Source organism: Klebsiella sp. CN_Kp100 (genome assembly GCF_040065315.1).
Taxonomy (GTDB): Bacteria; Pseudomonadota; Gammaproteobacteria; order Enterobacterales; family Enterobacteriaceae; genus Klebsiella; species Klebsiella oxytoca.
Genome location: NZ_JBEAIJ010000045.1, coordinates 1 through 57,323, shown reverse-complemented (window position 1 = coordinate 57,323; position 57,323 = coordinate 1). Strand labels below are relative to the sequence as shown.

At 56.1% G+C, this 57,323-nt stretch carries 55 protein-coding genes (1 of these 55 running past the window's edge); 31 read left to right on the top strand and 24 right to left on the bottom strand.

Annotated features, from left to right (window positions below; translation table 11 throughout):
• The 4 genes in view from kdpC to kdpF are tightly spaced (at most 21 nt apart) and all read right to left on the bottom strand, a layout consistent with a single transcriptional unit that may run on beyond the window.
• Nucleotides 1-216, bottom strand: the beginning of a protein-coding gene (gene kdpC, locus ABLV12_RS20760; RefSeq protein WP_016807942.1) for a potassium-transporting ATPase subunit KdpC. Its footprint begins 360 nt before the window's first position; only the first 216 of its 576 coding nucleotides appear in the window; its start codon is at nt 214-216; its stop codon lies beyond the left edge, outside the window.
• Nucleotides 217-226: 10 nt separating this feature from the next.
• Nucleotides 227-2,275 carry a potassium-transporting ATPase subunit KdpB gene (kdpB, locus tag ABLV12_RS20755; protein ID WP_004111433.1) on the bottom strand — a complete coding sequence of 683 codons (2,049 nt, stop codon included), beginning with the start codon at nt 2,273-2,275 and terminating at the stop codon, nt 227-229.
• 21 nt (nt 2,276-2,296) lie between these two features.
• Entirely contained in the window at nt 2,297-3,976 is a 1,680-nt protein-coding gene (gene kdpA, locus ABLV12_RS20750) for a potassium-transporting ATPase subunit KdpA (protein ID WP_348867303.1), read from the bottom strand.
• Entirely contained in the window at nt 3,976-4,065 is a 90-nt protein-coding gene (kdpF, locus tag ABLV12_RS20745; protein ID WP_016807944.1) for a K(+)-transporting ATPase subunit F, read from the bottom strand. Before kdpF ends, kdpA begins: the two co-directional genes overlap by 1 nt.
• 310 nt (nt 4,066-4,375) lie before the next feature.
• Here kdpF and ABLV12_RS20740 point away from each other — a divergent pair, with 310 nt between their 5' ends.
• Nucleotides 4,376-4,582 carry a DUF2517 family protein gene (locus ABLV12_RS20740; RefSeq protein WP_004100261.1) on the top strand — a complete coding sequence of 69 codons (207 nt, stop codon included), beginning with the start codon at nt 4,376-4,378 and terminating at the stop codon, nt 4,580-4,582.
• Nucleotides 4,583-4,836: 254 nt separating this feature from the next.
• A complete protein-coding gene (gene phrB / locus ABLV12_RS20735; protein ID WP_142447640.1) occupies nt 4,837-6,279 on the top strand; it encodes a deoxyribodipyrimidine photo-lyase in 1,443 nt (480 codons plus the stop codon).
• On the opposite strand, the gene dtpD is transcribed toward phrB, so the two are convergent.
• Entirely contained in the window at nt 6,248-7,729 is a 1,482-nt protein-coding gene (gene dtpD / locus ABLV12_RS20730) for a dipeptide permease DtpD (RefSeq protein ID WP_064355368.1), read from the bottom strand. The two genes, phrB and dtpD, sit on opposite strands and share 32 nt — an antisense overlap.
• Before the next feature lie 270 nt (nt 7,730-7,999).
• Here dtpD and ABLV12_RS20725 point away from each other — a divergent pair, with 270 nt between their 5' ends.
• The 8 genes from ABLV12_RS20725 (at nt 8,000) to nei (ending at nt 14,322) form a co-directional block, all read left to right on the top strand.
• A complete protein-coding gene (locus tag ABLV12_RS20725; RefSeq protein ID WP_004100265.1) occupies nt 8,000-8,743 on the top strand; it encodes a type 2 GTP cyclohydrolase I in 744 nt (247 codons plus the stop codon).
• A 15-nt stretch (nt 8,744-8,758) separates the two neighbouring features.
• Entirely contained in the window at nt 8,759-9,415 is a 657-nt protein-coding gene (pxpB, locus tag ABLV12_RS20720) for a 5-oxoprolinase subunit PxpB (protein WP_004100266.1), read from the top strand.
• Complete coding sequence (gene pxpC / locus ABLV12_RS20715; RefSeq protein WP_004100268.1) at nt 9,409-10,341, top strand: 5-oxoprolinase subunit PxpC; 933 nt, start codon at nt 9,409-9,411, stop codon at nt 10,339-10,341. Before pxpB ends, pxpC begins: the two co-directional genes overlap by 7 nt.
• Nucleotides 10,331-11,077: a 5-oxoprolinase subunit PxpA gene (gene pxpA, locus ABLV12_RS20710; protein WP_004100269.1), complete on the top strand. Its 747-nt coding sequence runs from the start codon at nt 10,331-10,333 to the stop codon at nt 11,075-11,077. Before pxpC ends, pxpA begins: the two co-directional genes overlap by 11 nt.
• 66 nt (nt 11,078-11,143) lie before the next feature.
• Nucleotides 11,144-11,869 carry a DUF969 domain-containing protein gene (locus ABLV12_RS20705; RefSeq protein WP_023320579.1) on the top strand — a complete coding sequence of 242 codons (726 nt, stop codon included), beginning with the start codon at nt 11,144-11,146 and terminating at the stop codon, nt 11,867-11,869.
• Nucleotides 11,866-12,861: a DUF979 domain-containing protein gene (locus tag ABLV12_RS20700; RefSeq protein ID WP_004100273.1), complete on the top strand. Its 996-nt coding sequence runs from the start codon at nt 11,866-11,868 to the stop codon at nt 12,859-12,861. Before ABLV12_RS20705 ends, ABLV12_RS20700 begins: the two co-directional genes overlap by 4 nt.
• A gap of 9 nt (nt 12,862-12,870) precedes the next feature.
• Complete coding sequence (pcp, locus tag ABLV12_RS20695; RefSeq protein ID WP_016807947.1) at nt 12,871-13,515, top strand: pyroglutamyl-peptidase I; 645 nt, start codon at nt 12,871-12,873, stop codon at nt 13,513-13,515.
• Between the two features lie 15 nt (nt 13,516-13,530).
• Nucleotides 13,531-14,322: an endonuclease VIII gene (gene nei / locus ABLV12_RS20690; protein ID WP_016807948.1), complete on the top strand. Its 792-nt coding sequence runs from the start codon at nt 13,531-13,533 to the stop codon at nt 14,320-14,322.
• 45 nt (nt 14,323-14,367) lie between these two features.
• Here the strand turns inward: nei and gltA are convergent, their stop codons facing one another.
• Nucleotides 14,368-15,651, bottom strand: a complete 1,284-nt coding sequence (gltA, locus tag ABLV12_RS20685) for a citrate synthase (protein WP_004100276.1) — start codon at nt 15,649-15,651, stop codon at nt 14,368-14,370.
• 640 nt (nt 15,652-16,291) lie between these two features.
• On the opposite strand from gltA, the gene sdhC reads away from it, so the two are divergent.
• The 8 genes from sdhC to sucD all read left to right on the top strand — a co-directional run bounded on the left by sdhC (nt 16,292) and on the right by sucD (nt 26,097).
• A complete protein-coding gene (gene sdhC, locus ABLV12_RS20680; protein WP_004100277.1) occupies nt 16,292-16,696 on the top strand; it encodes a succinate dehydrogenase cytochrome b556 subunit in 405 nt (134 codons plus the stop codon).
• Nucleotides 16,690-17,037 carry a succinate dehydrogenase membrane anchor subunit gene (gene sdhD / locus ABLV12_RS20675; RefSeq protein ID WP_004100278.1) on the top strand — a complete coding sequence of 116 codons (348 nt, stop codon included), beginning with the start codon at nt 16,690-16,692 and terminating at the stop codon, nt 17,035-17,037. The genes sdhC and sdhD overlap by 7 nt, the downstream gene beginning before the upstream one ends.
• On the top strand, nt 17,037-18,803 hold the full coding sequence (gene sdhA, locus ABLV12_RS20670; RefSeq protein ID WP_004100279.1) for a succinate dehydrogenase flavoprotein subunit: 1,767 nt from the start codon (nt 17,037-17,039) through the stop codon (nt 18,801-18,803). The genes sdhD and sdhA overlap by 1 nt, the downstream gene beginning before the upstream one ends.
• A 15-nt stretch (nt 18,804-18,818) precedes the next feature.
• On the top strand, nt 18,819-19,535 hold the full coding sequence (gene sdhB / locus ABLV12_RS20665; protein WP_004100281.1) for a succinate dehydrogenase iron-sulfur subunit SdhB: 717 nt from the start codon (nt 18,819-18,821) through the stop codon (nt 19,533-19,535).
• 380 nt (nt 19,536-19,915) lie between these two features.
• Complete coding sequence (sucA, locus tag ABLV12_RS20660) at nt 19,916-22,723, top strand: 2-oxoglutarate dehydrogenase E1 component (protein ID WP_004100282.1); 2,808 nt, start codon at nt 19,916-19,918, stop codon at nt 22,721-22,723.
• A gap of 14 nt (nt 22,724-22,737) precedes the next feature.
• Complete coding sequence (odhB, locus tag ABLV12_RS20655; RefSeq protein ID WP_004100284.1) at nt 22,738-23,958, top strand: 2-oxoglutarate dehydrogenase complex dihydrolipoyllysine-residue succinyltransferase; 1,221 nt, start codon at nt 22,738-22,740, stop codon at nt 23,956-23,958.
• Between the two features lie 103 nt (nt 23,959-24,061).
• Complete coding sequence (gene sucC, locus ABLV12_RS20650) at nt 24,062-25,228, top strand: ADP-forming succinate--CoA ligase subunit beta (RefSeq protein WP_004100286.1); 1,167 nt, start codon at nt 24,062-24,064, stop codon at nt 25,226-25,228.
• The gene (sucD, locus tag ABLV12_RS20645; protein WP_004100288.1) at nt 25,228-26,097 is read left to right on the top strand and encodes a succinate--CoA ligase subunit alpha; all 870 of its coding nucleotides are present in this window, start codon (nt 25,228-25,230) and stop codon (nt 26,095-26,097) included. The genes sucC and sucD overlap by 1 nt, the downstream gene beginning before the upstream one ends.
• A 97-nt stretch (nt 26,098-26,194) precedes the next feature.
• Here sucD and ABLV12_RS20640 read toward each other — a convergent pair whose 3' ends face one another.
• The 8 genes from ABLV12_RS20640 to otnK are packed head-to-tail and all read right to left on the bottom strand — an operon-like array spanning nt 26,195 to nt 32,946.
• On the bottom strand, nt 26,195-26,848 hold the full coding sequence (locus ABLV12_RS20640) for an aspartate/glutamate racemase family protein (RefSeq protein WP_023329450.1): 654 nt from the start codon (nt 26,846-26,848) through the stop codon (nt 26,195-26,197).
• Nucleotides 26,845-27,264, bottom strand: coding sequence for a heme-binding protein (locus ABLV12_RS20635; RefSeq protein WP_064351948.1), 420 nt, complete (start codon nt 27,262-27,264; stop codon nt 26,845-26,847). The genes ABLV12_RS20640 and ABLV12_RS20635 overlap by 4 nt, the downstream gene beginning before the upstream one ends.
• Before the next feature lie 5 nt (nt 27,265-27,269).
• Nucleotides 27,270-28,613: a bile acid:sodium symporter family protein gene (locus ABLV12_RS20630; RefSeq protein WP_016807950.1), complete on the bottom strand. Its 1,344-nt coding sequence runs from the start codon at nt 28,611-28,613 to the stop codon at nt 27,270-27,272.
• Between the two features lie 21 nt (nt 28,614-28,634).
• On the bottom strand, nt 28,635-29,447 hold the full coding sequence (locus ABLV12_RS20625) for a 3-keto-5-aminohexanoate cleavage protein (protein ID WP_064397484.1): 813 nt from the start codon (nt 29,445-29,447) through the stop codon (nt 28,635-28,637).
• 28 nt (nt 29,448-29,475) lie between these two features.
• Complete coding sequence (locus tag ABLV12_RS20620) at nt 29,476-30,252, bottom strand: TIM barrel protein (protein WP_064397486.1); 777 nt, start codon at nt 30,250-30,252, stop codon at nt 29,476-29,478.
• Nucleotides 30,233-31,042, bottom strand: coding sequence for a DeoR/GlpR family DNA-binding transcription regulator (locus ABLV12_RS20615; protein ID WP_172598502.1), 810 nt, complete (start codon nt 31,040-31,042; stop codon nt 30,233-30,235). The genes ABLV12_RS20620 and ABLV12_RS20615 overlap by 20 nt, the downstream gene beginning before the upstream one ends.
• A 6-nt stretch (nt 31,043-31,048) precedes the next feature.
• On the bottom strand, nt 31,049-31,693 hold the full coding sequence (locus tag ABLV12_RS20610; RefSeq protein ID WP_004111456.1) for an aldolase: 645 nt from the start codon (nt 31,691-31,693) through the stop codon (nt 31,049-31,051).
• Nucleotides 31,690-32,946, bottom strand: a complete 1,257-nt coding sequence (gene otnK / locus ABLV12_RS20605; RefSeq protein ID WP_348867302.1) for a 3-oxo-tetronate kinase — start codon at nt 32,944-32,946, stop codon at nt 31,690-31,692. Before otnK ends, ABLV12_RS20610 begins: the two co-directional genes overlap by 4 nt.
• Nucleotides 32,947-33,324: 378 nt before the next feature.
• Between otnK and ABLV12_RS20600 the strand changes: the two genes are divergently transcribed.
• Nucleotides 33,325-34,017: an AraC family transcriptional regulator gene (locus tag ABLV12_RS20600; RefSeq protein WP_348867301.1), complete on the top strand. Its 693-nt coding sequence runs from the start codon at nt 33,325-33,327 to the stop codon at nt 34,015-34,017.
• A gap of 382 nt (nt 34,018-34,399) precedes the next feature.
• On the top strand, nt 34,400-35,302 hold the full coding sequence (locus ABLV12_RS20595; protein ID WP_004100304.1) for a LysR substrate-binding domain-containing protein: 903 nt from the start codon (nt 34,400-34,402) through the stop codon (nt 35,300-35,302).
• Between the two features lie 322 nt (nt 35,303-35,624).
• On the opposite strand, the gene cobO is transcribed toward ABLV12_RS20595, so the two are convergent.
• The 10 genes from cobO to glmS all read right to left on the bottom strand — a co-directional run bounded on the left by cobO (nt 35,625) and on the right by glmS (nt 46,877).
• The gene (cobO, locus tag ABLV12_RS20590) at nt 35,625-36,227 is read right to left on the bottom strand and encodes a cob(I)yrinic acid a,c-diamide adenosyltransferase (RefSeq protein ID WP_064397492.1); all 603 of its coding nucleotides are present in this window, start codon (nt 36,225-36,227) and stop codon (nt 35,625-35,627) included.
• 9 nt (nt 36,228-36,236) lie between these two features.
• Nucleotides 36,237-37,889 (bottom strand): class I fumarate hydratase, encoded by a 1,653-nt coding sequence (locus tag ABLV12_RS20585; RefSeq protein ID WP_004100308.1) that lies wholly within the window; start codon nt 37,887-37,889, stop codon nt 36,237-36,239.
• Nucleotides 37,890-37,900: 11 nt separating this feature from the next.
• Nucleotides 37,901-38,902, bottom strand: a complete 1,002-nt coding sequence (gene glsA, locus ABLV12_RS20580) for a glutaminase A (RefSeq protein WP_016807957.1) — start codon at nt 38,900-38,902, stop codon at nt 37,901-37,903.
• A gap of 74 nt (nt 38,903-38,976) precedes the next feature.
• Nucleotides 38,977-40,284, bottom strand: coding sequence for a dicarboxylate/amino acid:cation symporter (locus tag ABLV12_RS20575; protein ID WP_004100312.1), 1,308 nt, complete (start codon nt 40,282-40,284; stop codon nt 38,977-38,979).
• 364 nt (nt 40,285-40,648) lie between these two features.
• The gene (locus ABLV12_RS20570; RefSeq protein WP_004100314.1) at nt 40,649-40,966 is read right to left on the bottom strand and encodes a DUF4387 domain-containing protein; all 318 of its coding nucleotides are present in this window, start codon (nt 40,964-40,966) and stop codon (nt 40,649-40,651) included.
• The gene (locus ABLV12_RS20565; protein WP_017146324.1) at nt 40,963-42,333 is read right to left on the bottom strand and encodes an acyclic terpene utilization AtuA family protein; all 1,371 of its coding nucleotides are present in this window, start codon (nt 42,331-42,333) and stop codon (nt 40,963-40,965) included. The genes ABLV12_RS20570 and ABLV12_RS20565 overlap by 4 nt, the downstream gene beginning before the upstream one ends.
• Nucleotides 42,334-42,336: 3 nt before the next feature.
• A complete protein-coding gene (locus tag ABLV12_RS20560) occupies nt 42,337-43,578 on the bottom strand; it encodes a methylaspartate ammonia-lyase (RefSeq protein WP_004111471.1) in 1,242 nt (413 codons plus the stop codon).
• The gene (locus tag ABLV12_RS20555) at nt 43,578-45,023 is read right to left on the bottom strand and encodes a methylaspartate mutase subunit E (protein WP_004100317.1); all 1,446 of its coding nucleotides are present in this window, start codon (nt 45,021-45,023) and stop codon (nt 43,578-43,580) included. The genes ABLV12_RS20560 and ABLV12_RS20555 overlap by 1 nt, the downstream gene beginning before the upstream one ends.
• Nucleotides 45,024-45,039: 16 nt before the next feature.
• Nucleotides 45,040-46,428 carry a methylaspartate mutase accessory protein GlmL gene (gene glmL, locus ABLV12_RS20550; RefSeq protein WP_348867300.1) on the bottom strand — a complete coding sequence of 463 codons (1,389 nt, stop codon included), beginning with the start codon at nt 46,426-46,428 and terminating at the stop codon, nt 45,040-45,042.
• Nucleotides 46,428-46,877: a methylaspartate mutase subunit S gene (glmS, locus tag ABLV12_RS20545; protein ID WP_004100319.1), complete on the bottom strand. Its 450-nt coding sequence runs from the start codon at nt 46,875-46,877 to the stop codon at nt 46,428-46,430. The genes glmL and glmS overlap by 1 nt, the downstream gene beginning before the upstream one ends.
• A 1,207-nt stretch (nt 46,878-48,084) precedes the next feature.
• Between glmS and cydA the strand changes: the two genes are divergently transcribed.
• From cydA to cpoB, 11 genes are all read left to right on the top strand, one after another.
• Nucleotides 48,085-49,653: a cytochrome ubiquinol oxidase subunit I gene (gene cydA, locus ABLV12_RS20540; RefSeq protein WP_004100321.1), complete on the top strand. Its 1,569-nt coding sequence runs from the start codon at nt 48,085-48,087 to the stop codon at nt 49,651-49,653.
• A 15-nt stretch (nt 49,654-49,668) separates the two neighbouring features.
• Nucleotides 49,669-50,808, top strand: coding sequence for a cytochrome d ubiquinol oxidase subunit II (gene cydB / locus ABLV12_RS20535; protein WP_004100323.1), 1,140 nt, complete (start codon nt 49,669-49,671; stop codon nt 50,806-50,808).
• Nucleotides 50,809-50,823: 15 nt separating this feature from the next.
• A complete protein-coding gene (gene cydX / locus ABLV12_RS20530) occupies nt 50,824-50,937 on the top strand; it encodes a cytochrome bd-I oxidase subunit CydX (protein ID WP_004100325.1) in 114 nt (37 codons plus the stop codon).
• A complete protein-coding gene (ybgE, locus tag ABLV12_RS20525) occupies nt 50,937-51,227 on the top strand; it encodes a cyd operon protein YbgE (protein ID WP_004100327.1) in 291 nt (96 codons plus the stop codon). The genes cydX and ybgE overlap by 1 nt, the downstream gene beginning before the upstream one ends.
• 149 nt (nt 51,228-51,376) lie before the next feature.
• Nucleotides 51,377-51,781: a tol-pal system-associated acyl-CoA thioesterase gene (ybgC, locus tag ABLV12_RS20520; protein ID WP_004100330.1), complete on the top strand. Its 405-nt coding sequence runs from the start codon at nt 51,377-51,379 to the stop codon at nt 51,779-51,781.
• Nucleotides 51,778-52,470, top strand: coding sequence for a Tol-Pal system protein TolQ (tolQ, locus tag ABLV12_RS20515; protein ID WP_004100332.1), 693 nt, complete (start codon nt 51,778-51,780; stop codon nt 52,468-52,470). Before ybgC ends, tolQ begins: the two co-directional genes overlap by 4 nt.
• A gap of 3 nt (nt 52,471-52,473) precedes the next feature.
• Nucleotides 52,474-52,902 carry a colicin uptake protein TolR gene (gene tolR, locus ABLV12_RS20510; RefSeq protein WP_004100333.1) on the top strand — a complete coding sequence of 143 codons (429 nt, stop codon included), beginning with the start codon at nt 52,474-52,476 and terminating at the stop codon, nt 52,900-52,902.
• 105 nt (nt 52,903-53,007) lie between these two features.
• Nucleotides 53,008-54,330, top strand: a complete 1,323-nt coding sequence (tolA, locus tag ABLV12_RS20505) for a cell envelope integrity protein TolA (RefSeq protein ID WP_064397599.1) — start codon at nt 53,008-53,010, stop codon at nt 54,328-54,330.
• A gap of 129 nt (nt 54,331-54,459) precedes the next feature.
• Nucleotides 54,460-55,752, top strand: a complete 1,293-nt coding sequence (gene tolB, locus ABLV12_RS20500; protein WP_004100336.1) for a Tol-Pal system beta propeller repeat protein TolB — start codon at nt 54,460-54,462, stop codon at nt 55,750-55,752.
• A gap of 34 nt (nt 55,753-55,786) precedes the next feature.
• Complete coding sequence (gene pal / locus ABLV12_RS20495; protein WP_004100337.1) at nt 55,787-56,311, top strand: peptidoglycan-associated lipoprotein Pal; 525 nt, start codon at nt 55,787-55,789, stop codon at nt 56,309-56,311.
• 9 nt (nt 56,312-56,320) lie between these two features.
• Nucleotides 56,321-57,106, top strand: a complete 786-nt coding sequence (gene cpoB / locus ABLV12_RS20490; protein WP_064397495.1) for a cell division protein CpoB — start codon at nt 56,321-56,323, stop codon at nt 57,104-57,106.
• Nucleotides 57,107-57,323: the final 217 nt, after the last annotated feature.

Sequence of the window (57,323 nt, the reverse complement as noted above, 5' to 3'; positions counted from 1 at the left end):
CGTGGCGGAAGGGCGGCCCTGGAAATAGCCCGGCGCGGTAAAGTTCTGCCCGATGAGACGGGAACCGCGCACTTCGCCGTCAATCCGCACCAGCGAGCCGTTGGCCTGCTGTGGGAACCACCACTGTCCCAGCGCGGTGGTCAACAGCGGGTAGACGCCGCCGGTGAGCAGCGTTAACAGAATAAACAGTACAAGAGCAGGACGAATGAATGACATGGTTTTTTCCTCACAGCAGCCCGGTCAGGGTCAATAACAGGTCGATAGCTTTGATACCGATAAAGGGCACCAGCAATCCGCCCAGGCCGTAGACCCACAGGTTGCGGCGCAGCATCGCCGAGGCCGTCAGCGGCTTATAGCTCACGCCCTTCAGCGCCAGCGGGATCAGGAAGATGATAATCAGCGCGTTAAAAATCACCGCGCTCAGGATCGCCGAAGAGGGCGAGTGCAGATGCATCACGTTGAGCATCGCCAGCGGCGGATAGACGGCGGCAAAGGCGGCCGGAATGATGGCAAAGTACTTCGCCACGTCGTTGGCGATACTGAAGGTGGTCAGGGATCCGCGGGTCATCAGCATCTGTTTACCGATATGTACGACCTCGATCAGTTTGGTGGGGTTAGAGTCGAGATCCACCATATTGCCCGCCTCTTTCGCCGCCTGGGTACCGGAGTTCATCGCGACCGCCACGTCGGCCTGCGCCAGCGCCGGGGCGTCGTTGGTACCGTCGCCAGTCATCGCCACCAGCCGACCTTCCGCTTGATACTGGCGGATCAACGCCAGCTTGGCCTCCGGCGTCGCTTCGGCGAGAAAGTCGTCCACTCCGGCTTCCGCGGCGATAGCGGCGGCGGTCAGTCGGTTATCGCCGGTGATCATCACCGTTTTAATCCCCATTTTACGCAGTTGGGCAAAACGCTCTTTGATGCCGCCTTTCACGATATCTTTCAGCGAGATAATCCCCAGCACCCGCTCGCCTTCGGCGACCACCAGCGGCGTCGCGCCAAGACGTGCCACTTCTTCAACCTGCTTATCGACATCGGCCGGAAAGTGGCCGCCGTTGGCCTCAACGTGGCGGCGGATGGCATCTACGGAACCTTTGCGGATCATCCGCTGGTCGATGTTGATGCCGCTCATCCGGGTCTGGGCGGTAAACGGCACAAAGGTGGCATGCAGCGACTGGAGATCGCGCTCGCGCAGGTTAAAGCGCTGTTTGGCCAGGACGACGATGCTGCGGCCTTCCGGCGTTTCATCGGCCAGCGACGACAACTGGGCGGCATCGGCAAGGGTTTTCTCTTCCACGCCCTGCGCAGGCAGGAATGCCGAAGCCTGGCGGTTGCCGAGGGTAATGGTGCCGGTTTTGTCCAGCAGCAGGACGTCGACGTCGCCCGCCGCCTCAACCGCGCGGCCGCTGGTGGCGATGACGTTCGCGCCGAGCATGCGGCTCATCCCGGCAACGCCGATGGCCGACAGCAGGCCCCCAATAGTGGTGGGGATCAGGCATACCAGCAGCGCCACCAGTACCGTTACGCTGACAGCATTACCGCTCCAGGCGGAGAAGGGCCAGATAGTGGCGGTGGCCAGCAGGAATACCAGCGTCAGGGCAATAAGCAGGATGGTTAGCGCAATTTCGTTCGGCGTCTTGCGGCGCTGAGCGCCTTCAACCATGGCGATCATCCGGTCAAGGAAGGTTTCGCCCGGGTTGACGCTACAGCGGATCACCAGCCAGTCGGAGAGAATACGCGTCCCGCCGGTCACCGAGGCGAAGTCGCCGCCGGATTCGCGGATAACCGGCGCGGACTCACCGGTAATGGCGCTCTCATCTACCGATGCGCCGCCTTCGATAACTTCGCCATCGCAGGGGATAATATCTCCCGCTTCCACCAGCACCACGTCACCTTTACGCAGCTCTTCGGCGGGGACGTGGTCAATTTGCGCATCGTGCTGCGGCGCGCGCAGCTTACGGGCAAAGGCGGTCTTTTTGACACCTTTGAGGCTGTTGGCCTGCGCTTTACTGCGGCCTTCCGCCATCGCTTCGGCGAAGTTGGCGAACAGGACGGTGAACCACAGCCAGAGACTAATAGCGGCGGTAAATCCGGCGCTGCCGACGATTTGCCCGCTCGCCATGGCAATGGCCAGCAGGGTGGTGAGCAGGCTGCCGATCCAGACGATAAACATCACCGGGTTACGCCACTGTACGGCAGGGCTCAGTTTTTTCACGGCGTCCAGCAGGGCCTGACGCACCAGCGTCGGCTCCAGCAGGGCTAATGATTTGCGACTCATAACAGGTTGCTCCGCAATCGCTTAAAGTAAGGAAAAGTGTTCTGCCAGCGGGCCGAGCGCCAGCGCGGGAATAAAGGTCAGGGCGCCGACCAACAGCACGGTGCCGATCAGCAGGCCGATAAACAGCGCGTCATGGGTGGCGAGCGTGCCGCTGCCGGCGGGTTGAATCTTCTTCGTCACCAGCGAACCGGCAATCGCCATCACCGGGATAATCACCGCGAAGCGGCCGACCAGCATGCAGAATGCCAGCAGCAGGTTCCAGAATGGCGTTGCCGCGCTGAGGCCGCCAAAGGCGCTGCCGTTGTTGTTCGCCGCTGAGGTGACGGCATACAGTACTTCGCTGAAGCCGTGCGGCCCGGGGTTAAACATGCCTGCGCGACCGGCCTCGGTCAGCATCGCCAGCGCCGTGCCGAGGAGCACCAGCGTCGGGGTAACGAGGATCGCCAGCGCGATCATTTTCATTTCGCGGACGTCGATTTTTTTCCCGAGGTATTCCGGGGTGCGGCCAATCATCAGCCCGGCGATAAACACGGCCAGCATCACGAACAGCAGCATGCCGTACAGACCCGAGCCGACGCCGCCGAAGACCACTTCGCCTATCTGCATCAGCCACATAGGGACCATCCCGCCCAGCGCGGTAAAGGAGTCGTGCATGGCGTTGACTGCCCCGCAGGACGCGGCGGTGGTGACCACGGCAAACAGGCTGCTGGCGAGAATACCGAACCGGCTCTCTTTGCCTTCCATGTTGCTACTGCTGTCGGCGCCAAGGCTCAGCAAGTGAAGGTTGCCGCGGGTTTCTGCCCACATCACTACCGCCACGCAGACGATGAAGATGAGCGTCATCGCCCACAGAATCGCCCGACCCTGACGGCGATCGCCCACCGCCTCACCGAAAGCGAAGCACAGCGCCGCCGGAATGAGAAAGATCGCCAGCATCTGCACCAGGTTGGTCAGCGCGGTGGGGTTTTCAAAGGGATGCGCCGAGTTGGCGTTAAAGAAGCCGCCGCCGTTGGTACCCAGCATTTTTATCGCTTCCTGCGAAGCCACCGGCCCCAACGGCAGCATCTGGCGTACCCCTTCAAGCGAGGTAAATTCCTGATTCGGCGATAAACTTTGCGGCACGCCCTGCTGGATAAAGAACAGCGCAATCAGCAGCGAAATCGGCAGCAGCACCCAGAGAGTAATGCGGGTCAGATCGACCCAGGCGTTGCCCAGAGCGGTGACTTTCTGCCGGGCGTATGCGCGGGTGAGGGCAAAGATCACCGCGATGCCGGTAGCGGCGGAGAGGAAGTTTTGCACCGCCAGCCCGGCCATCTGGCTAAGGCTACTCATGGTGGCTTCACCGGCATAGGCCTGCCAGTTGGTGTTACTGACAAAGCTCACCGCCGTATTCAGCGCCAGATCCCATGACAGACCGGGCAGATGCTGCGGGTTGAGCGGCAGAGAGCCCTGAAACATCAGCAGAGCGAACAGCGCCGCCAGACCCAGCGCGTTAAACAGCAGAATCGCCACTAAATACTGGAGCCAGTTCATCTCCTGCGAACGAATCCCCGCTGCCTGCCATAAACCGCGTTCAATCCGGGCCAGACCCGGTAGCGGCATATCGTTGATCATCGTCGCCAGCGCCGTAACCAGCGGACGAGCGAGGATCATTAGCAGCAGAATAAAAGTCGCGATGAGTAAAAAACCTTGAGCGGCCATCAGAATGCCTCCGCATGTATCAGGGCATAAACCAGATAAACCAGCAACAGGAACACCAGCGCTACGCCAGCGATTACGCCTGTAGTCACAATCCACCTCCGGATGTCTTTTTTGATTTACGAGGAGAATAGGAAGTCGGGCGCAAAGATTTCGCAAAAATCAGCCACGGGGGTGTAAAAAAAATATAAAAATGGCCAAAACCACAATTTAACTAATGATTAGTATTAATTTAACCTTTATGTAACTTAATTACCGGAAGAATGTAAATAAATCCTGAATAGGCGTTTTTTAGTGGTCGGATGAGTAGTAAAATTACAGCCAAAGCGGTACTATTTTAAGCAGAGAAACAGATTAACTTTACCGGCTTTACTTGCCGGCCTGACAAAGGGGAGAGAAATTATGGCGTTGTACAAAACTTATCCTGCTCATATCATCTTTGCGCGTCGCGCTTTCGCCGTGGCGGCTGGCGTACTGGCGCTGCCGGTGATGCTGTTCTGGAAAGATCGCGCCCGTTTTTACAGCTGGCTGCACCGCGTGTGGGCAAAGACCAGCGAACAGCCGGTATGGATGGCGCAGGCCGAAAAAGCCTCCGCAGATTTTTATTAATAACGGCTTATGGCTCAGCGCGTGCGCGCCGTGGAAACAGGCTAATGTATTGAGATTGCGGTTTATTTACCCTGTCTCCTCCGCCAGACTCGCGACACAGCGTGCCAACAGATTGCTTTATCATCATGCCGCCGGTTTATCCGGCGGTTTTTTTTTGCCATGAGTGGCTTACACTTATTCACTCCCCGAAGGTTAACCTGCGGGAGGATTAAATATACGTCGAACTTATCAATTTTCATGATGAAAGGAATGTTATGGCCACCCATCTGGTCTGGTTTCGCGCGGATTTGCGCATCCACGATAACCTGGCGCTCGCCGCCGCCTGCCGCGATCCGCATGCCAGGGTGCTGGGATTATTCATCGCCACGCCAGGGCAATGGCGTCAGCACGGTATGGCGCCGCGCCAGGCGGCGTTTATGGTCAGCCATCTGCACAGCCTGCAAGCGGCGCTGGCCGAAAAGGGGATCCCGCTGCAGATTGAACATGCTGAAGATTTCACCGCCAGCGTAGAGCTACTCGTCAGCATTTGCCGGCAGCAGCAGGTGACGCATCTGTTTTACAACTACCAGTATGAAATCAATGAGCGCCAGCGCGATGCGGCGGTGGAGAGAACCTTAGCAGAGGTGACCTGTCAGGGGTTTGATGACAGCGTGCTGCTGCCGCCCGGCAGCGTGCTGACCGGCAGCCGCGAAATGTATAAGGTATTTACGCCGTTTAAAAATGCTTTTATTCGGCGTTTACAGGAGGCGCTGCCGGAGTGCGTCGCCGCGCCGAAAGTCCGTGCGGGTGGGCCCATCACAGCCTCGTCTGCAGTAAAAATAGATTTTCCACAGACGTCATTTGATAGCGAACTGTTCGCCGCGGATGAAAAAAGCGCTATCGCCCGGCTTCGCGGCTTCTGCCAGCAAAAGGCCGCCGAATATGAACAGCAGCGCGATTTTCCGGCCATCGAAGGGACCAGCCGGCTGTCGCCGTGCCTGGCGGTGGGCGCGCTCTCGCCGCGCCAGTGTCTGCACCGCTTACTGGTGGAGCTGCCGCGGGCGCTGGATGGCGAAGCCGGAGCGGTATGGCTCAACGAGCTTATCTGGCGCGAGTTTTATCGCCACCTGATGGTTTACTACCCGGACTTGTGTAAAGGTCGGCCTTTTATTGGCTGGACCGATAAGGTTGCCTGGCTGGACGATAAAACCGCGCTTCAGGCCTGGCAGCGTGGGCAAACCGGCTTCCCGATTGTCGACGCCGCGATGCGTCAGCTTAATGCGACCGGCTGGATGCATAACCGCCTGCGGATGATTGTCGCCAGTTTTCTGGCGAAAGATCTGCGCATCGACTGGCGGCTGGGGGAGCGCTATTTTATCGAACAGCTTATAGATGGCGATTTGGCGGCGAATAACGGCGGCTGGCAGTGGGCGGCTTCGACCGGCACCGATGCCGCGCCCTATTTTCGTATTTTTAACCCTACGACCCAGGGAGAGCGCTTCGACAAAGCGGGGCAGTTTATTCGTCAATGGCTACCGGAGCTGGTCGGGGTGCCTGAGAAAGCGCTGCATCAACCGTGGCTGTGGGCGGAGAAACAGGGCGTAACGCTGGATTATCCGCGCCCGATTGTCGATCACAAACAGGCGCGGCTGGAGACGCTGGCGGCCTGGGAAGCCGCCAGAGAAGTTAAGACTCCATCGCCAGGCGGCGAGCCCTGATCTTAACGGAGTGATACAGCCAGATAGCCAGCACCAGGCCGACGCAGGCCAGCGAGCCCCAGGTTATCTGGCTGAACACCTCAATGTAGGCATTAATTGAATAGTTGATGGCTCCAGCGGCGTCGAACGATCCCTGCGAGGTTTGATCGGCAATAACCCCAGCCAGATAGTTGGCGATAGCGCCGGAGAGCAGCATATATATGCCGGTCAGCACGCCGGTCACGCCGGGGATCTCGATACGGGTAATCTGCGACATCGCCACCGGGTCGATAAACAGTTCGGCAAACCCCATCACCGCCAGACCCAGCACCATCAGCGGCATTGAGGAGTGCCCATAGGCGGCTGACCAACGTGCGCTAAGGGTCAGGATGCAGAACCCGGCGCTCATCAGGCCAAGGCCCAGCGCGAACTTACCCCAGATGCGCACGGTACGGTTGCCGTTGATGTTTTCTTTCACCAGCCACGCCAGAACCACCCCGCAGAGCATCACCGCAAAGGCATTGACCGACTGGAACATCGCGGTCGGAATCTCATAGCCCATAAAATGACGGTTAACAAAACGGTCGATGTACAGGCTGATAGAGCTGCCGCCCTGCTGCGCAAAGGCCCAGAACAGCAGGCTGAAGCAGGTGAGCACCATAATCAGGCGCAGCTCTTTACGCTGCCTGGCGGACTCTGCCCGCAGGTAGATCCGCGCCAGTACCGCCAGACCAATCACCGTCGCGACAATCAGCGCGTACACCGACCACTCCTGCCAGAACAGCACGGTGATCAGCAGCGGCGCGGCGATCAGCAGAACCAGCAGCCAGCCCCAGTTCGGTAAGACAAAACTCCGCGCCCGCAGCGCTTCGCGATTCACGCCCCGGGTGTGGCGGAAATGGTGATTACCGCTGAGGAAAATCACCAGCCCGGCAATCATGCCAACGGCCGCCAGCGCGAAGCCCATCGCCCAGCTGTACTCTTGCTGTACGTAGCCGCAGGCGATTGGCGCGACGATAGACCCGACGTTGCCCGCCGCGTACATCAGCGAAAAACCGCCATCGCGACGCGGGTCTGTGGGTTCATACAGTTCACCGAGCAGACAGCTGACGTTGGATTTAAACAGCCCGTAGCCGCAGACAATAATCGCCAGCGACAGATAGAGAAAGGTGGGGGCGATTTCGCTGGCGCCGAGCACCAGATGGCCGATGGCCATCAGCAGCGCGCCGAGCATCACCGCCATACGGTTGCCCAGCAGCTTATCGGCCAGGAAGCCGCCGAGAATCGGCGTGACGTAGACTAAAGAACAGTAGGCGCTGAACAGCGCATAGGCATGATTATCGTCATACTTGAGCTGATTGGTGAGATAAAGAATGAGCAGCGCGCGCATGCCGTAAAAACTGAAGTATTCCCAGATTTGCAGCGCGACGACGTAATAAATCGCCCGCGGCTGTGAAGATTGTGTGTTCATGAAACGCTTTGTCCTGCCATAAAAATGAAAGTCGATCTTTTTGCATGAATAGCCACTCGCTAGTGATATTCATGGCCTTATAGGCTTTCTGGTTATTTAATATGCTGTAATAGTGCATAAATATACACGAATGCGCGAGGGAGTGAGTAGACAAATTGCGGGATTTTGTGAATGGGCAAAATTGACGGCGACGCGGCAGGACTATCGACGGATTGGGCGGATACCGTTATGTTATTCCTCTGCATAAAACGATGACCTGGTGGAACGGCAATGAAAAATAGTGAACTGGAACAACTGATTAATGAAAAACTCAATAGCGCGGCCATCAGTGATTACGCACCCAATGGGCTCCAGGTGGAAGGTCGCGAGACGGTTCGGAAAATCGTCACCGGCGTAACCGCCAGCCAGGCGCTGCTTGATGAGGCCGTCCGTCTTGAGGCGGATGCGGTCATCGTCCACCACGGCTACTTCTGGAAAGGCGAGTCGCCGATTATTCGCGGCATGAAGCGTAATCGCCTCAAAACGCTGCTGGCTAATGACATCAACCTTTACGGCTGGCATCTGCCGCTTGATGCCCATCCGGAGCTGGGCAATAACGCCCAGCTGGCGTCGCTGCTCGGCATTAACGTGATGGGCGAAATTGAACCGCTGGTGCCGTGGGGCGAACTGTCGATGGCGGTCTCGGGCCTGGAGCTGGCGTCGTGGATTGAAGCGCGGCTGGGGCGCAAACCGCTGTGGTGCGGCGACACCGGGCCGGACAAAGTGGCCCGCGTGGCTTGGTGTACCGGCGGCGGCCAGAGCTTTATCGACAGCGCAGCCCGCTTTGGCGTTGATGCATTTATTACCGGCGAAGTTTCAGAGCAAACCATCCATTCGGCGCGCGAGCAGGGGCTGCATTTTTACGCCGCCGGACATCATGCCACCGAGCGTGGCGGAATTCGCGCGCTAAGCGAATGGCTGACGGAAAATACCGAGCTGGATGTCACCTTTATTGATATCCCGAACCCGGCCTGATGAACGGAGGTAAAAGTGCAGCGAGCGCGTTGTTATTTATTAGGTGAAACGGCAGTCGTACTGGAGCTTGAACCTCCGGTGACGCTGGAGAGTCAGAAGCGGATCTGGCGATTAGCCCAACGGCTGGTTGGTCATACCGAGGTGGTGGAAGCCGTTCCGGGTATGAACAACATTACCGTGATACTGCGAAATCCCCAGCAGACGGCGTGGGACGCGATCGAGCGCCTGCAAATCTGGTGGGAGGAGTGCGATACGCTCGAACCGGAATCGCGGGAGATTCTGGTGCCGGTCGTTTACGGCGGCGAAGGCGGTCCGGATTTGGGGGAAGTGGCTCGTCACAGCGGACTGAGCGAAAAGCAGGTGGTGGAGCTGCATTCATCGGTGGAGTACGTGGTGTGGTTCCTCGGCTTCCAGCCGGGGTTCCCGTACTTCGGCGGCCTGCCGGAGCGCCTGGCGATGCCGCGGCGGGCGGAACCGCGTCTGCTGGTGCCGGCGGGTTCGGTGGGGATCGGCGGAGCGCAGACCGGGATTTATCCGCTGGCGACGCCGGGAGGTTGGCAGCTGCTGGGCCGAACGCCGCTGGCGCTATTTGATCCGAAGCGCAAGGAGCCGGTGCTGCTGCGCTCCGGCGACAGAGTGCGTTTCGTCCCGCAAAAGGAGGGCGTATGTTAAAAATCATCCGTGCCGGGATGTATACCTCGGTGCAGGACGGCGGGCGTGAAGGTCTGCGTCAACTGGGCATCAGCCGCTGCGGTGCGATGGATAAACCGGCGCTGGTTACCGCGAATCTGCTGGTGGGCAACGGGGCCAATGCCGCGGCGCTGGAGATCACGCTGGGCCAGGTGGATATTCAATTTGAACGCAGCGGCTGGTTCGCGCTCACCGGCGCCGCCTGCGAGGCGAAGCTTGACGGCGAGCCGGTGTGGGTGGGCTGGCGGACGGCGGTCAAGGCCGGGCAGCGTCTGGTGCTCAAGAATCCACAGCACGGCGTGCGCAGCTATCTGGCAGTGGCGGGCGGCATCGCGGTGCCGAAGGTGCTGGGCTCGCGCAGTACCGATCTGAAAGTGGGTATTGGCGGTCTGGAAGGTCGACGTTTGCAGGATGGAGACCGACTGAAGCTGGGGAAATCGGATAAGCAGTTCCGCGGGCCGCGCGGGGTGAAGCAACTGCCCATCGGCAACCGCATCCGCGCGCTGCCCGGCCCCGAGTATCAGGAGTTTGACAGCGTGTCGCAGGACACTTTCTGGCGTTCGCCGTGGCAGCTTAGCCCGCAGAGCAACCGCATGGGCTATCGTCTGCAGGGGCAACCGCTGAAGCGGACGACCGATCGCGAGATGCTTTCGCACGGTCTGCTGCCTGGCGTGGTGCAGGTTCCGCATAACGGTCAACCTATCGTACTGATGAACGATGCCCAGACCACCGGCGGTTACCCGCGCATCGCGACGATTATCGAGGCCGATATGTATCAGCTGGCGCAAATCCCGCTGGGGCAGCCGATCCACTTTGTTCCCTGCTCTCTGGAGGAGGCGCTGAAGGCGCGCGCCGACCGGCAACGTTATTTTGAACAACTGGCATGGAGACTGAACGATGAAGATTGATTTAAACGCCGACCTTGGCGAAGGCTGCGCCAACGATAGCGCGCTACTGCAGCTGGTCTCTTCCGCCAATATCGCCTGCGGTTTCCATGCGGGCGATGCGGTGATGATGCTGCAGTGCGTGCGCGAAGCGCTGAAATATGGCGTCGCGGTGGGCGCGCACCCCAGCTTCCCCGACCGGGAAAATTTTGGCCGCACGGCGATGCAGCTGCCGCCGGAGACGGTTTATGCGCAAACGCTGTATCAGGTGGGCGCACTGGCGGCGCTGGTGCGCGCGCAGGGCGGCGAACTACAGCACGTCAAACCGCACGGCATGCTCTATAACCAGGCGGCAAAAGATCCGCAGCTTGCTGACGCTATCGCCAAAGCGGTATATGACGTTGACGCCGGTCTGGTGCTGGTGGGCCTGGCGGGCAGCGAGCTGATTCGCGCCGGGCAGCGTTATCAACTGACCACCCGCCAGGAGGTCTTCGCCGACCGCGGCTATCTGGCGGACGGTAGCCTGGTGCCGCGCACCCAGCCTGGGGCATTGATCGAGAGTGAAGAGCAGTCGCTGGCGCAAACTCTGGAAATGGTGCAGCACAGCCGGGTACGCAGCATCACCGGCGAATGGGCGCACGTGGTGGCGGAAACCGTTTGTCTGCACGGCGACGGCGAGCATGCGCTGGATTTTGCGCGTCGCCTGCGCGCGGCGTTCGCCGGACGTAACATTCAGGTGAGCGCGGAAGCAGAAGAATAAAAATAATATTATTAATCAATAAATTAACAACAAACAACACTTCACAACAACATACAGGATGTAATTATGGGAGAGTCATTATCTCTCTGGCCGCTGATCGGCATTGCCGCGATCGTGGTCGGATTTGTTCTGCGTTTTAACCCGGTGCTGGTGGTTATTGTTTCCGGGATCATCACGGGTCTGACGGCGCATATGCCGATCGCGACCATTCTGGAGAAGCTGGGTGAAGGATTTCTCAATACCCGCAATCTGCCGTTTATTCTTCTGTTGCCGCTGGCGGTGATTGGCCTGCTGGAGCGGCACGGTCTGAAAGAGCGCGCGCAGACGTGGATCGCGAAAATCCGCAGCGCCACCGCTGGTCGTCTGCTAATCGTCTATCTTTTCGTGCGTGAAGTGACCGCGGCGATGGGCCTTACCAGCCTGGGCGGTCATCCGCAGATGGTGCGCCCGCTTCTGGCGCCGATGGCGGAAGGGGCGGCGGAAAAAAACTTTGGCGCCTTGCCGGGAAATGTCCGCTATCGCCTGCGCGCGATGTCGGCGGCCACCGACAACGTGGGCCTGTTCTTCGGCGAAGATATTTTCGTTGCCTTCGGGGCGATTATCTTTATGCATAACTTTATGCTGGAGTCGGGGGGCATTCAGACTGAGCCGCTGCATATTGCCTTGTGGGGGATCCCAACGGCGGTATGCGCCTTCCTGATCCACTCTGCCCGCCTGTGGCGCCTCGACCGTCATCTCCAGCGCGAGCTGGACAAGGTTAACGCCGGACAGGCGAAAGGCGGTGCCGCATGAATTTTCAGCAAACCTGGCTGTACTGGCTGGCGGGCGTCGTTCTGCTGGTGGTGGCGGTGATGTCATGGCGCGATAAGGCTAATCCGCGCAGGCTGACAACCGGTCTGTTCTGGGGTCTGTACGGCGTGGTCTTTCTGTTCGGCGACTGGACCTATGCGCTGGTCGGCGACAAGCGCCTCGTCAATATCGGCGTTGGCGTGGTGGTCGTGGTGCTGGCGCTGATCGCCGGATTTGGCGGCGTGCGTCTCGGTCGTTATCACCAGCGCTCGCAGGAAGAACGCAGCGCCAGCGCCGCGCGCCTCGGCAATCGGCTGTTTTTCCCGGCGCTGGCGATCCCGGTAGTGACGGTGATCGGCGTCCTGCTGTTTAATAATTTGCCCTCGCTGCAGGTCGCCATCTTTGGCCCGGGCAATCACGCCACGCTGATTACGCTGTTTTCAATGACCGCGGGCACGTTGATTGGTCTGGTGATGGCTATCCGCATGACCCATGAAACGGCGGTTCAGCCGTTACAGGAAGCTCGCCGTCTGCTGGATTCTGTGGGCTGGGCGTTTATTTTGCCGCAAATTCTGGCGGTTCTTGGGCTGCTGTTTACCGCCGCGGGCGTCGGCAACAGCATCTCCTGGCTGACGCAGCACTATCTGGCGGTGGACAGCCGGTTTATCGCCGTCGCCGTCTATACCCTTGGGATGGCGCTGCTGACGATGGTGATGGGCAACGCGTTTGCCGCTTTCCCCATCGTGACGGCAGGGGTCGGGATCCCGATTCTGGTGCTGCAGCACGGCGGTAACCCGGCGGTGATGGCGGCAATTGGCATGTTCTCCGGCTACTGTGGAACGCTGATGACGCCTATGGCGGCGAACTTCAATATCGTCCCGGCCGCGCTGCTGGAGCTGCCGGACAAAAACGCGGTGATCAAAGCTCAGGTGCCGACCGGCATTATGTTGCTTATCGTGAACGTATTTTTGCTCTATTTCCTGATGTTCCTGTAAGGAGGGATGATGGCTGGCGTATTGATTACCGGTTTTGAACCGTTCGGCGGCGAAGCGGTTAACCCTTCGTGGGAAGTGGTAAAGCAGCTGGATGGCGCTATCATTGCCGGGCAACCGGCGGTGGCGCGGCAGCTGCCCTGCGTCTTCGGCGATGCCCTGACGGCGCTGAACGCCGCGCTGGATGAGCTGCAGCCGCGCCTGATCCTGGCGATTGGTCAGGCAGGCGGTCGCGTCGACATCACCGTTGAAAGAGTAGCGATCAACGTCGATGATGCGCGGATCCCGGACAATAAAGGTCTGCAGCCCATTGACGTACCGATCGTGGCTGACGGTCCGGCGGCGTACTTTAGCACGCTGCCGATCAAAGCGATCGTTGCCGCGCTGCGCAGCAAGGGGATCCCGGCGTCGGTATCGCAGACGGCCGGGACGTTTGTCTGTAATCACGTGATGTACGGTCTGCTGCATAGCCTGCGTAACAGCAGCGGCGTGAAGGGCGGGTTTATCCATATTCCGTATTTGCCTGAGCAGGCTGCGGCTCACCCCGGTGCCGCCAGTATGGCGGTAGAGACGGTGCGTGCGGCGCTGGAAACGGCTATCGCCGTTGCCCTGCAGCAGGATGGCGACGTGAAAATCGGCGGCGGCGCAACGCATTAACACAAGGATATTATTATGCCGGAAGGTCCGGAAATTCGCCGTGCGGCGGATAGCCTGGAAGCGGCGATTAAAGGCGAACCCCTGACTGAGGCGTGGTTCGCCTTCCCGCAGTTACAACATTATCAATCCCAGCTTGTCGGCCAGCGAGTAACACGCATTGAAACACGCGGTAAGGCGCTGTTGACCCATTTCTCCGGCGGATTAACGCTGTATAGCCACAATCAGCTGTATGGCGTCTGGCGAGTGGTGGACGCGGGGGCGCAGCCAGAAACCACGCGCGTGTTGCGCGTTCGGCTGCAGACGGCGCGTAGAGCGATTTTGCTCTACAGCGCCTCCGATATTGAAATGCTGACGCCCGAGCAGCTCGCCCGACATCCATTTTTGCTGCGGGTCGGACCGGATGTGCTCGATATGAGCCTTAGCGTTGAACAGGTTAAAGAGCGGCTGCTGTCGGCGAAATTCCGCAACCGCCAGTTCTCCGGACTGCTGCTGGATCAGGCGTTTCTTGCCGGATTGGGCAACTATCTGCGCGTGGAGATCCTCTGGCAGGTTGGGCTAACCGGTCGTCACAAAGCCTCTGAACTGGATGAAAAGCAGCTCGATGCGCTGGCCCATGCGCTGCTGGAGATCCCGCGTTTGTCCTATAACACGCGCGGTCTGGTGGACGACAATAAGCACCACGGCGCGCTGTTTCGCTTTAAGGTTTTTCATCGCCAGGGTGAGGTCTGCGAGCGCTGCGGCGGGATTATCGAGAGGACCATGCTATCGTCGCGGCCGTTTTACTGGTGCCCCGGATGCCAGCAATAAAAAAACGCGCCTTCAGGCGCGTTTTTTGTCGCTGCGAAAGCTGACTTAGCGAGCGATATCGTTCTTGAAGTCGCGTTTTTCGTAGCCGGTATAGAGCTGACGCGGACGGGCGATTTTCATGCCATCGCTGTGCATTTCGTTCCAGTGCGCAATCCAGCCCACGGTACGCGCCATCGCGAAGATAACGGTAAACATCGAAGACGGAATGCCCATCGCTTTGAGGATGATACCGGAATAGAAATCGACGTTCGGGTAGAGTTTCTTCTCGATGAAGTACGGATCGTTGAGCGCAATGTGCTCAAGCTCCATGGCTACTTCCAGCAGATCGTCCTTCGTTCCCAGTTCTTTCAGCACTTCATGACAGGTTTCACGCATCACGGTGGCGCGCGGGTCGTAGTTTTTGTACACGCGGTGGCCAAAGCCCATCAGGCGGAAAGAGTCGTTTTTGTCTTTCGCGCGACGGACGAATTCCGGAATGTGTTCAACGGAGCTGATCTCTTCGAGCATCTTCAGCGCCGCTTCGTTGGCGCCGCCGTGTGCCGGCCCCCACAGGGAAGCAATGCCCGCAGCGATGCAGGCGAACGGGTTGGCGCCGGAAGAGCCGGCAGTCCGCACGGTGGAGGTAGAAGCGTTCTGTTCGTGGTCGGCGTGCAGGATCAGAATACGGTCCATGGCGCGTTCCAGAATCGGGTTCACTTCATATTTTTCACACGGCGTGGAGAACATCATATTCAGGAAGTTACCCGCGTAGGAGAGGTCGTTGCGCGGATAAACGAAAGGCTGGCCGATGGAATATTTGTAACACATTGCCGCCATCGTCGGCATCTTGGAGAGCAGACGGAATGCGGCGATATCGCGGTGGCGTGGGTTATTTACATCCAGCGAATCGTGATAGAACGCAGCCAGCGCGCCGGTAATACCGCACATGACGGCCATCGGATGAGAATCGCGGCGGAACGCGTGGAACAGACGAGTGATCTGCTCGTGAATCATGGTGTGGCGCGTCACGATGGTTTTAAATTCGTCGTACTGTGCCTGGGTCGGTTTCTCACCGTTTAACAGGATGTAGCATACTTCCAGATAGTTAGAGTCGGTTGCTAACTGATCGATCGGGAAACCGCGGTGCAGCAGGATACCTTCATCACCGTCGATAAAGGTGATTTTAGATTCGCAGGATGCGGTTGAGGTGAAACCAGGGTCAAAAGTAAATACGCCTTTTGAACCAAGACTACGAATATCAATAACATCCTGACCGAGAGTGCCCTTTAGCACATCCAGTTCAATAGCAGTATCACCACCCAGGGTGATTTTTGCTTTAGCATCAGACATTTATGGTCTCCTTAGCGCCTTTATTGCTTAAGACTGCCGGGGTGGTGGATTTGCATTCGGCCCGTAGCAGATGACGTTACCAGTTTGTTATGTTGCACATCGCTCTGCGTCGCGAAAGGGGCAGGGTACAGAGCAAGGGCGCTTGATGGTACGTCTTCAGCCTACGATGAAACAGCAGCAAATCAGCGTTTTAGCAGCCCGAATATTATAAAACTATATACCACTAATAACTGTCCTGATTACATCGGTCAATACTCTCTCACTGTTGCATAACTTATTCTCAGGTAAAAGAGTGACCCCATAACTTTTGCGTATTATTGCATTTATCTGGTAATGGTTGTAACAATAATGTTTAATATTTGTCAAATCAGATGATTAAAAATTAAAAATATGTTGTTATCGTGACATAGATCACTGTTCGGGAGAAAACCCGACAAACTATATGTAGGTTAATTGTAATGATTTTGTGAACGGCCTATACTGCCGCCAGGTCTCCGGAACACCCTGCAATCCCGAGCCACCCAGCGTTATTTTGTCACGCTTTAACTCCTGGAAAGGCGTTTTAACATGACTTTTAGTTATAGATAAGGACGCTGTCTGACCCGCAAGCAGACCGGAGGAAGGAAACAATAAGAACAGCATGTGGGCGTTATTCATGGTAAGAAATGTGAAAAAACAAAGACCTGTCAATCTGGATCTGCAAACGATCCGGTTCCCAATCACGGCGATAGCGTCCATTCTCCATCGCGTATCCGGAGTGATCACCTTCGTGGCGATCGGGATTCTGCTTTGGCTGCTGGGCACCAGCCTTTCCTCTCCCGAAGGTTTCCTCACAGCGGCATCCATTATGGATAGCTTCTTTGTGAAATTCATCATGTGGGGCATCCTGACCGCGCTGGCGTATCACGCGGTGGTCGGTATCCGCCATCTGCTGATGGATTTTGGCTATCTTGCAGAAACTCTCGAATCAGGGACACGCTCCGCCAAAATTTCTTTTGTTATTACTGTCGTGCTTTCACTTCTCGCAGGAGTCCTCGTATGGTAAGCAACGCCTCAGCACTAGGACGCAACGGCGTACATGACTTTATTCTGGTCCGTGCTACCGCTATCGTTCTGACCCTCTACATCATCTATATGGTTGGCTTCTTTGCCACCACTGGTGAAATTTCATGGGAAGTCTGGACGGGCTTTTTCTCCTCCGCGTTCACTAAAGTCTTCACCCTGCTGGCTCTCGTTTCCATTCTGATCCACGCCTGGATCGGCATGTGGCAGGTGTTAACGGACTACGTTAAACCACTGGCCGTGCGCTTAATTCTGCAACTGCTGATCGTTGTTGCGCTGGTGGCTTACGTTCTTTATGGATTTGTTGTGGTGTGGGGTGTGTAATGAAATTGCCTGTCAGAGAATTTGATGCAGTTGTGATTGGTGCCGGTGGCGCAGGTATGCGCGCGGCGCTGCAGATTTCCCAGAGCGGCCAAAGCTGTGCGCTGCTCTCCAAAGTTTTCCCGACCCGTTCCCATACCGTTTCCGCACAGGGCGGTATCACCGTCGCGCTCGGTAATACCCATGAAGATAACTGGGAATGGCACATGTACGACACCGTTAAGGGGTCGGACTACATTGGCGATCAGGATGCCATCGAATATATGTGTAAAACCGGCCCGGAAGCGATTCTGGAGCTGGACCATATGGGTCTGCCGTTCTCGCGTCTCGATAACGGCACGATTTATCAGCGCCCGTTCGGCGGCCAGTCGAAAAACTTCGGCGGCGAGCAGGCGGCACGTACCGCTGCGGCGGCTGACCGTACCGGTCACGCCCTGCTACATACTCTCTATCAGCAGAACCTGAAAAATCACACCACGATTTTCTCCGAGTGGTACGCGCTGGATCTGGTGAAAAACGCCGATGGCGCGGTGGTCGGCTGTACCGCCCTGTGCATCGAGACCGGTGAAGTGGTTTACTTCAAAGCCCGCGCTACCGTGCTGGCGACCGGCGGCGCCGGCCGTATTTATCAGTCCACCACCAATGCGCATATCAATACCGGCGACGGCGTTGGCATGGCGATCCGCGCCGGCGTTCCGGTACAGGATATGGAGATGTGGCAGTTCCACCCGACCGGTATTGCCGGGGCGGGGGTTCTGGTGACCGAAGGCTGCCGCGGCGAAGGCGGCTATCTGCTGAATAAACACGGCGAGCGCTTTATGGAGCGTTATGCGCCGAACGCGAAAGACCTGGCGGGTCGCGACGTAGTGGCGCGTTCCATCATGATCGAAATCCGTGAAGGTCGCGGCTGCGACGGTCCGTGGGGCCCGCACGCCAAGCTGAAACTCGATCACCTCGGTAAAGAAGTGCTTGAGTCCCGCCTGCCGGGTATCCTGGAACTCTCCCGTACCTTTGCCCACGTCGACCCGGTGAAAGAGCCGATTCCGGTCATTCCAACCTGCCACTATATGATGGGCGGTATTCCGACCAAAGTGAGCGGCCAGGCGCTGACCGTCAACGAGCAGGGCGAAGACGTGGTGATTCCGGGGCTGTTTGCGGTAGGCGAAATCGCCTGCGTATCGGTACACGGCGCAAACCGTCTGGGCGGCAACTCGCTGCTTGACCTGGTGGTCTTTGGCCGCGCGGTAGGTCTGCATCTGCAAGAGTCTATCGCCGAGCAGGGCGTACTGCGCGATGCGACGGATGACGAGATCGACGCTTCTCTGGAACGTCTGAACCGCTGGAACGGCAACCGGAATGGCGAAGATCCGGTCGAAATCCGCAAAGCGCTGCAAGAGTGTATGCAGCATAACTTCTCGGTATTCCGCGAAGGGGATGCGATGGCGAAGGGCCTTGAGCAGCTGAAAGCCATCCGCGAGCGCCTGAAAAACGCCCGTCTGGATGATACTTCCAGCGAGTTCAACACCCAGCGCGTTGAGTGCCTGGAGCTGGATAACCTGATGGAAACCGCTTACGCCACCGCAATGTCTGCAAATTATCGTACCGAAAGCCGCGGCGCGCATAGCCGCTTCGACTTCCCGGATCGTGATGATGAAAACTGGCTGTGCCATTCCCTGTATCTGCCAGAGTCGGAATCCATGACGCGTCGTAGCGTCAATATGGAACCGAAACTGCGTCCGGCATTCCCGCCGAAGATTCGTACTTATTAATGCGGAGACAGGAATATGAAACTCGAGTTTTCAGTTTATCGTTATAACCCGGACGTAGACGATGCTCCGCGTATGCAGGATTACACCCTGGAAGCGGAAGAGGGTCGTGACATGATGCTGCTGGATGCGTTAATCCAGCTGAAAGAGAAAGATCCGTCGCTGTCGTTCCGTCGCTCCTGTCGTGAAGGGGTATGCGGTTCCGACGGTCTGAACATGAATGGTAAAAATGGTCTGGCGTGTATCACGCCGATCTCCGCGCTGAATCAGCCGGGTAAGAAAATTGTTATCCGTCCGCTGCCAGGATTACCGGTTATCCGTGATTTGGTGGTAGACATGGGGCAATTCTATGCACAATATGAGAAGATTAAGCCTTACTTATTGAATAATGGGCAAAATCCTCCGGCTCGTGAGCATCTGCAGACGCCAGAGCAGCGTGAGAAACTCGATGGTTTGTACGAGTGTATTCTCTGCGCATGTTGTTCGACTTCTTGTCCGTCGTTCTGGTGGAACCCGGACAAGTTTATCGGCCCGGCTGGCCTGCTGGCCGCGTATCGCTTCCTGATCGACAGCCGCGATACCGAAACCAGCGATCGCCTCGAAGGGCTGAGCGATGCTTTCAGCGTATTCCGCTGTCACAGCATTATGAACTGCGTCAGTGTGTGTCCTAAGGGGCTGAACCCGACGCGCGCCATCGGCCATATTAAGTCGATGCTGCTGCAGCGCAGTGCGTGAGTAACCCGGTCTGTCCCGGATGGCGCTACCGCGTATCCGGGCAATCCGAAGCAGTAGCCCCGGCAAGCGTTCGCGCCGCCGGGGGATATAGCAGGAAATCTTTAAAAACCGCCAAATATGTACCAGTAATCAAGGCGTTCAGAGCGAGGTAAGGCGGCAACTGAACGCATCCCCGGGAGCATAGTGAACTATGTGACCGGGGTAAGTGAAGGCAGCTAACGCAACCGCAGCCTGAACGCCGAAGATTAATGGCAGTTTTTAAAGGTTCCTTAGCGGACGAAACCACAACTCCTCCGCAACAAGTGAACCCCGGCACGTACAACTTCTGTGCGTGGTAGTTTCTACGGCGAAATAAGCATATAAATGCTTAAGGGATCACGATGCAGAACGGCGCAATGAAAGCCTGGCTGGACTCTTCTTACCTCTCTGGTTCGAACCAGAGCTGGATAGAACAGCTCTATGAAGACTTCTTAACCGATCCTGACTCTGTTGACGCCAACTGGCGTTCTATGTTCCAGCAGTTACCTGGCACCGGAGTCAAACCGGATCAATTTCATTCCAAAACGCGTGATTATTTCCGCCGCCTGGCGAAGGATGCCTCGCGTTACACTTCTTCGATTTCCGACCCTGACACCAATGTGAAGCAGGTTAAAGTCCTGCAGCTCATCAACGCATACCGCTTCCGTGGTCACCAGCATGCGAATCTCGATCCGCTGGGACTGTGGCAGCAAGAGAGAGTGGCGGATCTCGATCCGGCTTACCACGATCTGACCGAGGCCGATTTCCAGGAGATCTATAACGTAGGTTCTTTCGCCATCGGCAAAGATACGATGAAGCTAGGCGATCTGATCTCCGCCCTTAAGCAGACCTACTGCGGCTCCATCGGCGCGGAATATATGCATATTACCTCCACCGAAGAAAAACGCTGGATCCAGCAGCGCATTGAGTCGGTAGCAGGCAAAGCGAACTTTAGCGCCGAAGAGAAAAAACGCTTCCTCAGCGAATTGACCGCGGCGGAAGGCCTGGAGCGCTACCTCGGCGCGAAATTCCCGGGCGCTAAACGCTTCTCGCTGGAAGGCGGCGACGCGCTGATCCCGATGCTGAAAGAGATTATCCGCCACGCGGGTAAGAGCGGCACCCGCGAAGTGGTGCTGGGTATGGCGCACCGCGGACGTTTGAACGTGCTGGTCAACGTGCTGGGTAAAAAACCGCAGGACCTGTTCGACGAGTTCGCCGGTAAACATAAAGAACACCTCGGCACCGGTGACGTGAAGTACCACATGGGCTTCTCTTCCGATATGGAAACCGAAGGCGGCCTGGTGCACCTGGCGCTGGCGTTTAACCCGTCGCATCTGGAAATCGTCAGCCCGGTGGTTATCGGCTCCGTCCGCGCTCGTCTCGATCGTCTCGACGAACCGAGCAGCAACAAAGTTCTGCCGATCACCATTCACGGCGACGCCGCGGTAACCGGCCAGGGCGTGGTTCAGGAAACCCTGAACATGTCCAAAGCGCGCGGTTACGAAGTCGGCGGTACCGTACGCATCGTTATCAACAACCAGGTGGGTTTCACCACTTCCAACCCGCTGGATGCGCGTTCTACCCCGTACTGTACCGATATTGGTAAAATGGTCCAGGCGCCTATTTTCCATGTGAATGCCGACGATCCGGAAGCGGTCGCTTTCGTGACTCGCCTGGCGCTGGACTTCCGTAACACCTTTAAACGCGATGTCTTCATCGACCTGGTGTGCTACCGCCGTCACGGCCACAACGAAGCCGACGAGCCGAGCGCAACCCAGCCGCTGATGTATCAGAAAATCAAAAAGCATCCGACCCCGCGCAAAATCTACGCTGACAAGCTGGAAGCGGATAACGTCGCGACGCTGGAAGACGCCACTGAGCAGGTTAACCTCTACCGTGACGCGCTGGATGCCGGCGAATGCGTGGTGAAGGAGTGGCGTCCGATGAATATGCACTCCTTTACCTGGTCTCCGTACCTCAACCACGAGTGGGATGAGAGCTATCCGGACAAAGTTGAACCTAAGCGTCTGCAGGAGCTGGCAAAACGCATCAGTACGGTGCCGGAAGCCGTTGAAATGCAGTCGCGCGTGGCGAAAATCTACGGCGATCGTCAGCTTATGGCCGCCGGCGAGAAGATGTTTGACTGGGGCGGCGCGGAAAACCTCGCCTACGCCACGCTGGTCGATGAAGGTATTTCGGTGCGTCTGTCCGGCGAAGACTCCGGGCGCGGAACCTTCTTCCACCGCCATGCGGTGATTCACAACCAGAAAAATGGCTCAACCTATACGCCGCTGCAGCACGTGCACAACGGCCAGGGCCATTTTAAAGTCTGGGACTCCGTGCTGTCGGAAGAAGCGGTGCTGGCGTTTGAATACGGCTACGCCACCGCTGAGCCGCGCACCCTGACCATCTGGGAAGCGCAGTTCGGCGACTTCGCCAACGGCGCGCAGGTGGTCATCGACCAGTTCATCAGCTCCGGCGAGCAGAAATGGGGCCGTATGTGCGGCCTGGTGATGCTGCTGCCGCACGGCTACGAAGGCCAGGGCCCGGAGCACTCCTCCGCGCGTCTGGAGCGCTATCTGCAACTCTGCGCTGAGCAGAATATGCAGGTTTGCGTACCGTCCACCCCGGCGCAGGTTTACCATATGCTTCGTCGCCAGGCGCTGCGCGGCATGCGTCGTCCGCTGATCGTGATGTCGCCGAAATCGCTGCTGCGTCACCCGCTGGCGGTATCAAGCATGGACGAACTGGCTAACGGCACTTTCCAGCCAGCGATCGGTGAAATCGACCAGCTCGATCCGAAAGCAGTGAAGCGGGTTGTGCTGTGCTCTGGTAAGGTTTACTACGACCTGCTGGAACAGCGTCGTAAAAACGAGCAAAAAGATGTCGCTATCGTTCGCATAGAGCAGCTCTATCCGTTCCCGCATCAGGCGGTACAGGAAGCGCTGAAGCCTTATGCGCACGTGCATGATTTTGTCTGGTGCCAGGAAGAACCGCTCAACCAGGGCGCGTGGTACTGCAGCCAGCATCACTTCCGTGAAGTGATTCCGTTTGGGGCCTCTCTGCGTTATGCAGGCCGCCCGGCCTCCGCCTCTCCGGCGGTAGGATACCTGTCCGTTCACCAGAAACAGCAACAAGATCTGGTCAATGACGCGCTGAACGTCGATTAATTAAAGGATACATAATGAGTAGCGTAGATATTCTGGTTCCCGACCTGCCTGAGTCCGTAGCTGACGCAACGGTTGCCACCTGGCATAAAAAACCGGGCGATGCGGTTGTTCGTGACGAAGTGCTGGTAGAAATCGAAACTGACAAAGTGGTACTGGAAGTACCGGCTTCAGCGGATGGCATTCTGGACGCGGTGATTGAAGACGAAGGCGCCACCGTGCTTTCCCGTCAGATCCTCGGCCGCCTGCGCGAAGGTAACAGCGCGGGCAAAGAGTCCGGTGCGAAAGCTGATGCTAAAGAGTCGACTCCGGCCCAGCGTCAGCAGGCTTCTCTGGAAGAGCAAAATAACGATGCGCTGAGCCCGGCAATCCGCCGTCTGCTGGCGGAACACAGTCTCGACGCGGCAGCCATTAAAGGCACCGGCGTTGGCGGCCGTCTGACCCGCGAAGACGTTGAGAAACACCTGGCGAAAGCGCCGGCGAAGGCGGAGGCCCCGGCCGCAGCGCCAGCCGCTGCTCCGGCTCCACAGCTGGGCAATCGCTCTGAAAAACGCGTGCCGATGACCCGTCTGCGCAAGCGCGTTGCCGAGCGTCTGCTGGAAGCGAAAAATTCTACCGCCATGCTGACGACCTTCAACGAAGTCAACATGAAGCCGATTATGGATCTGCGTAAGCAGTACGGCGAAGCGTTTGAAAAACGTCACGGTATCCGTCTGGGCTTTATGTCCTTCTACGTGAAGGCTGTAGTGGAAGCGCTGAAGCGCTACCCGGAAGTGAACGCCTCTATCGATGGCGATGACGTGGTGTACCACAACTACTTCGACGTCAGCATGGCGGTCTCTACGCCGCGCGGCCTGGTAACGCCGGTTCTGCGCGATGTCGACCTGCTGGGCATGGCGGATATCGAGAAGAAAATTAAAGAGCTGGCAGTAAAAGGCCGCGACGGCAAGCTGACCGTAGACGATCTGACCGGCGGTAACTTCACCATTACCAACGGCGGCGTATTCGGTTCACTGATGTCCACGCCGATCATCAACCCGCCGCAGAGCGCGATTCTGGGTATGCATGCCATTAAAGATCGCCCGATGGCGGTGAATGGTAAGGTAGAAATTCTGCCGATGATGTACCTGGCGCTCTCCTACGACCACCGTCTGATCGACGGACGTGAATCGGTAGGCTACCTGGTAGCGATTAAAGAGCTGCTGGAAGACCCGACTCGTCTGCTGCTGGACGTGTAGTCAGCAAGAGTATTACCTACCGTAGGCCGGATAACGCGCCCTGGCGCCGTTATCAGGCCTACAGGTTTAAAGATAATTATTCCCTGAAGGATGGACTGAACACATGAACTTACATGAATATCAGGCAAAACAACTTTTTGCCCGCTATGGCTTACCGGCGCCGGTGGGTTATGCCTGTACTACTCCGCGTGAAGCAGAAGAAGCCGCTTCTAAAATCGGCGCGGGTCCGTGGGTAGTGAAATGTCAGGTTCACGCTGGTGGCCGCGGTAAAGCGGGCGGTGTGAAGGTAGTAAAAAGCAAAGAAGACATTCGCGCATTTGCTGAGCACTGGCTGGGCAAACGCCTCGTCACCTATCAAACAGATGCGAACGGCCAGCCGGTTAACCAGATTCTGGTTGAAGCCGCGACCGATATCGATAAAGAGCTGTACCTGGGCGCGGTAGTTGACCGCAGCTCCCGTCGCGTGGTCTTCATGGCCTCCACCGAAGGCGGCGTGGAAATCGAAAAAGTGGCGGAAGAGACTCCGCATCTGATCCATAAGATCGCCCTCGATCCGCTGGCGGGCCCGATGCCTTACCAGGGTCGTGAACTGGCGTTTAAACTGGGTCTGGAAGGTAAACAGGTTCAGCAGTTCACTAAAATTTTCATGGGCCTGGCGACCATTTTCCTTGAGCGCGACCTGGCGCTGATCGAGATCAACCCGCTGGTTATCACCAAACAGGGCGATCTGATCTGCCTCGACGGCAAGCTGGGCGCTGACGGCAACGCGCTGTTCCGCCAGCCGGATCTGCGCGAAATGCGCGACCAGTCGCAGGAAGATCCGCGCGAAGCGCAGGCTGCGCAGTGGGAGCTGAACTACGTCGCGCTGGACGGCAACATTGGTTGCATGGTTAACGGCGCGGGCCTGGCGATGGGTACCATGGACATCGTTAAGCTGCACGGCGGCGAACCGGCTAACTTCCTTGACGTTGGCGGCGGCGCAACCAAAGAGCGCGTCACTGAAGCGTTCAAAATCATCCTCTCTGATGACAACGTAAAAGCGGTTCTGGTTAACATCTTCGGCGGTATTGTACGCTGCGACCTGATTGCCGACGGCATCATCGGCGCGGTTGCCGAAGTGGGCGTTAACGTACCGGTAGTCGTACGTCTGGAAGGTAACAACGCCGAACTGGGCGCGAAGAAACTGGCTGACAGCGGCCTGAATATTATTGCAGCGAAAAGTCTGACGGATGCAGCTCAGCAGGTTGTTGCCGCAGTGGAGGGGAAATAATGTCCGTTTTAATTAATAAAGACACCAAGGTTATCTGCCAGGGTTTCACCGGTAGCCAGGGCACATTCCACTCTGAACAAGCCATCGCTTACGGTACGCAAATGGTCGGCGGCGTCACCCCGGGCAAAGGCGGCACCACGCATCTGGGCCTGCCGGTATTCAATACCGTTCGCGAAGCGGTCGAAGCCACCGGCGCAACCGCATCCGTCATCTACGTTCCGGCGCCGTTCTGCAAAGATTCTATTCTGGAAGCTATCGATGCTGGCATTAAGCTGATTATCACCATCACCGAAGGTATCCCGACGCTGGATATGCTGACCGTGAAAGTGAAGCTCGACGAAGCGGGCGTGCGCATGATCGGGCCGAACTGCCCGGGCGTGATCACTCCGGGCGAATGCAAAATCGGCATCATGCCGGGCCACATTCACCAGCCGGGTAAAGTGGGCATCGTTTCCCGTTCCGGTACCCTGACCTATGAAGCGGTTAAGCAGACCACCGACTACGGCTTTGGTCAGTCCACCTGCGTGGGCATCGGCGGCGACCCGATTCCGGGATCCAACTTCATCGATATCCTGAAACTGTTCCAGGAAGATCCGCAGACCGAAGCGATTGTGATGATCGGTGAGATCGGCGGTAGCGCGGAAGAAGAAGCGGCCGCTTACATCAAAGATCACGTGACCAAACCGGTTGTCGGCTACATCGCCGGCGTGACCGCGCCGAAAGGCAAACGTATGGGGCACGCGGGTGCCATCATTGCGGGTGGTAAAGGGACGGCGGATGAAAAATTCGCCGCTCTGGAAGCCGCTGGCGTGAAAACCGTTCGCAGCCTGGCCGATATCGGCGAAGCGCTGAAAACCGTCATTAAGTAATAAGTAAAAAAACAGCCCTGACTTTCTGCATGGTCAAGGGCTGGTCCAGTTTCGACATGGTTGGCCATCTGATGATGGCCTTTTTTTTGCCCGTAACTCAGCTCTCCGCCAGCGCTTTCAGCCAGCGAATCCCGCTTTCTGGTGAGGTCATGACCGGTACCGGCGGGGCAGGGAGCTGCTGCAATACCCGGGCCATTGAGGCTTGCGCCAGCATCACTACATCCGCCTGGCTAAACGCGCTTTGTAGCCCTTCACTGACGATTCGGTCATGGGTATCCATATCGCCTGCCAGCAGTGCGTGAAAAGCCTCTTCCATTAATATGGGGGTAATGGCGCGCGGCTTACCGCTCTCCTGTACTTTGCGCTGGACGTAATCCAGCGTCGGCTTTAGCGTGGTCGCTACGGTTGCCAGCACGGCGATACGCTCGCCTTTTTCAATCGCTTCTTCGACCATCGCGCTGTCAATACGGGCGAGCTGAAGCGGCGTCAGAAACTGGCACTGTTCCACCGCCGTGCCAATAGAAGAGCAGGCGGTAATGAAAATATCGCAGTCCGCTTTTTCGGCAATATGCACGTAGTCGGCGATGCGGGCGGCAATATTCGGCGTTACCCCTCCGGCCTTCATTACCTGCTTGATCATGGATTCTTCCACCAGATGCATGACTTCCACTTCCGGCATGATATCGGCAATCAGCTGCTGCATCATCGCGAGCGTCGCTGAACTGGTGTGCAGCATAGCGATCTTTTTCATTGGGCTATCTCCTTAAGCAAATTTTCTGCGACGGCCTGCGCCGCGTCGTGATCTTCCTGTGCCGATAGCCCGCCTACCGCGACGGCGCCGAGACATTTACCGTCGTACAGAAGCGGAACCCCGCCGGGCAGGGCGGTAAAATGCGGATCGGCAAAGTAACTGATGTCCAGCTGCTCTTTTTGCAGGCGCTGTAAAAATGCCTGCGTGGTACAGCCGAGGCGACTGCTGGTATGCGCCTTGCGCTGGGTAAGTTCAATGGTTAACAATTTGGCATTGTCCATCCGCGCGAAGCTGAGCAGCTCCCCGCTGGCGTCGCACACCGCTACGCTTAGCGGGCGCTTTGCATAGCAGGAGTCAGCGAGGTCAAGCGCGAACGCTACGGCGCGTAAAGCCTGTTCCAGAGTGAGAGTCGTCATGGTGATTATCCTTTTGAAAGATGTTCAGAAACGGTTTGAGCGGGGTTGTTCGCGGCGGCCTGCGCCTGTCGGGCGTCCTTTTTGCGCCAGTAGTTCGCCAGCAGCGAGCCGCTGACGTTGCCAAGCGGAGTCATCACCGCGGAAGCAAGGCCCACTGTTGCCAGCTTGCCCATCGCGGCGGCAAGCCCCGACGCCATTCCGCCGTTTTGCAGTCCGACTTCAAAGGCCACGGTACGGGCGGACTGTACGTCCATGCGAAAGATCCAGCGACTCATCAGATAACCAATCAGGAAACCGCCGAGGTTATGCATCAGCATGGCGAAACAGAGCAGGAAGCCGACCTGCACCAGGTTGTCGCGTCCCGCAGCGGCGGCGGTGGTCGTGAAGAAAATAATCCCTATCATCGAGATAGTCGGCATGATTTTCTTAATACCTTCAACGCGACCATACAGCCAGTTGTAAAACAGCGCCCAGACGAGACCGCCAGCCACGAAGTTGACAACCACGGCGTACATTTGCGCTTCGGCGCCGGCGCTGGCGAACAGCGTGTTCCAGCCTCCGGCGCTCATATACAGCAGCCACAGAGCGCCGAGCCCGGCCAGTCCCTGCACAATACGGCGGCCGCGTATACTGGCGTAGGTTTTCAGGTAGTCGTGTAAGATCGCCGCGCCGATCGGGATGAGCACGATTTTCACCACGTCCATCACCATTGCGGTCAGCTGAATATCGATCATCGAGCCCGCCAGCAGGTTAACCCACAGCGGCGTCATCACCGTGGCCGCCAGGGTTGATACTGCCGCTATCGATACCGCCAGCGCCAGGTTAGCGTTGGCGATGTAAACCATCACCGTCGAAGAGAGGCCGCTGGGACACGCGCCAATCAGCAGGATGCCCACCGCGACTTCCGGCGGAAAGTTGAAGACCAGGGTAATGGTCAGGCCGAGCAGGGGCATAATGACAAAATGGCAGAAGGTACCGATAAACACCGCCCACGGCATTTTGGCGACATCGATAAAATCCTGGATCGTCAGCTTGGTGCCCATGCTGAACATAGTGGCCTGGATGACCAGGAAAACGATCCATTTATGGGTGATGTTAAAGCCGCCCCAGACGATCAGATCCGTAGACCAGGTCATCGCGGCAACGAAACCGGCGATGATCCACAAGGTAAACTGATAGCTGCGTAACCCCGGCCAGTATCCTGCTCCCGCCGCAAAACCGGCGGTGAACATCACCAGCCCAGGCTGCCAGAGCGCGGGTGAATGCATCAGCGCGCCAACCGCCGCCAGGGCGGCGCCGGCGATGCTGACGCCGAGACCGGTTTTGTGAATAACAGTGGTCATAGTCATAGCGAAATGTCCTTTCTGTTGTTATTGCTGCCGGGGGGGAATAGATAACATTTGCCGCGCAATGTCGGGCGTGGCGACTTTCTTATCCATGCTGCGAATCAGGGTGGCGAGTTTGGCGACCTGCTGATAGTTATTCTGGGCTTTTTCTTCCGCGCTTAAATAATAGCTATCCTCGAAGCCAATTCGAACCTCGCTGGCGCCCATGGCGACTGCGGCAGCGATAATGTCGAAATTCTTTCTGCCAAAATGCGTTATTCCCCATAAGGCCTCGCGGGGGAGCATGCTGCGCATGGCAATTAATGTATCAATCGTGGCGGGAGTAGTGCCGCGATGCCCCAGTACAATATTAAACAGCATCGGGGTTTTGAATTTGATATTTTCCTGCAGAGCCAGGATGTTATTAATCATGCCAATTTCGAAAACTTCAAATTCGGGAATTATGTTATGCGCGATGATTTGTCTTGCACAATATTCGACGTCCGGGCCGGGATTAAAGTAAACGGCATCGCCAAGGTTAACGGAGCCGACGTTAAGCGACGCCATCTCCACTCCTGAGCAGGCCAGGGGCGCGCAGCGTTCGGTGATGGACAGCGAAGAGACGCCGCCGGTAGAGGCCTGAATTATCAGGTTTGAATGGCGCATCACAGGGTCGATTGTGGCCTGAAAATCGACGGTGTCCGGCGTCAGACGCCCCTGCTTATCACGGACGTGCAGATGAACAATCGCCGCGCCATATTCTACGCTGGCGAGTATTTCCTGCGCCAGTTCTTCGGGTATAACTCGAGGGCAATCCGCGGCAACGGGTGCCAGCGAGATAATAACGGTATCCGACATATTTTCCTCCGGTACAGAGAGATTAAAATTACAGGTAAGGCGTTATCCAGCGTAATGATTCAGGGCCTGATGTTGAGGGTTGATATTCACAACCAATCCAGCCCTTGTAGTTCATTTTTTTAATAAAATCGAATAACCATGCTTCATTTAATTCGCCGGTCCCAGGTTCATGGCGATAAGGAACGGAAGCAATTTGAATATGTTTGATAAGCGTAAAGTAGCGTTCAATATTTTTGGCGACGTTGCCGTGAATTTTCTGGCAGTGATAAATATCAAACTGTAAACCGATATTGTTCCTGGCGACCTGGTCAATGATTGCTGCGGCCAGCGGAAAGCTATCAATAAAATAGCCGGGCATATCCTGCGAGTTTAATGGTTCAATCAGCACGTCTATTTCCGCAACAGCCAGCACATCGCAGGCGATACGCAGCCTGTTGCGCAAGAGCTCAAGCTGGGCCTGATGCGTCAGAGCATCGCAGCGCAAGCCCGCCATAACGTGAACCCGGCGGCAGCCCAGCGCCGTGGCATAATGACGAGCCCGCTCCAGACTGCGGTGAAACTCCTCTTCGCGCCCGGGTAGCGCTGCCAGCCCGCGTTCACCCTGAGACCAGTTGCCTGCCGGAGCATTCATCAGCACCAGCGGTAGAGACGTTTGCCGCTGTGCCGCCTGCAGCTGTTCCAGCGGGTGTTGCCAGAGAAATAGCCCTTCAATGCCGTGAAAACCGGCCGCTTTTGCCGCCAGGAAACGGGCCGCTATCGGTAAATCGGTAAATAGCCAGTCGAGGTTAGCCGCGAGCTTCAGCATGATGCGCATCCTCCCGGCTATCTACCAGATGCAGTTTCACCCCCTGGCTGGCAATAGTATGTTGCGCATCCTCCGGTAGCCGGTTATCAGAAACAATATCGGTCAATTGCTCCAGCCCGCAGATATGGAACATGCCGTATTTGCCAAATTTACTGCTATCGCAGACCAGTACCCGACGCCGGGAAACGGTGAGCACCGCCTCCTTGACCGAGGCTTTCCCTTCGCTCGGCGTTGACATCCCGCGTTCGGTATCCCACGAAGAGGAGCTCAGAAACGCCACGTCAATATTAATGGTGCGAAGAAAGCTGGCAGCGCTTTTACCAATGCTTGAGCGGTTGCGCTGGTCCACCAGGCCGCCGGTGTGATAGAGCGTGATATGCGGCATATCCATCAGGTAGTGGCTGATGGAAAAGTCGTTGGTGACGACCGTCAGGTTAAAACAGCGGCTGGCGGCCACCGCTTTCGCCACTTCAAACAACGAGGTGCCGGCATCGAGGTAGAGCGTTTGACCCGGCTCGATGAGCATCGCCGCCAGCTGGCCCATTTTGCGTTTTACTTCATGATGCAACTCCGCTTTCTCTCGCCACGGCAGCTCGGATTTAAGCAGGTTATTAAGCTTCACGCCGCCGTTAATGGCGATAACCTTGCCTTCTTCTTCCAGCAGCTGAATGTCGCGGCGTACCGTCATATGCGACACGCTCATCAGCTCCGCCAGTTCATTGAAGGAGGCGGCGTTTTTTTCATGCACGTAGCGGTAAATAAAGTCGCGCCGTTGTTCCGGGATCATCATCGCACCTCAGGCCTGTCGGGATTGTTCGAGTTCGGCCACCGCTGCTTCTGAGAGCGGGACATAGCCGAGCGGTTTTAAGGTCAGCCAGATACGGGCGCTGTCTTCCAGTTCTTCGGCGTTAAACACCGCCTCGCGCAGCGAGCGACCGCTCACTACCGGCCCGTGGTTGGCCAGTAGCGCCGCCGTATGGTCTGCGGCGATGTCACTGAGCGCGCTGGCAATGCCCTCGTGTCCGGGTTTGAAATAGGGCAGCAGCGGCAGCCGTCCGACGCGCATCACGTAGTACGGCGTTAGCGGCGGCAGGCAGTTTTCCGGCGTGGCGCACGGTAGACAGGAGAGCGCGGTCAGCCACGGAGAGTGCAGATGTACTACGGCCCCGCAGGAAGGCCGGTGGCGGTACCACGCCAGATGCATAGGGACCTCTTTTGACGGCTTATCGCCGCTGAGATGCACGCCATCGGCATCCAGTCGACTCAGGGTGGCGGCCTGCAGTTCACCCAGACAGGAATTGGTTGGGGTCACCAGATAGCCGCCGTCCGGCAGCTTCACGCTGAGATTGCCGGAACCGCCGCTGCTGTAGCCGCGCATAAACAGCGAGCGCCCATAGTGGACCAGTTGTTCGCGGAGTTGGTGTTCACTCACCGGATTCATGATGGATACTCCTGGGCCGTAAAAAAGAAATCTTCGTCGCCAAAGTTGCCTGACTTCAGGGCCAGCGCCAGGCCGGAGGAGAAGACCCAGGGTACGCCCGGCGCGATCGCTCTGCCGACGGCCAGGCGCTTCACCTGTAGCGCTTCCACGACGGTGCCGGAGGTTTCTCCGCCAGCGACAATAAAGGTGTTGACGCCTGCGGCCAGAAGTTTGGCGCTCAGCCGGGCGAAAGTGCGTTCGATTGCCCGACTGGCGGCCTGTTCGCCGTATTCCTGCTGAATGCGCTGTAGCGCCTCTGGCGGCTGGGTGGCATAAAGTAGCGGCGCGAGCGGGTCGCTGATATGCGCCATCGCCCAGGTAGACAGCTCGTCGCTGTAGCTTTCGGTATCCGACAGGCAGCGGGCAACGTCAAGCAAACAGGATGCCGCCTGGGCTTTATAGCGGTTGACCTGGCGGTTGCTCATCGTCGAACAGCTGCCGGAGAACACGACTGCTCTGGCGGGAGAGGGAAAGCGGTGCGGCGACGCAACAGGATGACCACCAGCGTTAGCGGCCAGCGCGCCGCCGAGACCGGAACCTCCGGCCAGCAGCGGATACTCCTGCAGCGCCTGAGCCAGGGTATGGAGATCGGTGCCGTCCAGCGTATCGACAATCACATGGCGCGTCCCTTCAATCTGATAGCGTGCTAAGGCGTAAGTGACCGCTTCCACACCGCTGCGAATCGTATTGAGAGCAATGTGCCCAACCGGGCTGGCCGTCTGCGCGGCCAGCAGGCGCGGTACGCTGGCATCGGTCATCGGATTTAGCGGATGTTTTTCCATACCGGATTCGTTAAGCAGCACCCCGTTCACAAACAGATGGCCGTGGACCACCGTGCGCCCATTTTGCGGCAGAGCGGGGCAGTGAACGATTAGCGGGGCCTGAATGTCGTTCATCAGCGCATCGCTTACCGGGCCGATGTTGCCCGCCGGCGTGGAATCAAAGGTTGAGCAATACTTGAAATAGAGCTGGTGGACGCCGGCGTTTTGTCTAAGCCAGCGGGCGCAGGCCAGGGACTGGGCGACGGCCTGTTCTGCCGGTAAAGCGCGGCTCTTCAACGAGATGACGATAGCGTCAACCTCTTCGTTCCAGCACTGAGTGATATCGGGCATGCCGGGCAGCAGCGCGACTCGCCAGCCCTGTTCAGCCATAAAGCTTGCTATATCCGTTGCGCCGGTAAAATCGTCGGCGATAACGCCTGTAGTGACGGCCATGGATCCACTCCGTTCAAGTTGTTTTCACATTGAACCTATTATTCAGGAGGGCATTTCACATTCACATGATGATTCTCACAAACAACAACATCACGAAAACGCATGGTATTTTTATAACTGTATGAAATATAACAATTAATCATTTGTCGGTCAGAAATTTGTGCTCACAGTTTTCTGTGAAGATTCGTTAAAGTTTGAGAACGCTGGCCGCCTGAGCGCGGGCAGCTCTCAGGCATCGTCCTCCTGAACCGGCGTAACGGTTGTGCATTTTGATCATATTCATCTGTTTAAATGAGATTATTTTTTGCGTCAGTCATCATCCTTTTTATCCGTAATATTTTGCATATTAACCGCTTGCAAAAGCTTACGGAGAATAAGATGGCGGAAAATAAAAGGGATAATGGCATCGTTTTTTTTAGTTCGTTAACAGATGTTTTTTCGCGGGCAACGGGGCTGACGGCGACGGTTATTAAGGTAACCGACGGTCGCTTGCCCGATTGCTATGTGGGGGCAGAGTTCTTTTCCCTACCGCTGGTTCAAAGCAATAAAATATGCGGGTATATTATTTTTGACCATCGAGCAGCAACCGATAATAATCATCGCTCGGCGGCGATAAGGCTACTGCATTTCATCGTTAGTCATTACTCAGCGATGGAAGAAGCAGAGGAGGAAGGTGCGAGACAGGCGCGACAAAAGAGCACTTTTTATTATGCGCAAAAATCGCCGCATGAAATAAAACTGGCGGCTGCGCTGCGCTATATTGATGAACATTTATATGATGAGCTGTCTCTGGAATCTGTTGCCGCCCATGTTTGTCTCAGCGCTAACTACTTCAGCCGTTTTTTTAAAAAGCGTCAGGGCGTAAATTTTAAGGTGTGGGTCAATCAGAAGAAAATGCAGCGTGCCGGAGAGCTGCTCGGGGACCCGGCTAATTCCATAGACAGCGTGGCGCGTAAGCTTCAGTTTGCGCAAACCAGCTACTTTTGCCGGGTGTTCCGCGCTGCTCACCGCACGACCCCCCAGTCGTTCCGCGAACGGAACCTCTGGAGATCTTCACCTCGCATCGGTTAGCCTCGAATTCAGGCTAATACAGATTTTTCCTGGAGCATTCATAATGTGTGCCCGATCGCGGAATTTTTCAATTATGCCCATGGCCAGGTAATTAATTCCCATTGGCTCTCTTCATGTCTTCGCTAATAAACAAGTTAACGTGAAAAAATATTGACAACTTAATGCTTTTAATTGTGCAGCAATCACGTTGTTTAAATTGTCTTTATTGTAGCGCCTGGGTATCATTGGTTATTATTTGATCAGTGATAGTATGCATTAATCATGGAATAGATCAATGACACCTGACGGTAAAATAAAATATAACACCGGGGGCTAACCTGATGTCCTTGCGCGCTTTTTTTATCTATTAAACAATTTTTGCACGCCGTAAATGGAAGACGTTATGAGAGGAAAAATACCGAAAACTGAATTACTGGTGACTTTTGAGGTTGTGGCTCGCCATGAAAGTTATACCCGGGCAGCGGAAGAGTTGGCTTTAACACAAAGCGCCGTGTTCCGACAGGTCACGGCGCTGGAGGATTTCCTCCATACGTCATTATTTAATCATGCTAAAAAAAGGATTTTTTTAAATGAGGCCGGCAAGCATTATTTGTCTATCGTTAAAGAAACGTTGAACAAACTGGAGCGTGATACCAATTCGATTATGACCTGGCAACCGACGGTGCAGGTTCTTGAACTGGCCGTTAATCCCACCTTTAGCACCCACTGGCTGATCCCCAACCTGCGCGAGTTTAATAAATTAAATCCTGACATCATCGTTAATATTCATTCGCTGGCCAGCATGAGTGATTTTCTGAGCCGCGAGTACGATGCCGCCATTATGCGCGAGGATTTTTGCTCGCCGTGGTCTGAAGTGGAGTATCTGTTTGAAGAGGAAATTTTGCCGGTGTGCGGCTGCGGACTGCTGTCGGAACCCGGGCAAAAGCTGGCGGTGGAGGAGCTGCTGGGCGAATTTCCGCTGCTGCATCAAAGCACGCGGATTCACGGCTGGCAGGAGTGGTTTGCGCTGTCGAATATCACCAGCCCGCAGATCAACATCGGTCCACGTTTCGATCTGCTCTCGATGCTGATTGCGGCAGTGCGTTCAAATCTGGGAGTCGCGCTACTGCCGCGTTTTGCCATTCAGCATGACCTGGATAGCGGTGAGATGGTGATCCCCTGCGATGTGCCGATTCGTACCGGTAACCGTTTTATTATGACGTGGCAGGAGGATAAAACGGAATCCCGTCATTTGCAGGTATTTCGCGACTGGCTGCTGCAAAAATCGGTGGTGTCGGCTGCCTGACGGTGCTTTGCCCGGGCTTCCGGCCCGCAGACGGCGGTGAACCCGTAGCCCGGGCAAGGCGCGTTGAGCGCCGCCCTCGGGAGCAGCGCGCAGAAACCCCCCAGTAGAGAGCAGAGTCGTTGAACTCCCCGGAGGCGATGCTGCGCATCTGTCCGGGCTACCGGCCCGGAGTCGGCGGTGAACCTGTACTGCGCACCTGTCCGGGCTACCGCGCTGCAAACGGCGATGAACCTGTAGCCCGGGCAAGGCGCGTCAAGCGCCGCCCCCGGGAGCAGCGCGCAGAGTAGCCCTGGGAGCAGAACGCAGCGCGAGCCGGGTCAAACTACCAGTCGATTCCTGCCTGCGCCTGAATACCACCGTCAAAGGCGTGCTTCACCGGGCGCAGTTCGCTGATCGTATCGGCAAGCTCCAGCAGGCGGGCATGGCAGCCGCGGCCGGTAACAATCACGTTCTGCTGCGGCGGACGATTGACAATAGCGGCAATCACTTCCTGTGGATCCAGGTAGCGATACGCCAGCATATACGTGAGCTCATCCAGCACCACCAGATCGTAGCTCGGATCGGCCAGCATGCGCTTACTCTCTCGCCATACGACCGATGCCGCCTCCATATCCGTTTCCCGGTTTTGCGTTTCCCAGGTAAAGCCGGTGCCCATAATGTGAAACTCAACGCCCAGAGGATGCAGCGTATTGTACTCTCCATTATCCCACTGGCCTTTAATGAACTGGGCAACGCCGACGCGCTTACCATGTCCGACGGCTCGCGTTGCCGTACCAAAGGCGGCAGTAGATTTGCCCTTACCGTTGCCGGTGAAGACGATCAAGATGCCTTTTTGCTCCGTTGCCGCCGCCACGCGGGTATCAACCTGCGTTTTCAGCTTCTGCTGGCGCTGACGATGGCGGTCAGGATTGCCTCGCGCGTGCATAAATGCTCCTTAGTGCCCTGCCGGACAGGTGGCGCAGCGGTGCTGCTGCTCGAACTGGCTAAAGAAGTTGTTGCCTTTGTCGTCAACCAGCACAAACGCGGGCAGGTTTTCGACTTCCATCATCCATACCGCTTCCATGCCCAGTTCCGGATACTCAAGGCAGCGTAAACTTTTCACGTACTGCTGCGCCAGCAGGGCCGCCGCACCGCCGATGCTGCCGAGATTAAAGCCGCCGTGTTTCAGGCAGGCTTCGGTCACCTGCGGGCTGCGGTTGCCTTTTGAGAGCATGATCAGACTCCCGCCCGCGGCCTGGAAAGCATCAACATACCCGTCCATCCGTCCGCCGGTGGTGGGACCCAGCGAGCCGCAGGCAAGATTGTCTGGCGTTTTTGCCGGTCCGGCGTAGTAGACGATATGATTGCGCATGTAAGCCGGCATCGGTTCGCCATTATCCAGCCGCTCTTTAATTTTGGCATGGGCAATATCGCGGGCGACGACAATTGGACCGCTCAGCGACAGCCGGGTACCGACCGGCAGGGCTGACATATCGCGAAGGATATCGCGCAGCGGCCGATTCAGGTCGAGCTGGACGGTCTGCGCCCCGTTTTCTATCCGCTGAGAATCAGGAATAAACTTGCCCGGGTTATGTTCCAGCTTCTCCAGCCAGATGCCGTGCTTGTTGATTTTGGCTTTAATGTTTCGATCGGCGGAGCAGGAGAGGGCCATAGCGATAGGGCAGGAGCCGCCGTGCCGCGGCAGGCGGATCACGCGAATATCGTGAGCGAAATATTTGCCGCCAAACTGCGCGCCGATGCCGAACTCGCGGCTGGCGTTAAGCAACGTCGCCTCCAGCGCAGTATCGCGAAACGCCTGGCCCAGCGCGTTTCCGCTGGTGGGCAGATTGTCATAATATTTGGTCGAAGCCAGCTTCGCCACCTTCAATGCCTGATCCGCCGAGAGGCCGCCCACCACAAAGGCGATGTGGTACGGCGGACAGGCGGCGGTGCCCAGCGCTTTCATTTTTTCTATCAGGAAGGCGGTGAGTTTTTCCGGCTGCAGGATGGATTTCGTTTCCTGAAACAGCGCTGCTTTGTTCGCCGAGCCGCCGCCTTTGTTGACGAACAGGAAGCGGTATTCGCTACCCGGCACGGCGCTGATGTCGATCTGCGCCGGCAGGTTGGTCTCCGTGTTGACCTCGGTGTACATATCGAGGGGGGCATTTTGCGAATAGCGTAAATTATTTTCCTGGAAGGTGTTGTAGACGCCCTGACTCAGGGCTTCAGCATCGTTGCCGCCGGTCCAGACGTTCTGGCCTTTGCTCGCCACGATGGTTGCGGTCCCGGTATCCTGGCAGTTTGGCAGCACGCCTTTTGCCGAGACTTCGGCGTTGCGCAGCAGCTGCAGCGCAACGTATTTATCGTTACTGCTGGCCTGCGGATCGTGCAGGATACTGGCGATCTGTTTTAAATGTCCGGCGCGCAGGAAAAATGAAGCCTCATAAAATGCCTGCTGAGCCAGCAACGTTAACGCTTCGGGCGCAACCTTGATGACCTCTTCACCATCTAACTCTGTCACCTTAACATGTTGATTACTGAGTAGTTCATATTCCGTATTATCTTTACTCTGCACAAAGAGTTCCTGCCAGACAAAGGGTTTAGACATGTGACATCTCACTATTTCGCGAAAAAGAGATTGGCCTGCGTCGCTTTAGCGACGTACTCGATGGTTTGCTGGGCGCGAACGCTGTTACCGGCTGCATCCAGCGGAGGGGAGTAGACGGCGATGGCGTACCGCCCCGGCACCACGGCGATCATCCCGCCGGCAACGCCGGATTTCGCCGGAATACCGACGCTATACAGCCATCTGCCGCTGCCGTCGTACAGCCCGGCTATCGCCATTTCCGCCAGTACCTGCGGCACATAGCTGGCGTTAAGCAGTTGCCTGCCGTTGAACGGCGATTTACCGCCGTTGGCCAGCACGGCTCCCATTTTGGCGAGCTGCTCAACGGTGATATCCACCGAACATTGACGGGTGTAGATTTCGACGGCTTCCTGCGGATCGCCATAAAAGCTGCGGTAGGAATGCATCAACATGGCCAGCGCCTGGTTATGCTGGTTGGTTGCCATTTCGGATTGAAATACCGGCTCGTTCACGCTCAGCGTACTGTCGGCCCAGGCGCTGAGATTGTTGAGGATTTTATTCCAGCGGTCGGTTTTGTCCTGCGCCGCAATCAGGCTCACGGTGCTCATGGCGCCGGCGTTGACTAACGGATTCTCCGGCGCGCCTTGGGTGAGTTCGACGGCTAATCCGGAATTGAAGGGCAGGCCGGTGGCGTTGGCGCCGAGTTTATCCAACACTTCCTGCGGTCCGCGTTGCTCCATTGCCAGCGCCAGGGTGAACACTTTGCTCAGGGACTCCATCGGGAACGCTTTTTTTACGTCGCCGGTCTGGTAAATTTTGCCTTCTACCGTCGCGAGCGTAATGGCGAAATTATCCGGGCTATAGGTCGCCAGAGCGGGGATGTAGTCGGCGACTTTACCCTCGTGGTTATTTTTATATTTCTGATGCGCCTGCTCGATAATGCTGGCGTAGTCCGGTGCGCCCTGAGCTGCGGCGGCGCCGCTAAACAATAAGCTGGCGGTGAACAGGCAGGTGCCGAGAAATTTAACGTTCATGGTATGTCCTGTTGAGATTATTGAGAGGAACCGGGCCGGATAGATCCGGCCTGGGGTTCGTAGCCATCTTGCCGTCAGGACATCGCCACTTCGGACGTTTCGCTGGCAGGACGCTCCTGCTCGGGTTTTTTGACCGGGGCGGTGCCGCGGCAGCCTTCTCCATAGTGCTCGCCTTCCCAGCGGCCAACGATGGCGGCGCCCATGGCGTTACTCATTACGTTAGTGGCGGAGCGACCCATATCGAGGAACGGATCGACGCCCATCAACAGGATCAGGCCCGCTTCCGGAATGTTGAACTGGTTCAGCGTCGCGGCAATAACCACCATTGAGGCGCGCGGTACGCCCGCCATCCCTTTTGAGGTCAGCATCAGAATCAGCAGCATGGTGATCTGCTCGCCCATGCCGAGGTGCACGTTGCAGGCCTGGGCGATAAACACCGTGGCGAACGAGCAGTAGGCCATGGAGCCAACCAGGTTAAAGGAGTAGCCAATGGGCAGAACGAAGCTGGCGATTTTGGAAGAGACGCCAAATTTTTCCAGCTTATCGAGGGTGCCCGGGAAGGCGGCTTCAGAGCTGGACGTGGTGAAGGCCAGCAGGGCGGGCTCAAGGATCGCTTTGGTCAGACGGCCAATGCACGGACCAACAATGACCGCCGACAGGCCAATCAGCATCGCCCACAGCATGCCAAGCGTCAGGTAGAACTCACCCATAAAGATACCGGCGCTGACCATTACGCCCAGTCCGCGCTCGGCGATCAGCCCGGAGATAGCGGCAAAGACGGTTAGCGGCGCGAAGAGCATGACGTAGCCCGTCAGCTTCAACATTACGTGGACCAGCGAATCGAGCACTTTCACAATGGGTTCGGCTTTTTCGCCGATAGCCGCCAGGCTACAGCCGAGGAAAATGGAGAACACCACGATTTGCAGGATTTCGTTGCGCGCCATCGCATCAACGATGCTGGTCGGCACCGCGTGAGAGATAAATACCTTCAGCGTGAAGGGCTCAGATTGAACGGCCGCGACCGCTCCGGCATCGTGGGCGACGAAATTAATCCCCGCCCCCGGCTGGAACAGATTAACGATCACCAGCCCCAGCGCAATCGACAGCAGCGAGGCGCAAATAAACAGGAAAAAAGTTTTCGAGAATATCCGCCCGAGCGTTTTAGCATCGCCCATTTTGGCGATGCCAACTACCAGCGTGGATATTACCAGCGGAGCGATAATCATTTTTACCATGCGTAAAAATATAGTGGTGAAAATAGAAATATCCTGCGCGTATGATTTTGCTGTATCAGCCGATGCCATATTATTAATTGCCACCCCGGCAATCATGCCGAGTATCAGGCCTAATATGATCATTTTGGTTAAACTTATTTTTTTCATGTTTACTCCATCGGATCGAGGTTAGTCGGTGAAGTGTTGTAGGGCAGCGCACGCCTGAGCCTGCAAACCGCTCAGACGGGCGCCTGTGGTGACCAACCGCATAAATTGTCTGGAATACAGTGATACAGCGAAATCCTGTACACCAAGGGATGTTGTTGTATTTTTATATCCGTTGTCTTTCACGCTGCATTTTTGTTGGCTGCCTTTGCTCACCCCAGTCACGTACGGATGTACGCTCCTGGGGATGAATGAGGGACATCCATGCCCCTCACCGAAGGCAGCCTCCGGCTGTTCAAATTCGTTCCTGACGAATCTGTCCTTCAGTTGCCGCCTCAATGCAACTCGAAATCCATTGGATATAGAATTAGAAATCAAACTCAATACTTAATAACGGCGCATGCTGCTGAGCGCCATAAACATCATTGTCGCCAACGTTGCCGGAAATAATATCCCGCGGCATGACAATTTTTACCGCGTTAGCCGGATCAAACCAGACAATGCGATGAATAAAATCAGGTCTCACGTTATACAAGCTGGCAATAAGCTGCGGAGTTAATTGCTCAGATCGTTTTACCCGCTGATAATCCTCCCGGGTTTTAAATAAAATATCTAAAACTAATTCATACGGCCCGGCGTTTTTGGAGCGGATCACCTGCGCCAGTGAGCATAGAGATTGTTTCATGCCTGAACTCCTTCTGGCGTGACCTGCTCGATATGGAAGTCAAAGCGCAGCGCGTCGCAGGCTTCAATCAGGTGATAGATTGAAAACTCATACACCGGGCCACTCTGGATATCGGAAGGCGAGAACGGGAAGGCGAGGTTGCCCGCGGTCGCAATGCGGTTTTCATAACCGTAGTGCAGCAGGGTAGAGCGCACCAGCGAGCAGACGCTGTTGGCGGTATCCTGAGTCGGGGCGACGACGTCCAGTAAAATCCCCAGCTCGTGCCCGGCGGTTTTCATCGGTTCGTGATTGCCCATCACGCCGTTCTTTCCGTACAGATGGAAAGTCATGCGGATGCTGTCGTCACTCAGCGAGAGGTTGCGCGCCACGCTGGCCTGTACCTCTGCAAGAATCGTGTCGATCCCGGCGATCATGATCGGGTCGCGGGTTCCGGCAATGGTCAGGCAGCGAAAGCCGACCCGACGCGCGCCTTCCAGCTTCAGCGCGTAGGGCGTCTCTTCGTGGCGAGAGCCGCTAACGTACACCTCGCCTTCGTTGACCGCTTTGAAGCTGCATCCTTTGAGGTTCAGCACGCCGCCGGGCCCCGGCAGGAAGTACGGATCGGACTTCTCGTATAACGTGTGCGCCGCGGCGGACGTTTCGGTGAATTTGCGCTGTGGATTGAAGGTTTTCAGCGTAAAACCGTTGTCGTCGATGATCCCCATCGCGCAGTCGGAGCCGGACCCTGGGGTCGCCGCAATGGCCGCGCATTCAAGGATCTTGCCGCAGTGCAGGGCCAGTCCCTCATCGAAGCCCTGCATAATCGGCAGCGCCGCGAAGCAGGCTGGATCGTACGCCCGTCCGCCCAGCACCACCTGGGCGCCAGCGGCCAGCGCTCGTTGGAACGGTTCGATACCCATCTGGGCGACGATATAGGTGCTCTCTTCAATAGCTTCGTGGGTCAGCTCGGGCACAAAGTCGAGGGCGGTGATTTTGCCGTTATCCAGCGCCTGATGCACGATGGATTTCTCGACGTCAGACGGGATCAGCGCCATGGAAAACGACAGTTGCTCTTCCTGCGCAATCTCATGGATGATTTGCCGGCACCACTCCAGGTGCGGGGCCGCGCCGGAGCCGCCGGCCGTGCCGATCACCACCGGAATACTGTTTTTTACGCCGGCGACGATCATATAGCGCAGATCGCGTTTCACTCCGGCTCTGTCGGTAAAGGGTTTACCTGCTCCCAGATAATGGGGGCCGGGATCGGATGAACCGGCGTCAACGGCAATCAGATCCGGAGACTCCGCCATGGCTTTAAGAAAGCTCTCTTCCGGAAAGCCATAACCCAGAATCGCGGTCGGCGATAAGATCTTAAAGGTACGAGCCATCTCTTAATCCTTAGTCTGCAACAGCGCGATGGTGCGGTTCATTTCGTTAAACACGATGTTAAGACCTTCGTCGAAGCCCATGCCTGGCTTGATCAGCATGCGCACAGGACGCGCGGCCAGCGCGACGTGAACGCAGGTGCGGGCGCTGATCTCGGTTTCGTTACAGGTCCCGCCCTGATAGGCTTCCATCGCATGTTTGTTGCAGTACAGCACCGCGTCCACAATGTTATGGATGCCGCCGAGGTCCGGGGTTTTAATCTGTACCATGTGGCAGCTGCCGGCATCGGTGAAGTCAACGATATCCTGATAGGTGTTACACCATTCGTCGGCGACGATTTTCACCCCGGAACCCAGGCGGGTCAGCTCTTTGGTGATGGCGGTCAGCATGCGGATCTGATCCGGTTTGTTGCCGGCATCCACCGGGCCTTCTATATAGAGCGGCAGGCCCTGGGCCTCTTTCTCCAGGCTGGCGATATATTCGGCGCAGCGAAGCGGGTCCATATCGAAAATCAGGCCGATGGTGCCGTAAACATCGATATGCAGCGTCGGGCGGTAGCGGGGGCTGGTGCGCAGGCTTAAGATGCGGTCGGACAGCCAGCGGATATACTCGCGCAGTTTCTCCCCTTTCAGACCCAGCTTCTCTTCAACGTTGTTAATCAGCGCATGCGGCAGAACATCGACGCCTTTGAGGATCATCTTGTCCACGGCGATATAGCGGTCGTCTCCGCTCTGACCGAATAACGGAATCGCTTCCGGGATACAGGGCAGCTGCCATTCGTCGCAAACCACCTCCGCCTTCAGACGGCCGCTGGCCAGCGCCGTGGCATCGAGTAGCGCCTGGGAAAGACCATAGCGGACGGCGGTATGCAGCAGTTGGCCGTCGATGCGCAGCTTGTCGAAGAAGCGGGCGTTCGGCAGGAACGTATCGACATCCCGGCCTTCCAGCAGCGGTTTAATATGATCGTTGAGGAAGGGAATAAAATTTTCCGCGAGGAACAGCGGGTCGCGGCCGCCGGCGCCGGAATACTGTACGGCGGCACAGTCACCGACCGCTACCGCGCCGTTTTCCAGAATTAGCTGCACGGAAACGCATTCACCCGCCTGGCGCACGGAGGTAAATCCGGGGGTAACCGGCGCGCCGGTATAGATGAATCCATCGTGACCCGCGCCGTTTTTAATCGCCTGCTGGTCATCAAAGTAGAATGAGGAGTAGCCAGCGGTGAAAAGGGCCTGTTTAATTTTCATTATGGTCTTCCTATTAATTGACTGTGGGATACCGCGTTGATGTCATCAACAACCATCTGGAATGAGGGCTTGCGACCTTCAAAATGCGCACGTTCTGCGACGTAATCGTGGTGCAGGGCGAGGATGTCCTTCGGCAGCGGAACCGCGCCAGCTTCAAGCACGCGAATAGCGCCGGAATTGTCGCGAACCGGCAGAATTTTGCCCGCGTTGCAGGATGCCGGAGCAAAAGGCACGTCCAGCACGCCCGCTTCAAAGGCCAGCACCGTACCGCGGGCGATATCGCCGTTACCCAGTTCGAAGACTTTCTTCAGTACCGCGCGTACCTCGCTTTTTATCAGCTCCACTTCCTGATCTACCGCGGCGCACGGCGGGAACTTCTGATCGCTGACCATATTGAGCATCTGGCGGGAGGCCCTCAGGCCCTGCGCGTTGGCCGCTGCGGTTGGAATACCGAACGCTTCATGCGGGCTCTTGGTGATCACTTTGGTGGCGCCGGACATGCCGGCCACCGCCGCGCCCCACGAGATAATGGCAAACGCTTTTGATTCATCTTCCGGAAAGCCGCCCATCCACTGGTGGAAGACGGTACTCAGCTCATAATCGTCGAAACCGTAATTGCCAAAATATTCGTGAGAAAGTTCGCGAAGCGACTTAATCGCTGCAATGTCCTGGGTCAGGCTGCCCACCTGGCCGTAGCCGACGGTAATTGATTTGACGCCCTGTTCCAGCGCCAGCAGCCCTTCGATAATCGCCACCGCGTGGGACATAAACGGCGGGATCAGAGTGCCGGTTAGCGGGCCGAAAGGTTCGCGGTTAATTCGAATGCCGTGCTCTTCATAAAGGCCCATCAGACGGTCGCAGTATTGCCAGTCGCGAATCGACTTCTCCAGGGTCACGCGCTTGGCGTAGGGAATGTTGTAGGAGATACCGCCGCCTTCGTAGCTGGTAAAGCCGCTGGCCATGGAAATTTCCGCCAGCAGACGCGCGTCCGGCGTACCGTGACGTACCTGCACCGGTTTTTCCAGCGCTTCGGTCATCCGGCGGCAGGCAGCGACGCCGTGGTTAACCACCGGTAAACCGTTGAGTTTGGAGGTACCCGCTTCGATAGACTTCTGAATGCCGACCGCCGCTTCTTCGTAACGGTTAAGGCGGGTGTAGGCATCGATAGTACTGGGCAGTAGATCGCACTCTTCCTGCAGCGTCTTGAGTAGCGCAATGTGTTCATCCATCAGCGCTACGCCCGCGCGCGGCTGGCTCAACGTTTTACCTTCCTGGTCGGCCTTAAGCAGGGCGTGAGAAAAGCGTTTTTTCTCTGGAATAGTTTGCTGGTACTTCACGCCATCTTCGAAGTGCTCAACGTCCTTGCCGGTATGCCAGGTCTGTAACACCTGATGCCGCTCGGTCATGAATTCGTCATGGGTTAATTTTTTATTTCGAAGTTCCATTCGTAGCTGCCTTCATTTATAGGGTTAAACAGTGAATGCTGGTGCGAGCGGCGAGTTCGGGATAAAGCCTGGCAACGTTTGCCAGCAGCGGAAGCAGGCCTTTTGCATCGCGGTAATAGTCAAACTGGGTCGGTAAGAGAATGCGTCTGCCGTGGTCATCCAGTTCGCGGTATTTCAGCCAGCGGTGGATGTCAAAGCGGCTGGCGCGGGAGAGCCATCCACCGGATCCGACGACTTTGCGCACCGGGGTCAGGTCGCGCCCCATCTGCAGGTCGACGTTGCCCACGCAGGTGCAGACCTGTTTTTTGGTTCCCGCGTGGCGTTCGCTGGCGTAGCCCACGCAGAGCCCGGCGAGAACGGTGTCGAAATACTTTTCTTCTTCACTGGCCGGCAGATAATCCGGCTGAGCGACAAGATGGCGCAGATAGCGGTAAAAAGCCTCCTGACGCTGCGGCTGGTGGGCAAAGACCACGTTCACCAGCTCCCGGGCGCTTTCACCGACAACCATCGCCGAGACGCGCATGCCGAGATCGCCTTCCACCGTGCGTTTTACATATGGCTCCGGAACGCCGTGTAGAACGGTATCCGGCGAGAGCGTGTTGGCGCTGGCGGAGTAGACATCGGTAGTCGCGCCGCCCATGTCGATCAGCATGAACTCTTTCCACGCGCTGTCGTAATGACTGATGGTTTTCACCAGCTCGTAGACGGTCCACGGCGTTGGCATCGGCTCTTCGCCGGTTTCTGCGACGATAACGTCCAGTCCTTTACCTTTGACGATCCGGGATAAGAAAACATCGCATATTGCCTTGCGGGCCGCGTACGGATTCGGGTGATCAAGATCGGGCAGAATATTGTCTACCGTGGTCAGATCTTTATGGCCGAGGATGGTCTGAATCTCGTCCTGAATGTCGCGGTTGCCGGCATAGATAATGGCGCAGTCGAGCGTTGACTCCGCCAGTGCGTGGGCGTTAGCCAGGCCGTAGCTCGCTTCACCGCCGTCGGTCCCGCCGGTAAACAGCAGAATGTCCGGCGGCGAGGCTTCCAGCGCCTGAATGTCGTGGCGATTCAGTTTATAGGAGTAGTATTGGGCGATTTTGGCCCCCGCCGAGTGGGCGGTGACTTTTGCTGACTCCAGGGTGATGGACGGCACCAGCCCCATCGCGGCGACGGCAAGACCGCCTTTGGCTGATGAGGAGTATTTCAGCGTGACGTCACCGCGGTTCAGCAGCGGGCGCGCATCGGCAACGTTAAGCACCTGGTTCAGGCTGGCAAAAAAGCCTTCCGCCAGGTGATGGGTGGTTGTCGGGGTCAGAACGTGGTTTACCAGCGTCAGCTCATCCCCCTCCTGGGTGAAGAGGGCCGCCTTGGTCCACGTCGAGCCGATATCGACTGAGACGGTTTGCATCAGATGGCCTCTTCCAGACACGGGTGTTTAACGCCATGGCGCTGGTTGATGTCGTTTGCCATCAGCTGGCAGACGTCTTCCAGATCGTGGCTGGGGGCAAAAACGCGGTTGAACCCCATCTCTTTGAACTTCGCTTCAACGTCGGCAAAGTCATGCTTTCCGACCACCAGGTTGCCGCCGACGTAAAGGAGAATGTCGCCGATACCGCGTTCGATGCAGCGCTCGCGCAGTCCCAGGCAATCGATATCGCCGTGGCCGTAAATCGACGACACGACGATGGCATCCGCACCAGTTTCGATGGCGGCATCAATATATTCATCCTGGCTGACCATCACGCCCAGATTGATTACGCGAAAATCATGGGCAGTAAAAACGCGGTCCAGGACTTTATTGCCTACTGCATGGCAGTCAGCACCAATGACGCCAATAACGAGTGTTGATTTCTTCATGGGTAATCCTCTGTAGGGCTGATGGTATAAAAATAAAAACGACGATCTAATATTTGGCAGCCTGGGTTATGGATGCCTGTTAATAGGGCTGGAGTGTCTTTGGTTCGTCGGGAGGAAGCAATTGATCTATTTTCAGAATATCATTCAAAAAAAACGCATTTTTGAGTTTTCGTTAAAAATTCTTTGTTTATCATAGTGATGTACTTAATGCTTATAAATTTGATTGGTCCTTTTTGAGTTCTCGTAATAAATATATTGCGATGTTTGTGAGCGAGATCTTATTTTATTTTTGGCTGGCTTCTGTATTTCTAAATAACGGGTTAAATACAATTCTTTAAAATTTTCTGTGAGCGCGGTAACGGAATTTATGGGCTGGTTTTTATATGTGTCAAAGGCAACTTGTTAGAATAAAGCTATCAAATGATGAATTGTTCGTTTCATATTCTATTTTTGTTGATGAGGCAGACATACGTCGTCAGAGAGTAAAAATGCAGACTGCAGATGATCCTTAAGAAGAGTAGGGGGCCTGACCTGCACAAAAAAGAAATCGATGGGCGGCGGTGACGGGATAAACGATAGTCACATAGGGGTGTTAATTAAAGGTAAATGCAATGATAAATATAATCAGTAAAAAAATAAACGATAGTAACTTGATAAAAAAAATCTGTGAACTACGCAACATTATCAGTTGAGGTCGGCATTTAAGCCGCTCACGAGGGCTCATTAAGTACCGCTCCGCTGTGAAATAAATGGTCTATCATTTTCAGTAACTGATGACACTCCTGAAAAACATACCGTTAACCTTGTGTTTACTAGTGTTGTACACAGTAAACATAATTAACATTTAAAATGAAAATTGATTTAAATCAATGTTTAAAACTTGGAAAAGAACAAGAAATGGAGTTAAATTGTCGCGGATCAAATTGACCAAAATCTGATATTTTCGCTATAAATTGATCGCCGTCGAAAACTGCAAATTTATCACAATAAAAACCTATTTATTGTAAGGGTTTTGCAGCGTAATATAATCACGGGATCAATTTGGGTGTTTTGTTAACATGTTTGTAACTTTTCACCACTACCGTTTCCTTGACAGAGGAAACGGGCGTGACGAGAAGAAGCAAATAAATTTGTATTGGGGCATGCGTGTGACCCTTTCTAACGGGGTTCACTCTCGGAGTCTTCATGCGATGAGCAAGGAGTCATGATGTTAGATATAGTCGAACTGTCGCGCTTACAGTTTGCCTTGACCGCGATGTACCACTTCCTGTTTGTGCCGCTGACGCTTGGTATGGCGTTCCTGCTGGCCATCATGGAAACGGTCTACGTCCTTTCCGGCAAACAGATTTATAAAGATATGACCAAGTTCTGGGGCAAGTTGTTTGGTATCAACTTCGCTCTGGGTGTGGCAACCGGTTTGACCATGGAGTTCCAGTTCGGGACAAACTGGTCTTACTACTCTCACTACGTGGGCGATATCTTCGGTGCGCCGCTGGCCATTGAAGGTTTAATGGCCTTCTTCCTCGAATCTACCTTTGTAGGTCTGTTCTTCTTCGGTTGGGATCGTCTGGGTAAAGTGCAGCACATGGCCGTGACCTGGCTGGTAGCGCTCGGCTCCAACCTGTCGGCGCTGTGGATTCTTGTCGCTAACGGCTGGATGCAGAACCCGATTGCGTCGGACTTCAACTTTGAAACCATGCGTATGGAGATGGTCAGCTTCTCTGAGCTGGTTCTGAACCCGGTGGCTCAGGTTAAGTTCGTGCATACCGTGGCTTCCGGCTACGTGACCGGCGCGATGTTCATTCTTGCTATCAGCTCCTGGTATATGCTCAAAGGGCGCGACTTTGCTTTTGCCAAGCGCTCCTTTGCTATCGCAGCCAGCTTCGGCATGGCGGCAATCCTCTCCGTTATCGTTCTCGGTGATGAATCCGGTTACGAAATGGGCGACGTGCAGAAAACCAAGCTGGCGGCTATCGAAGCAGAATGGGAAACTCAGCCTGCTCCGGCGGCCTTTACCCTGTTTGGTATTCCTGACCAGAAAGCAGAGGAGAACCGCTTCGCGATTCAGATTCCTTACGCGCTGGGCATCATTGCGACTCGCTCCGTCGATAAACAGGTCACCGGCCTGAAGGATCTGATGGTTCAGCACGAAGAGCGTATCCGTAACGGGATGAAGGCTTACGCGCTGCTGGAACAGCTGCGTGCAGGTTCAACCGACCAGGCCGTTCGCGATCGGTTTAACGACGTGAAGAAAGATCTTGGCTATGGTCTGCTGCTGAAACGCTATACCGACAACGTCTCCGACGCGACGGAAGCGCAGATTGCGCAGGCGACCAAGGACTCCATTCCTGCCGTGGCGCCGCTCTATTTTGCCTTCCGTATCATGGTGGCGTGCGGCGTGCTGATGCTGCTGATTATTGGCGCCTCCTTCTGGACCGTGATTCGTAACCGCATTGGCGAGAAAAAATGGCTGCTGCGCGCTGCGTTTTATGGCCTGCCGCTGCCGTGGATTGCCGTAGAAGCCGGCTGGTTTGTTGCCGAGTATGGCCGTCAGCCCTGGGCTATCGGTGAAGTGCTACCAACGGCTGTAGCGAACTCGTCGCTGACTGCGGGCGACCTGATCTTCTCTATGGTGCTGATTTGTGGCCTGTACACGCTGTTCCTGGTGGCTGAACTGTTCCTCATGTTCAAGTTTGCCCGCAAAGGACCAAGCAGCCTGAAAACCGGTCGCTATCACTTTGAACAGTCCTCTGCGGCTATTCAGTCGGCACGCTAAGACAGGAGTCGTCAAATGATCGATTATGAAGTATTGCGTTTTATCTGGTGGCTGCTGATTGGCATTCTGCTCATTGGTTTTGCCGTCGCCGATGGCTTCGACATGGGGGTGGGCATGCTCACCCGTTTCCTCGGTCGTAACGACACCGAGCGTCGAATTATGATTAACTCCATTGCTCCGCACTGGGACGGAAACCAGGTGTGGCTGATCACCGCGGGCGGCGCGCTCTTTGCCGCCTGGCCGATGGTCTACGCCGCCGCGTTTTCCGGCTTCTACGTAGCAATGATTCTGGTGCTGGCGTCTTTATTCTTCCGTCCGGTTGGTTTCGACTACCGCTCGAAGATTGAGGACACCCGCTGGCGTAATATGTGGGACTGGGGCATCTTCGTCGGCAGCTTCGTACCGCCGCTGGTGATTGGCGTGGCGTTCGGTAACCTGCTGCAGGGCGTTCCGTTCCACGTTGATGAATATCTGCGTCTGTACTACACCGGCAACTTCTTCCAGCTGCTGAATCCGTTTGGACTGCTGGCCGGTATTGTGAGCGTGGCGATGATCCTGACGCAGGGCGCGACCTATCTGCAGATGCGTACCGTGGGCGAACTGCACCTGCGTACCCGCACCGTCTCAACGGTAGCGGCGCTGGTGACGCTGGTCTGCTTCGCGCTGGCAGGCGTTTGGGTCTACTATGGCATCGACGGTTACGTAGTGAAATCCGTCATGGATCATACCGGCCCGTCTAACCCGCTGACCAAAGAAGTGGCTCGTGAGGCTGGCGCGTGGATGGTGAACTTTAATAATATGCCGGCGCTATGGGCAATTCCTGCTCTGGGCGTGGCGCTGCCGCTGCTGACCGTCATTTCGACCAAAGCAGATAAAGGCGCCTGGGCATTTCTGTTCTCCTCGCTGACGCTGGCGTGCATCATTTTGACTGCCGGTATCGCCATGTTCCCGTTCATTATGCCTTCAAGCACGGCGATGAACGCGAGCCTGACCATGTGGGATGCCACCTCCAGCCAGCTGACGCTGAACCTGATGACTTACGTGGCGATTGTCTTCGTACCGATTATTCTGGCCTACACCACCTGGTGTTACTGGAAAATGTTCGGTCGCATCACTCGCGAAGACATCGAAAAGAACACCCACTCGCTGTACTAAGGTAAGGAGCTATATATGTGGTATTTCGCATGGATTTTGGGAACGCTTCTTGCTTGTGCCTTTGGGGTGATTACCGCGCTGGCGCTTGAGCACGTGGAAGCCACCAAAGCAGGTAAAGAAGAACACTGATGAGTATTATCGCGACTCTTTACGCGATAATGGACAAGCGCCCGTTAAGGGCGCTTTCCTTATTGATGGCGCTGGCGCTAGCGGGCTGCATCTTCTGGGACCCGTCGCGCTTTGCGGCCAAAACCAGTGAGCTGGAAATCTGGCACGGCTTCTTGCTGATGTGGGCGGTGTGTACCGGCGTTATCCACGGCGTGGGCTTTCGCCCGCGCGCCATCCACTGGCAGGGAATTTTTTGTCCGCTTATCGCTGATATTGTGCTCGTTTTGGGCCTGTTCTTTTTCTTCTTTTGAATAAGAAATCTCTGTTAACCATATGGGCTTGCATAAGCCCATAAAAATTTACTCCTCGTTTACTTTCCCCCATTCCAAACCACGATTCCCGCGCGTATAGTAGCGAAGTTTGAAAGCACTAACCTTTTGTTGCATTACCGGGATGTAAAGTGAATACAACGCTGTTTCGATGGCCGGTTCGGGTCTACTACGAAGACACCGACGCCGGTGGTGTGGTTTACCACGCCAGCTACGTCGCTTTCTATGAAAGAGCACGCACAGAGATGCTGCGCCATCATCACTTCAGCCAACAGGTTTTGCTGGCTGAACGAGTTGCCTTTGTGGTTCGCAAAATGACACTGGAGTATTTTGCGCCCGCCAGACTCGACGACATGCTCGAAATCCAGACGGAGATAACCTCAATGCGAGGGGCGACCCTGGTTTTCACGCAGCGAATCGTCAACGCCGAGAACGTAGTTTTGAATGAAGCTGAAGTTCTGATCGTGTGCGTTGATCCACTCTTAATGAAGCCTCGTGCGCTTCCCAAGTCTATTGTCGCGGAGTTTAAGCAGTGACTGAGATGAATATCCTTGATTTGTTCCTGAAGGCAAGCCTTCTGGTTAAACTTATCATGTTGATTTTAGTTTGTTTTTCTATCGCCTCCTGGGCCATTATCATCCAGAGAACGCGCATTCTCAACTCGGCGTCGCGTGAAGCCGAAGCGTTTGAAGATAAGTTCTGGTCAGGTATTGAGCTTTCTCGTCTGTATCAGGAAAGCCAGGGCCGTCGCGATAATCTGACCGGTTCGGAACAAATCTTCTACAGCGGTTTTAAAGAGTTTGCTCGTCTGCATCGCGCCAACAGCCATGCGCCGGAAGCAATTGTCGAAGGGGCATCGCGCGCGATGCGTATCTCGATGAATCGCGAGCTGGAATCCCTGGAGACGCACATCCCGTTCCTCGGTACGGTAGGTTCTATCAGCCCGTATATCGGTCTGTTTGGTACCGTATGGGGGATCATGCACGCCTTTATCGCGCTGGGCGCGGTAAAACAGGCGACGCTGCAAATGGTGGCACCGGGTATTGCAGAGGCGCTCATTGCGACCGCAATTGGTCTCTTTGCCGCTATCCCGGCGGTTATGGCTTATAACCGTCTGAACCAGCGCGTGAACAAACTTGAGCTGAACTACGACAACTTTATGGAAGAGTTCACCGCTATTCTGCACCGTCAGGCGTTTACCAGCAGCGAAAGCAATAAGGGGTAAGCCATGGCCAGAGCACGTGGACGCGGGCGTCGCGAACTGAAGTCCGAGATCAACATCGTTCCGCTGCTGGATGTCCTGCTGGTACTGTTGCTGATCTTTATGGCGACAGCGCCGATCATTACGCAGAGCGTAGAGGTCGACCTGCCGGACGCAACGGAATCGCAGGCGGTAAAAAGCAACGATGAACCGCCGGTGATCGTTGAGGTTTCCGGAGTCGGGCAGTACAACGTGAAAATTGGCCCGGAAACGCTATCGCAGCTGCCGCCTGAACAGGTTATTGCCGAAGCCAGGCGTCGACTTGAGGCGAATGAGAAAACGGTGTTCCTGATCGGCGGTGCGAAAGAGGTGCCATACGATGAGATTATTAAAGCGCTTAACCTGTTGCATAGCGCAGGGGTTAAATCGGTTGGCTTGATGACTAAGCCGATCTAATCGCTCGCAATACGCACCCCCGCCAATATGGCGACGGTGGGACAAACGTGTCCCGTGGCCGACGTCATCGAACGGGAACAGGCGAACAGTTTTTGGGAACCGATAGTGTCAAAGGCAACCGAACAAAACGACAAGCTTAAACGAGCGATCATAGTTTCAGTCGCGCTGCACATCGTCTTGATAGCGCTGCTGATCTGGAGTTCGTTTGACGAGCATCTGGATGCTTCTGCCGGCGGCGGCGGGGGCTCTTCTATAGATGCGGTTATGGTCGATCCGGGGGCGGTTGTGAAGAATTATGACCGTCAACAGCAGCAGCAGGCCAGCGCCCGCCGTGCCGCCGAGCAGCGTGAAAAGCAGGCTCAGCAGCAGGCGGAAGAGTTGCGCGAAAAACAGGCCGCCGAGCAGGAACGGCTAAAACAGCTGGAACAGGAGCGTCTGCAGGCGCAGGAAGCGGCTAAAGAGGCCAAAGAGCAGCAGAAACAGGCGGAAGAAGCCGCGGCGAAAGCCGCCGCAGCGGCCAAAGCGAAAGCGGATGCTCAGGCGAAAGAGGCGCAGGAAGCTGCCGCCAAAGCCGCCGCTGATGCAAAAGCGAAGGCCGATGCTCAGGCGAAAGCAGCCGAAGCCGCTGCGGCGAAAGCGGCGGCGGATGCGAAGAAACAGGCAGAAGCAGAAGCCGCGAAAGCGGCCGCGGACGCGCAGAAGAAAGCCGAAGCGGATGCAGCGAAGAAAGCTCAGCAGGAAGCCGAGAAGAAAGCGCAGCAGCAGGCAGAGAAAAAAGCGCAGCAAGAAGCGGCGAAACAGGCTGCGGCTGAAAAGGCTGTTGCCGAAAAAGCGGCAGAAAAAGCCGCCGCGCAGAAAGCCGCTGCTGAGAAAGCAGCAGCCGAGAAAGCCGCCGCAGCGGAAAAAGCCGCCGCTGAGAAAGCTGCGGCAGCCAAAGCCGCAGCAGCAGAGAAGGCCGCCGCAGACAAAGCGGCGAAAGCCGCAGCCGCTAAGGCAGCAGCCGCGAAGAAAGCCGCTGCGGCCAAAGAGGCCAACGGCGTGGACGATCTGCTCGGCGACCTGAGCTCCGGTAAGAATGCGCCTAAAACTGGCGGTGGGGCGAAAGGGAGCAATGCATCTGCTGCCGGGAGTGGTAATACTAAAAATAATGGCGCATCAGGAGCTGATATCAGCAATTATGCCGGGCAGATCAAATCTGCCATTGAAAGTAAGTTTTACGACGCAGCGTCTTACTCAGGCAAGACCTGTACCTTGCGTATTAAACTTGCTCCGGATGGCATGTTGCTAAATATACAGTCTGAAGGTGGGGATCCTGCGCTTTGTCAGGCCGCTCTTGCAGCAGCCCGACAGGCTAAGTTCCCAAAACCGCCTAGTCAGGCGGTATATGAAGTATTCAAAAATGCGCCGTTGGACTTCAAACCTCAGTGATATTTTTCCCCGTGCAAGCGGGGAAAAACAATCTATTGTAGTCACAGGGTTTTAGTAGTTTTGTGTATTTGGGTTTGTTAACATTCTGCTAAATTATCGTGGGCTTTCCGCCTGGATAAGGGAGATATGATGAAGCAGGCATTACGAGTAGCATTTGGTTTTTTAATGCTGTGGGCGGCAGTGCTGCACGCAGAAGTACGCATCGAGATTACCCAAGGGGTTGACTCGGCACGCCCAATCGGCGTAGTGCCGTTCCAATGGGCGGGGCAGGGTGCTGCACCTGAAGATGTGGGCGGTATCGTGGCGGCTGACCTGCGCAACAGCGGCAAGTTTAATCCGCTCGATCGCTCTCGCCTGCCTCAGCAGCCGGGTAGCGCTCAGGAAGTACAGCCTGCGGCATGGTCTGCGCTGGGTATTGACGCCGTTGTGGTGGGTCAGGTGACGCAAAACCCTGACGGCTCCTATAACGTGGCCTACCAGCTGGTTGATACCGGCGGCGCGCCGGGTACCGTGCTTGCACAGAACTCATTTAAAGTAACTAAGCAGTATCTGCGCTATGCCGCGCACGCTGCCAGCGACGCGGTATTTGAAAAGCTGACCGGCATCAAGGGCGCCTTCCGTACCCGTATCGCTTACGTGGTGCAGAAGAACGGCGGCCAGTTCCCGTACGAACTGCGCGTATCCGACTACGATGGTTATAACCAGTTCCTCGTTCACCGTTCCACCCAGCCGCTGATGTCTCCGGCCTGGTCTCCGGATGGTGCGAAACTGGCCTACGTAACCTTTGAAAGCGGTCGTTCTGCGCTGGTTGTGCAGACTCTGGCTAACGGCTCCGTTCGTCAGATTGCTTCGTTCCCGCAGCACAACGGCGCCCCGGCGTTCTCGCCGGACGGCAGCAAACTGGCCTTCGCTCTGTCGAAAACCGGTAGCCTGAACCTGTACGTGATGGACCTCGGATCCGGTCAGATTCGCCAGGTGACCAATGGTCGTAGCAATAACACCGAACCAAGTTGGTTCCCGGATAGCCAGAATCTGGCCTTTACTTCCGACCAGGCGGGACGTCCGCAGGTATATAAAGTCAATATTAATGGCGGCACGCCGCAGCGTATTACCTGGGAAGGTTCACAAAACCAGGATGCTGACGTGAGCGCTGATGGTAAAACTATGGTAATGGTAAGCTCGGCCGGTGGTCAGCAGCACATTGCCAAACAAGATCTGGAAGCGGGTGGTGTGCAGGTTCTGTCATCAACGTTTTTAGATGAAACGCCAAGTCTGGCACCTAACGGCACTATGGTAATCTACAGCTCTTCTCAGGGGATGGGATCCGTGCTGAATCTGGTTTCTACAGATGGGCGTTTCAAAGCGCGTCTTCCGGCAACTGATGGACAGGTAAAATCGCCTGCCTGGTCGCCGTATCTGTGATAATAAATAATTGATTATTAAAGGAATCAAAGAAATGCAACTGAACAAAGTGCTGAAAGGGCTGTTGATCGCTCTGCCGGTTATGGCAATCGCGGCGTGTTCTTCTAACAAGAACGCCAGCAACGACCAGAGCGGTGAAGGCATGCTGGGTGCCGGCACTGGTATGGACGGTAACGCTAACGGCGGCAACATGTCTTCCGAAGAGCAGGCTCGTCTGCAGATGCAACAGCTGCAGCAGAACAATATCGTTTACTTCGATCTGGACAAATACGATATCCGTTCTGACTTCGCTGCAATGCTGGACGCGCACGCTAACTTCCTGCGTAGCAACCCGTCTTACAAAGTGACCGTAGAAGGTCATGCGGATGAGCGCGGTACGCCGGAATACAACATCGCTCTGGGTGAGCGTCGTGCTAACGCCGTTAAGATGTATCTGCAGGGCAAAGGTGTTTCTGCTGACCAGATCTCCATCGTTTCTTACGGTAAAGAAAAACCTGCAGTACTGGGCCACGACGAAGCGGCTTACGCCAAAAACCGTCGCGCCGTACTGGTTTACTAAGAGAATTGCATGAGCAGTAACTTCAGACATCATCTATTGAGTCTGTCGTTACTGGTTGGCATAGCGGCCCCCTGGGCCGCTTTTGCTCAGGCGCCAATCAGTAGTGTCGGCTCAGGCTCGGTCGAAGACCGCGTCACTCAACTCGAGCGTATTTCCAATGCGCACAGCCAGCTTTTAACCCAACTCCAGCAACAACTCTCCGATAATCAGTCCGATATTGATTCCCTGCGCGGCCAAATTCAGGAAAGCCAGTATCAGCTGAATCAGGTTGTTGAACGCCAGAAGCAGATCCTGCTGCAGATCGACGGTCTGAGCAGCGGTGGCGGCACGACGGGCGCGCAAAGCCCGTCGTCAGCCAGTGAGCAAGGCGCTGCGGCAAGCGCGCTAGCGGCTTCATCAGGCGCTCCGGCGTCGACCGGCGATGCAAACACCGATTACAACGCGGCTATCGCGCTGGTGAAGGATGCTTCCCGCCAGGACGACGCGATGGCGGCTTTCCAGAACTTCGTCAAAAAGTACCCCGATTCAACTTATCAGCCGAACGCCAACTACTGGCTCGGTCAGCTGAATTACAATAAGGGTAAAAAGGACGATGCGGCGTACTATTTCGCTTCCGTGGTGAAAAACTACCCTAAATCTCCGAAAGCGCCCGATGCGATGTTTAAAGTCGGCGTAATCATGCAGGACAAAGGCGATACCGCAAAAGCCAAAGCGGTTTATCAGCAGGTGGTCAGTAAATTTCCTGGCACCGACGGAGCCAAACAAGCGCAAAAACGCCTTAACGCCCTCGGATGATTATGGCATGACCAGAAATCGCATCATTTCTGGTCTTGTCGCATGAATCCTAAGCAGTTAAGCAATCTTTATCTAAATTGTTGTTGCGCTGAATTCTGAAATCAGTAATATATGCCGCCGTTGCCAAGGGATATCGAACAAGCCCAAAGCGACGAAAATAGTGGGTCGTTAGCTCAGTTGGTAGAGCAGTTGACTTTTAATCAATTGGTCGCAGGTT

Bases quoted from the DNA above. Each gene is read 5' to 3' on its own strand.
- ABLV12_RS20560 (WP_004111471.1), bottom strand. From the start codon at position 43,578: ATGAAAATTAAACAGGCCCTTTTCACCGCTGGCTACTCCTCATTCTAC.
- nei (WP_016807948.1), top strand. From the start codon at position 13,531: ATGCCGGAAGGTCCGGAAATTCGCCGTGCGGCGGATAGCCTGGAAGCG.
- ABLV12_RS20700 (WP_004100273.1), top strand. From the start codon at position 11,866: ATGAATTTTCAGCAAACCTGGCTGTACTGGCTGGCGGGCGTCGTTCTG.
- ABLV12_RS20600 (WP_348867301.1), top strand. From the start codon at position 33,325: ATGGCGGAAAATAAAAGGGATAATGGCATCGTTTTTTTTAGTTCGTTA.
- ABLV12_RS20725 (WP_004100265.1), top strand. From the start codon at position 8,000: ATGAAAAATAGTGAACTGGAACAACTGATTAATGAAAAACTCAATAGC.
- sdhA (WP_004100279.1), top strand. From the start codon at position 17,037: ATGAAATTGCCTGTCAGAGAATTTGATGCAGTTGTGATTGGTGCCGGT.
- pxpA (WP_004100269.1), top strand. From the start codon at position 10,331: ATGAAGATTGATTTAAACGCCGACCTTGGCGAAGGCTGCGCCAACGAT.
- tolR (WP_004100333.1), top strand. From the start codon at position 52,474: ATGGCCAGAGCACGTGGACGCGGGCGTCGCGAACTGAAGTCCGAGATC.
- ABLV12_RS20570 (WP_004100314.1), bottom strand. From the start codon at position 40,966: ATGAAACAATCTCTATGCTCACTGGCGCAGGTGATCCGCTCCAAAAAC.
- sdhB (WP_004100281.1), top strand. From the start codon at position 18,819: ATGAAACTCGAGTTTTCAGTTTATCGTTATAACCCGGACGTAGACGAT.
- odhB (WP_004100284.1), top strand. From the start codon at position 22,738: ATGAGTAGCGTAGATATTCTGGTTCCCGACCTGCCTGAGTCCGTAGCT.
- dtpD (WP_064355368.1), bottom strand. From the start codon at position 7,729: ATGAACACACAATCTTCACAGCCGCGGGCGATTTATTACGTCGTCGCG.
- sucA (WP_004100282.1), top strand. From the start codon at position 19,916: ATGCAGAACGGCGCAATGAAAGCCTGGCTGGACTCTTCTTACCTCTCT.
- pcp (WP_016807947.1), top strand. From the start codon at position 12,871: ATGGCTGGCGTATTGATTACCGGTTTTGAACCGTTCGGCGGCGAAGCG.
- pxpC (WP_004100268.1), top strand. From the start codon at position 9,409: ATGTTAAAAATCATCCGTGCCGGGATGTATACCTCGGTGCAGGACGGC.
- cobO (WP_064397492.1), bottom strand. From the start codon at position 36,227: ATGCACGCGCGAGGCAATCCTGACCGCCATCGTCAGCGCCAGCAGAAG.
- glmL (WP_348867300.1), bottom strand. From the start codon at position 46,428: ATGCAAACCGTCTCAGTCGATATCGGCTCGACGTGGACCAAGGCGGCC.
- ABLV12_RS20575 (WP_004100312.1), bottom strand. From the start codon at position 40,284: ATGAAAAAAATAAGTTTAACCAAAATGATCATATTAGGCCTGATACTC.
- ABLV12_RS20615 (WP_172598502.1), bottom strand. From the start codon at position 31,042: ATGATGATCCCGGAACAACGGCGCGACTTTATTTACCGCTACGTGCAT.
- glmS (WP_004100319.1), bottom strand. From the start codon at position 46,877: ATGAAGAAATCAACACTCGTTATTGGCGTCATTGGTGCTGACTGCCAT.
- sucD (WP_004100288.1), top strand. From the start codon at position 25,228: ATGTCCGTTTTAATTAATAAAGACACCAAGGTTATCTGCCAGGGTTTC.
- ABLV12_RS20705 (WP_023320579.1), top strand. From the start codon at position 11,144: ATGGGAGAGTCATTATCTCTCTGGCCGCTGATCGGCATTGCCGCGATC.
- gltA (WP_004100276.1), bottom strand. From the start codon at position 15,651: ATGTCTGATGCTAAAGCAAAAATCACCCTGGGTGGTGATACTGCTATT.
- ABLV12_RS20740 (WP_004100261.1), top strand. From the start codon at position 4,376: ATGGCGTTGTACAAAACTTATCCTGCTCATATCATCTTTGCGCGTCGC.
- cydA (WP_004100321.1), top strand. From the start codon at position 48,085: ATGTTAGATATAGTCGAACTGTCGCGCTTACAGTTTGCCTTGACCGCG.
- kdpA (WP_348867303.1), bottom strand. From the start codon at position 3,976: ATGGCCGCTCAAGGTTTTTTACTCATCGCGACTTTTATTCTGCTGCTA.
- phrB (WP_142447640.1), top strand. From the start codon at position 4,837: ATGGCCACCCATCTGGTCTGGTTTCGCGCGGATTTGCGCATCCACGAT.
- pal (WP_004100337.1), top strand. From the start codon at position 55,787: ATGCAACTGAACAAAGTGCTGAAAGGGCTGTTGATCGCTCTGCCGGTT.
- cpoB (WP_064397495.1), top strand. From the start codon at position 56,321: ATGAGCAGTAACTTCAGACATCATCTATTGAGTCTGTCGTTACTGGTT.
- ybgE (WP_004100327.1), top strand. From the start codon at position 50,937: ATGAGTATTATCGCGACTCTTTACGCGATAATGGACAAGCGCCCGTTA.
- otnK (WP_348867302.1), bottom strand. From the start codon at position 32,946: ATGGCCGTCACTACAGGCGTTATCGCCGACGATTTTACCGGCGCAACG.
- sdhC (WP_004100277.1), top strand. From the start codon at position 16,292: ATGTGGGCGTTATTCATGGTAAGAAATGTGAAAAAACAAAGACCTGTC.
- ABLV12_RS20630 (WP_016807950.1), bottom strand. From the start codon at position 28,613: ATGACTATGACCACTGTTATTCACAAAACCGGTCTCGGCGTCAGCATC.
- kdpB (WP_004111433.1), bottom strand. From the start codon at position 2,275: ATGAGTCGCAAATCATTAGCCCTGCTGGAGCCGACGCTGGTGCGTCAG.
- glsA (WP_016807957.1), bottom strand. From the start codon at position 38,902: ATGAACGTTAAATTTCTCGGCACCTGCCTGTTCACCGCCAGCTTATTG.
- cydB (WP_004100323.1), top strand. From the start codon at position 49,669: ATGATCGATTATGAAGTATTGCGTTTTATCTGGTGGCTGCTGATTGGC.
- tolB (WP_004100336.1), top strand. From the start codon at position 54,460: ATGAAGCAGGCATTACGAGTAGCATTTGGTTTTTTAATGCTGTGGGCG.
- ABLV12_RS20625 (WP_064397484.1), bottom strand. From the start codon at position 29,447: ATGTCGGATACCGTTATTATCTCGCTGGCACCCGTTGCCGCGGATTGC.
- sdhD (WP_004100278.1), top strand. From the start codon at position 16,690: ATGGTAAGCAACGCCTCAGCACTAGGACGCAACGGCGTACATGACTTT.
- ABLV12_RS20635 (WP_064351948.1), bottom strand. From the start codon at position 27,264: ATGACGACTCTCACTCTGGAACAGGCTTTACGCGCCGTAGCGTTCGCG.
- cydX (WP_004100325.1), top strand. From the start codon at position 50,824: ATGTGGTATTTCGCATGGATTTTGGGAACGCTTCTTGCTTGTGCCTTT.
- ABLV12_RS20640 (WP_023329450.1), bottom strand. From the start codon at position 26,848: ATGAAAAAGATCGCTATGCTGCACACCAGTTCAGCGACGCTCGCGATG.
- ABLV12_RS20610 (WP_004111456.1), bottom strand. From the start codon at position 31,693: ATGAATCCGGTGAGTGAACACCAACTCCGCGAACAACTGGTCCACTAT.
- ABLV12_RS20585 (WP_004100308.1), bottom strand. From the start codon at position 37,889: ATGTCTAAACCCTTTGTCTGGCAGGAACTCTTTGTGCAGAGTAAAGAT.
- sucC (WP_004100286.1), top strand. From the start codon at position 24,062: ATGAACTTACATGAATATCAGGCAAAACAACTTTTTGCCCGCTATGGC.
- ABLV12_RS20620 (WP_064397486.1), bottom strand. From the start codon at position 30,252: ATGCTGAAGCTCGCGGCTAACCTCGACTGGCTATTTACCGATTTACCG.
- ABLV12_RS20595 (WP_004100304.1), top strand. From the start codon at position 34,400: ATGAGAGGAAAAATACCGAAAACTGAATTACTGGTGACTTTTGAGGTT.
- ABLV12_RS20565 (WP_017146324.1), bottom strand. From the start codon at position 42,333: ATGGCTCGTACCTTTAAGATCTTATCGCCGACCGCGATTCTGGGTTAT.
- ABLV12_RS20555 (WP_004100317.1), bottom strand. From the start codon at position 45,023: ATGGAACTTCGAAATAAAAAATTAACCCATGACGAATTCATGACCGAG.